We start from the raw sequence: 57,130 nt of genomic DNA on the forward strand, positions 1-57,130 counted from the left end.
TGATCCGTGACCAGGTCCTTGCAGATGCGGAGCCTTTTTATGCCGCGGCCTGAGTATCTCTATCTGAGGGAGTCCCGGTCGGTGGGGATCTCGAGGACGACTGGGTGAAGGCTGACACTCTGTCCTGGAACTTCACCATCCTCGGAGAGGCAGCTGCGAAGTTGCCTGAGGAGTTTCGTGCAGGTCATCCGGGAATCGTCTAGCGGCGGCCCATCGGCTTACGCAACCGAGTCGTGCACGGATACTGGTCAATCGACGTCGACATTCTGGTGACGACGGCACGCAACGATCTTCCTGAACTTGGCCAGCAACTTGACGTCCTGCTATCCGGCATGGAGCCGTAACGAAGCGCAAAGCCGGAAGTCGGCCGCCCGCTCCGTCGTCGTCGCCTGGCTCAGGAGGACGCTACGACCGGCTGGCTTTCGCTGGGCTGGACCACCACGAAGCCCGGGCCGTGGAAGGCCAGCTGGAAGGACTCGCCCGAGCCGCGGCCAATGAGGGAGCCCATCTTGAAGGTGTTCTTGATCTGCGGCTGCAGGTTCGCCGACCAGCAGATCGCCGCCTGCGGGTCAACGAAGGTCTGCTGCTGGGAGCAGTCCAGGAGCATTGGCGGCCCGTCGGAGGGCGGGGTCTTCGTCTCATTCACTCGCGCTGTCTGGCTGTCGATATTCCAGTAGAGGAAAAGACTCCGCGACCGAGTTTCGTATACGATATTGTCCTGGGTGAGCACCTTCTTCACGGACGTCGCGTGAGCGACGAGCAGATCCAGGCTTGGACTGACGAAGCTGAGGCTGGCTACGACCTTCAGCAGCTGCCCCGTCCGACTCCTGGGTGGCCCCCAGTCGGGCGGGGGCCCGGCACGGTTGTCACTGTCCGCCTCGACGAGGAACTTCTTGCCGCATTGCTGAAGCGTGCCGCTGATGAGGGGATTACAAACCGCTCGGAGGCCGTGCGAACGGCGGTCAAGCAAAGGGCTCATGCCGCTGCCTAATATCCATCGGTCTGCCCGCAAGCACTATGCGAAGGGCCATCTCGGCGATGAGGATCTGCGGCACGCTTACGGACATGTGCTGAACTCGCGCCGCTGGATGATCTGGGCAGCTGGCCGGCGAGCGGCCCAGGCGTCTGAAGGGCGATTCTAGGTTGTCGCAACCGTTGTCCACTCCGAGCTTGCTGAACCATATGACTAGCAGCATCGCCATATCTCTCAGTTCAGGCTACGATGGTCGTCATAGCGAACGGAGGAACATGTCGGGCTACAGGATCGACCGTCAGGTGACGGAGTTCGGAGAGCACGTGCGCGGGTGGCGCATGGTGCTCGGCCTGACCGCGCAGCAGGTCTCCGAGCGAGCGGGCATCACCCGCGACACCTTGCGCAAGATCGAGTCGGGCAACCCCAACGTCAGCTTCAACAGCGTCACCCAGGTGCTCCGCGCCCTGGGCATCCTCGACCAGCTCGTCGACGCGGCAGATCCTCTGGCCAGCGACATCGGCCGCCTCCGCGCCGGCCGCCTCACCAGAAAGCGCGCCCGATGACCACGATCGAGATCGTCTCCGATGTCAACGGCTCCCACCGCCTGGTCGGCCAAGCGCATGTCACCCGATCGCGCGGCGGGGTCTCCACCACCTTTCTCTACGACCCCACCTACCTCGCCGACGGTGGGATGAACATCGACCCAGCCTTGAGCCTCGTACCCGGCGCTCAATACCAGTCCGGGCTCATTGGAGCCTTCGCTGACAGCGCGCCTGACCGCTGGGGCCGCAACCTCATCCGCAAGGCCGAACGATCACGAGCCCGCGAAGAGGGACGCGTTCCCCGTCAGCTGGACGACCTCGACTTCCTCCTGGGCGTCAGCGACGACACCCGACAGGGCGCCCTGCGCTTCCGAGCCCCAGGGAGCGACGAGTTCCTGGGAGAGCCCTCGCGCGTCCCGCGGCTCGTCGCTCTGCCCGAGCTTCTGCACGCCAGCGACGAACTGGCCTCCGACGATGACCCCTCCGACGCCGTCAAACGACTTCTCGACACAGGGACGACGGGCCTCGGCGGTGCGCGGCCCAAGGCCTCGGTCCGGCTCGATGATGGCGGCCTCGCCATTGCGAAGTTCCCTCACTCCAGCGACTCCTGGGACGTCATGGCCTGGGAGGCCACCGCTCTCGACCTGCTTGAAACCGCGGGCGTTCGCATACCCCAGCACCAGCTCACCCAGGTGGGCAATCGAAGCATCCTCATCCTGCGGAGATTCGACAGAACCCGTGAGGGTGGACGTATCGGCTATATCAGTGCCATGACGGCCACTGGATCGTCCGACGGAGACCAGAAGGACTACGCCGACCTCGCCGAGGCCATTCGCGATCTCTCTCGCTCACCTGTCCAAGACCTCCATGAGTTCTACGACCGAATCATCGCGAGCATCGCCCTCGGCAACACTGACGACCACCTGCGCAACCACGGGTTCCTTGCCGACCGAGGGCTCTGGAGACTCAGCCCCGTCTTCGACGTCAACCCGAACCCCGACCCCAGCCGGCCCCGAGCGACGTCGATCATGGGAGCAGACGCGATGCCCGACGAGATCGACGGGCTCCTGGCTATTGCAAACGACTACCGGCTCACTCAATCGGAGGCGCGGGAGCGGATCGGACGCATCACTGCGTCCCTGTCAGGATGGCGGGGCCAGGCGCGGGCGAACCGAGTCCCCGAGCGTGAAATCACCATGATGGCGGAGTCCATCGAGCCTCGCCTGGAAGCCCTCACCCGAGCCGCGCATGCCAAGGATTGAAACGGCGTCTCGTGAGTAGAAATGTTGGAATCACGCGGTTCGCGGGTGCCGTCTCAGATCTGTTCAGGTCTTTGCCTTAGATGTGGGCATCGTCTGGCTGAATCGCCGCTGGCAACGCTTGAGGGGGCTTCCCTGAGGCTCTGCCGGGTCCACCTGGGCTCGATCTCCGCCAGCTCACCTTGCCGGAGGTGAACGTCGGTCACGCATGTATAGTGAAGTATCTGGGCTTCACTGCCAGCGGCTCCAGCAACTCTTGCCACCATCCGAGGCGAAGGTGTCGATACGATACGCCAATGCCGTGTGAAACCAGGGGAATGGCGGTGACCGTCAGCGCGGACGAAGCGAGCCGGACGCTGCCGGCGCTCATTGACCGCATCGGCGCCAGTCACCATGCCGTTGAGATCGTCTCGAGTAACGGCCGTGCGGTCCTCATGCCGGCCGGCGAGTACGCGAGCTGGCAGGAGACCGCCCACCTCTTCCGGTCACCCAAGAACGCCCGGCGTCTGCTCGACGCATACGAGCAGGCTCTCATGGAGTCTTACCCTCGAACCTGACCGCATTGCAGGGGCGCTAGAGGGCGTCGGTGTCCAAATCGGATACAAAGGAGCCCCGGCGTTGCCAACCCGGGAAACGAAACGTTGGAATCATGCGGTTTCTTCTCGCCGGTTCCGTCCCGTTTTGGGCCTTTGTGTCCGATGTGGACACTGTCGGACGTCTCGTTGGTGAGGGCGGAGGGCCTCTGAGGTCCTCCAGCAGCGCCGGGTCCACCTGGGCTCGATTCATACCGGCCCACCTCGCCAGAGGTGAGCGTCGGTCACGCACACCGTCTGCGTTGTCTACGCCACCGACTGCAGCGGCACGATGCTGTCGAGCTGCTCGCGCAGGGCCCGGCGCTCAAGCCTGAGCTCGTAGTGACTCTGCAGGTTCATCCAGAGCTCGGCAGAGGTGCCGAAGTACTTGGCCAGCCGTACAGCGGTGTCCGCAGTGATGCCGCGCTTGCCGTGCACGATCTCGTTGATGCGGCGCGGGGGCACGCCGATGGCCGTGGCGAGCTTGTTCTGGGTGATCCCGAACCCCTCGATGAAGTCCTCCATGAGGACCTCACCCGGGTGAATCGGGTCGATCCGGTCAGCGTCAGTGGTAGTCGACGAGCTCGACATCATCCGCACCTCCTTCATGCCAGGTGAAGCAGAGTCGCCACTGGGCGTTGACCCGAATGCTGTACTGGCCACGTCGATCGCCAGTCAGCCGCTCGAGCCGGTTGCCCGGTGGGATGCGCAGGTCTTCGACATCGGCTGCTGCGTGCAGAAGCTCCAGCTTGCGTAGCACGGCGCGCTGGAGCGACCTGTCGAGGGCACGAACGTACTCCTCGCGCCACACTCGCTGGGTCGCCTTGTCCGCGAAGGACCTGATCACAACGACAGGGTATAACGGAGGCCGTTAATAACGCTAGTAGTTAAGAGGGGATAGCAGGGTGGCGATGTTGATCCGGGCGTGTGAGTGCGTCTGGCGGGCCTTGATGCCATCGGATTGTCTGCGGTGGCGGCCGATGGCTCATCCGTGGGCTCACAGGTTGATCCTCTTGGTGTTGCGCAGGTGGTTCGGTGTCCATATCGGATACAAAGGAGGCCCGGCGTTGCCAACCCGGGAAACAGAACGTTGGAATCGTGCGGTTTCTTCTCGCCGGTTCTATCCCGTTCTAGGCCTTTGTGTCCGATTTGGACATCGCCGGGCGTTCTGCGCCTGAGGAAGGTCGGGCCACGCTGCTGAGGCGGTCAGCGTCACCGCCCAGAACAGCACTGAGGGGTGGGACGCGTCGGCGTCCCACCCCTCAGTCAGTGCTCAGAGCCGGCTGGCCGGCTCATCGCGTGTTCAGTTCTTCGAGCGACGAGCCCGCAGCAGCAGGTACCCGCCAACAACCGCGACACCCGCAACGCCCAGGACCAGCAGCGCGTTGGTCCCCGTACGAGACAGCCTGCTGCCGGCCTTCGCCGCCTGCGTCGGCGCGGCGCTCGGCGCGCTGGCGCCACCGGTCGGCTGGGCCATGGCTCCGTCAGACGGCCGATCAATCTCATCGGGCTCCATGCCCGGCTTCGACGGTGCCGCCGCGCTCCGGCTCGGTGCCGGGCTCGCGCTCGACGATGCCTTCCCCGACGGCGCCGCGGTCGCCTTCGGGTTCGCCACCGACGGCGCTTGACTCGTCGCACCCGGCTTGGGGGCCGAGCTCGGCTGCGCTCCCGGCCTCTCCGACGGCGCGGCGCTCGGCTGCGCACCCGGCACCTGCGTGGGCTCAGCAGAAGGCGCCACCGTCGGGGCCTGCGTCGGCTCAGCGGCCGGAGCAGAGGACGTCTCCGGTGCGGGCGCAGCGGTCGGCCCAGCGCTCGGCTCAGGAGCGGAGCTCGGTGCCGGGGCAGGCGTGGGCTCAGTGTTCGGGGCGGTCGTGGGCTCCGGAGCCGGGGCGCTGCTCGGCTCGGGCGCAGCACTCGGCTCAGGCGCGGAGGACGGTGCCGGGGCCTGCGTGGGCTCGGCGCTCGGCGCGGCCGACGGGGCCGGCTTCTCCGTCGGTGCCGCCGAGGGCGCTGCCGTCGGCGACGGTGCCGGACTCGGCTCCGCCGGCTTCTGGCCGCACTGCTCGCCGAGCCAGTTCATCGTGAAGTTGCGGTACCAGATGCCGCCGTAGTCGGCGCCGTCATGGGCGTCCTCGCTGAGCAGGCCGATGCTGCCGTCGGACTGCACCGCGATCGTCGTGTACCCGACGAAGGGCTCGTGGAAGACCTTGCTGGTCGTCCAGGAGGCGCCGTCGTCGCAGGACATCGAGATGGTTCCGCGGTCGCGCGACCACGGCTTCGGGTTCGGCGAGTGGCTCAGCAGCAGCACCTTGGCGCGCGGGTCATCCGGCGCGGCGTTGGGGAAGGCCCGGATGATCTGGGCGTTGTCCACCGAGTCGGGCAGGTTCTGGTCGGACACCGGCTCGCTCCAGGTCTGCCCGCCGTCGGTGGAGTGGGCCACCTTGCGGAAGCCGGAGCCGTCCGAGGCGCGCGAGTTGAGCATGAGGGAGCCGTCGGAGAGCTCAACGACCTTGTTCTCATCCATGCCGGTCCCGATCGGCGTGCCGGCCTGCCAGGTCTTCCCGTGGTCGTCGGAGTAGACCGAGACGGCCTGCACCGCGCCGCCGGCGGCCCTGATCGTGTACTGCTGCACCAGGCGCCCGGCGTGAGGGCCGTGCTGAATCTGGATGCCCTGGCCCGAGGCCGCGAAGCGCGCGGTCCACGGGTTGTCCTTCGTGATGTCTGCGGTGATCGTGCGGTGCGTCCAGGTCCAGCCGTTGTCCGTGGAGGTCGACACCTCCGCCTGGATAATGCCCCGGTTCTCCGGGTCGGTGCCGGCCTGCGAGCCGCCCCAGCCCTGGTCGTAGGACTTGACGTGGAAGTTGAAGATCGTGCCCGTCTGGTGGTCGACGACGTAGCTCGGGTCGGAGTAGCCGACCTTCTTGCCGGTCTCCGTGCCCTGGTGGATGTAGGTGGGCGCCGACCAGGTCTTGCCGCCGTCGGTGGAGCGGCGCTGGACGATGTGGTTCGGGTTAGGGGCGTCGCTGCCGCCGTTGCCGTTGTCCTTCGGGCGCTCGTCGTAGGAGATGAGCAGGTCCCCGTTGGGGGCGGTGGTGATCGCCGGGATGCGGTAGTTGTCGGTGGCCGTGTTGGGGGCGAGGTGCTGGGCCTGGCTCATCGAGGCCGGCAGCTCCGAGCTCGCGTCGGGCGCCGGTGCGGGCGTGGCCTGCGGGTGGTCGCCGACGACGTTGATCGGGTTGCCGGTGGCGGTGAGCGTCTGGAGGGCGGCGCCGTCGGTGCCGGTGGCCGTCAGGGTGATCGACGGCGTCCAGCGGCCGGCGTCGACGTCGGCCTGCGTGATCGTGTGGGTGAGCGGCTTGCAGTTGTAGACGGCGCCCTTGCCCGGCTTGAGGCCGTCCCAGTGGCACTGGCGGCCCAGGTCGTCGAAGGAGGACTCGGTGGCGGCGACGTTGATCGTCTTGTCCGACACCGAGCGCACGCGCACCGTGTAGGTGACGGTGTCGCCCAGCTTGTAGTTCTCCTGGCTCGACGACGGCGTGATCGACTCGACCCGCAGCGAGTTGGCCTTGACCGGGCTCGTCGCGCCCTTGATCGTCTCCGGGGTGCTCAGGGCCTTCCCGGCGTACTCCACGGCCTTGACCTCGTAGGCGATCTGCGGGGTGAAGCCGCCGGCCTTGAGGTCCTCGGCGGTCACCGTGTGCGTGGCCAGGCCGGTGCAGTCGGTCTTGGTCGTCCCGGCCGGGACGTTGCGCCACCGGCACTTGGAGACGTTCCCGGACAGGTTCGTCGAGGCCGGGGCGTAGGAGTGGGCCTCACCGCTGGTGTTGGTGAGGGTGATGTTGAAGGTCATGACATCGCCGACGGAGTAGAGGCCATCCGCGGGCGCGTTCACCTGCGTGATGGTGACGTCGGCCAGGCCGTCAGACGTGGGGACGGCGTGCGCCGGGGGTGCGGCGGCGATCAGGCCGGTGGCGGCCAGTGGCAGGGAGCCCAGGAGGGCCGGCAGGCGCCTCCGGGAAAAAGGACTGTGCGATGTCATAGGTGTTCCGTTCTAGGGTGCCGAGGCGGCCTTGCCTTCAACAGGAGACGTAGACGGTAGATGTCAGACGTCTCACGATAAGGTAACGGAACATCTCGATTCTGCAAAGTCGGGCGAGTCGCCAAAGGCCGACCACTCGGACCCTGATGGCGCGGCCTCTCGGTCCCTGCCGCCGCGGCGCGCGCCACACACTTCGACAAAAACTTCAGAAACGACCCGGAGCCGCGTCGTTTCTGAAGTTTTTGTCGGTTTGTCGATGTCTATGCGCCGGCCAGGAAGTCGCGCAGGATCGCGTCCATCTGCTCGGCCTCGATGAGGAAGCCGTCGTGCCCGTGCAGGGAGGTGATGGTCTCGCGCCTCGCGCCCGGGATGCCGCCGGCCAGCTCCTCGGCCTGGGCGGGCAGGAAGAGCCGGTCGGAGTCCACGTCCACCACGAGGGTGCGCGCCTGCACCCGCGCCAGCGCCGCCTCGATGCCGCCGCGCCCCGTGCCGACGTCGTGCACCATCATTGAGTGGGTGACGATGAGGTAGGTGTTGGCGTCGAAGCGCGCCAGCAGCTTGCCGGCGTGGTAGTCCAGGTAGGACTCGACCTGGTAGCGCCCGCCGACCGCCGGGTCCTCCTCGCCCTGGTGGCGCCGCCCAAAGCGCTCGTCGAGCTCGGCGGCGCTGCGGTAGGTCGTGTGCGCCAGCGCCCGCGCCAGCCCCAGCCCCCGCACCGGCCCCACTGAGTGGGAGTAGTAGTCGCCGTCGAAGAAGAAAGGGTCGGCCACGATCGCCAGCTCCTGCAGGTGGCACCAGGCCAGCTGGTCGGCGGTCGTCGAGGCGCCGGTGGCCACCAGCGCCAGGTTGCGCACCCGCTGCGGGTGGGTCACCCCCCACTCGATGGCCCGGTGCCCGCCCAGTGAGGCCCCGATGACCAGGTGGAAGACCTCGATCCCCAGGGCGTCGGCCAGGCGCGCCTCGGCCTCGACGGCGTCGCGCGTGGTCAGCCACGGGAAGCGCGACCCCCAGGGGCGCCCGTCCGGCGCGGTCGACGACGGCCCCGTCGAGCCCTGGCAGCCGCCCAGGATGTTGGCCGCCACCACGAAGTAGCGCTCGGTGTCGATGGCCCGCCCTGGCCCCACCAGGTCCGACCACCAGCCCGGCGTCGGGTGCCCGGGCCCCGCCTCACCGGTGACGTGGGAGTCGCCGGTGAGCGCGTGCAGCACGAGCACCGCGTTGTCGCGCTGCGGGCTCAGCTCCCCCCAGGTCTCGAAGGCCAGGACCGTGTTGGGCAGGACCTCCCCGGACTCCAGGGGCAGGTCCCCGATCTCCAGGAACCGACGGCGCCCCGGCTCGTCACCGGGCCGCCAGGCGCCCGTGGGGGAGCCGGCCTTGCGGTCCACCAGCTTGGAGGAGGCCGTCCCCACGCCGTAGGCGGCCGGCTCGGTCTCGGTACTGCCGCTGGAGACGGGGTAGGAGGAGGACGTCGTCGCACTCATGACAGACCGCCTCAGGCCCCGGCCGCCGCGCTCGGCTCGCCCGCCCCGACGGCCCGGGCCGCCGCCAGGCCGCGCTCGAGGTCGGCCAGGATGTCGTCGATGTGCTCGATCCCCACGCTCAGGCGCACGGTCCCCGCGCTGATCCCGGCCGCGGCCAGGCCGGCGTCATCGAGCTGGGAGTGCGTCGTGGTGGCCGGGTGGATCGCCAGCGAGCGCACGTCCCCGATGTTGGCCAGGTTGGAGAACAGGCTCAGGGCGTCGATGAAGGCCGCCCCCGCCTCGCGCCCGCCGGCCAGGTCGAAGGTGAGGATCGAGCCCGCCCCGCGCGGGCAGTACTTGCGGTGCCGCTCGTAGTAGGGGCTGGAGGCCAGCCCCGAGTAGCGCACCGAGGCGACGTCGTCGCGCCCCTCCAGCCAGGTGGCCACCGCCAGGGCGTTATCCACGTGCCGCTCCATGCGCAGCGAGAGCGTCTCAATGCCCTGGGCTATGAGGAAGGCCGAGTGCGGCGCCAGCGCGAAGCCGAGGTCGCGCTGCCCCTCTGCGCGCGCCTTGAGGATGAAGGCCAGGTTCGCACCCAGCGGGCTGCCCACCCCCAGGTCCCGGGCGTAGACCAGGCCGTGGTAGGACTCGTCGGGCGTGTTGAAGCCCGGGAAACGCTCGGGCTGGGCCGCGAAGTCGAAGCTGCCGGAGTCCACGATCACGCCCGCCACGGAGGAGCCGTGCCCGCCCAGGAACTTCGTCGCCGAGGCCACCACGATGTCGGCGCCCCACTCGAAGGGGCGGGTCAGGAAGGGTGAGGCCACCGTGTTGTCCACGACCAGCGGGATGCCCAGCTCGTGCGCGGCCGCCGAGATCGCCTCGATGTCGAGGATGTCGCCGCGCGGGTTGGGGATCGACTCCCCGAAGAAGGCGACGGTGCGCTCATCGGCCAGCGCCGCCCAGGCGGCAGGGTCGCCCGGCTCGTCCACGAAGCGGGTCTCGATGCCCAGGCGCGGCAGGGTGTGGGTGAGCAGGTTCGTGGTCCCGCCGTACAGGGAGGGCGAGGCCACGATGTTGTCCCCGGCCCCGCCCAGCGTCACGAGGGCCAGGGTCGTGGCCGCCTGGCCCGACGACGTCAGCAGCGCCCCGACGCCGCCCTCCAGGGCCGCGATCCGCTGCTCGACGATGTCGTTGGTGGGGTTGTTCAGGCGCGTGTAGATCGGGCCGAGGTCACTCAGGGCGAAGCGGGCGGCCGCCTGCTCGGCCGACTCGAAGACGTAGGAGGAGGTCTGGTAGATCGGGATGGCCCGGGCGTGGGCGGGCTCGGCCAGGGGATCGTGCCCGGCCTGGACCTGCTTGGTCTCGAAGCGCCAGCCCGCCGGGCTGGTGGGGGAGGGGATCGGCTCCGCGCTCTGGGGGGCGACCTGGGCGGGGGTGGGGTGCTGGTCGGTCATGAGGGCTCCTTGGTGATTCCCGGTGACCGGCGGCGATGTCAGCGTCACGAACGGTGCCTGCCTCGCGCCGGCGGTTGCGGCGCGCTGGGGGGCGGCTGCCTGGGGTCCGCTGGGGCCGGCGTCGGAGCCGGCCCGGCAGCAGGAGGGGCGAGGAGTCGTGGCACTGAGTCGTCCGCCGTCACCGTTGCTGCAACTTCTGTGATGGTGCGGGTGATGGCGGGGACGCGCACGTGGGCCGACGGCGGCGTGCGCGTCAGCTGCGCATTCGCCCCGTGGTGGGGGTGTCCGGCCGAAGGGCCTCAGGACGACGGAACATGCTCCGACTTTAGCGGTTTCCTCCGCGGGTGGTCCAAACGGGCGTCCGCCATGCGGCTGCAGCGAGGGCTCGGTGCGGGTGTGGCGTCGGTGCGGCGCCTTCGTGGCACCCCCTTGACGCGGGGTGGTGCCGGCGCGGTCGACCGCCTTGCCTAAGCGACGATCCGGCCGTTTAAACCCGTGACGACCTGCACAAACGGTCATTTGTGCTGGATGTCATATCGATCACAGACATATGACGACGGCTGGGAGTCCCGCCAACGCAGGCACAACCCCCTAACTACAGGGGCGTAAGTTACGATTGTGAATAGTGTGAAATCTGTTTTCAGGTGGGACCAAAGCGACTAGTGTGGCTTTGTCGCATCCGGGCTGACGCCGCCTGCCGTCTTCGTCCCCTGATCCGCTCCGCGCCCCCTGATTCCGCGGAACGGATCCCGACGGCGGGCCGACGTCGGTCCCCGGGTGAGGCGTCATCCTCACGTTCAGCCCCATCACGACGGAGAACCCCTGTGAGCCCGATCCCCTCAAGACGGCACGGACACGGTGTCGTCGCCACCGCAGTCGTGGCCCTGGCATGCACCCTGGCGCCGTCGGTGCTCGCCGACCCCGTGGACCAGAGCGACATCGATCGCTCCAAGGCCTCCGAGCGCTCGACCTCCACCTCCATCGCCTCCCTGGAGGCCCGGCTCGCCCAGGAGAGCAGTAACCTGGAGGAGGCCCAGATCAAGGCTCAGTCCGCCAACGAGGACTACCTGGCCGCCGTCGACGAGCTCAACAAGGCCACCAAGGACGCCCAGACCGCCCAGGCCAACGCCGACTCCGCAGCCTCCAGCACTACGTCGGCCCGCTCCGACCTCGGCTCGATCGTCGTGCAGACCTACCAGGAGAGCGGCAACCCGCTCGACCCGCTCACCCCGTACCTGACCAGCGAGTCGCTGGCGGACCTGGCCGACGCCGACGTCGCCCTGACCCGAGCCGGGGAGAAGAACAACGCCAAGGTCCAGAACGTCGAGGCCCTCGAGGCGGTGGCCACGAGTATGCAGACCATCGCCGACCAGAAGGTCAAGGCCAAGGAGTCCGCTAAGGCCTCCGCCGAGACCGCCAAGACCGACGCCGAGGCCGCCGCCAACGAGGCCCAGAGCGCCGTCACCACCACCCGCACCAACCGCCAGAACCTCATCACTCAGCTGGCCGCGCAGCGCAACACCACCGTCGAGCTGGAGACGAAGTACCAGAACCAGGTCGAGGCCGAGCGCAAGGCCCGCGAGGAGGCCGCCGCCCAGGCCGCAGCCAAGGCGGCCTCGGAGAAGGCCGCCGCCGACCTCGCCCAGAAGCAGGCCGAGCAGGCCGCCGCCCAGCCTCAGGAGTCGGCCCCCGCTCCCCAGGAGCAGGCGAGCCGGCCCAGCCAGGGCCAGCAGTCCTCGGCCCAGGAACCCGCCACCACCTCCCAGCCGGAGCCCGAGGCGGCCGAAGAGGAGACCGCACCCGCACCCGCGCCGGCCCCGGCCCCGGCTCCGGAGCCTGCGCCCGCGCCGTCGCACTCCGGCAGTGCCGCCTCCACTGCCATCAACGCGGCCATGGGCTACCTCGGCACCCCCTACGTGTGGGCCGGGGAGTCGGCCGCGGGTCTGGACTGCTCCGGGCTGACGATGGTCTCCTATGCGGCCGCCGGCGTGGAGCTCACGCACTCCTCACGCGTGCAGTACGGGGAGGGCTCCCTGGTTCCGCTCGACGCCGCTCAGCCCGGGGACCTGGTCTTCTGGTCCTCCGACGGCAGCCAGTCCGGCATCTACCACGTGGCCATCTACCTGGGCGACGACATGATGATCGAGGCGCCGACCTTCGGCATGACCGTGCGTGTCACCTCCATGCGCTACTCCGGCATCATGCCCTACGCGGTGCGCCTCTAAAACGGGGGCGGGGTGGGCGGTACGCCGGCGTCATGCCCTACCCGGTGCGCCTCTCAACACTCTCAGCGGCAGTCCTCCCGCCGGAAGGTGACCCGCCAGGACACTGAACCGCCCCACCCCTGAGCAGGGGTGGGGCGGCATATGTGCTCGAAGGCGTGGCGGGTCTGGCGGGAGCAGCGCGAGGAACGAGCGGCGCGGATGGTAGCCGAGAGCGTATGTGCCGCCCCGCCCCGTCCCGCCCCGTGCGGTTGGTGCGCGTCAGTGGCCCTCGTGGGCGACGCGGTCGGCCTCGCGCTGGAAGGACTGACGGATCTCCTCCTCGGCCTCCTCGCGGCCCACCCAGTGGGCGCCCTCGACCGACTTGCCGGGCTCGAGGTCCTTGTAGACCTCGAAGAAGTGCTGAATCTCCAGGCGGTGGAACTCCGAGACGTCCTCGATGTCGGTACGCCAGGAGGCGCGCTGGTCGGCGCTGGGCACGCACAGGACCTTGTCGTCGCCGCCCTTCTCGTCGCGCATACGGAACATTCCCAGCGCGCGGCAGCGGATGACGCAGCCGGGGAAGGTCGGCTCCTCCAGCAGGACCAGCGCGTCCAGGGGGTCGCCGTCCTCACCGAGGGTCCCGTCGATGTAGCCGTAGTCGTCGGGGTAGCGCGTCGAGGTGAAGAGCATGCGGTCCAGGCGGATTCGACCGGTCTCGTGATCGATCTCGTACTTGTTGCGGTTGCCCTTGGGGATCTCAATCGTGACGTCGAACTCCACGGGGAGCCTCCTTCGCTCGTGTCTTCAGCTCGTTGGGCGCTGGAGCGGCGCCTGGTGGTCGGCGTCGATCCGGCGGGGCGGGTATTGATGGCACTAGTGTGGCGCACGACAGCGCCTGAGGTCGGTAAACGCGTACTCTGCACGTCGGTGCACGGGTGGCAGTAACCTCCTGGGCGCCCCACCCACTTGATATACAGGCCATCCCAGCCTGTCCACAACCCAGTCCGGAGGACGTATGCGCAAGGTCCAGACCGCTGCCCTGACGGCGGCGAGCCTGCTGGTGTTCAGCGGCTACTACAGCCTGGGCGATGCTCTCGACCTGCTGCCCGGCCCGGTGACGGTCGCCTACGCCGACGTCGCCCCCAGGCCCTTCCCGACGCCGGCCGCCCCCAGCGCCAAGACCGCCGCCCCCTCCGGCCTGGACCAGGGGGCTCCTACGCCCTCCAAGACTGCCCTGAACGGCTACATCCAGGGCGTGGTCTCCGACGCCGCCCTGACCGGGGGGAATGTGACGGCCTCCGTCGTCGATATCGCCACCGGCGAGGAGCTGCTGGACCGCTCGGCCGCCTCCGGGGTGACGCCGGCCTCCACCAACAAGGTGCTCACCGCCTGGGCCGCCCTGTCCTCCATGGGCCCGGGCCACACCCTCCAGACCAAGGCCGTCCTGGAGGGACAGACCCTCACCCTCGTGGGCGGCGGCGACGTGCTGCTGGCCGAGAACGAGGGCAACCCGAGCGCCACGGCCGGCCACGCGGGCCTGGGCGACCTCGCCCGCGCCACCGCCGAGAAGCTCAAGTCCCAGGGGACGACGTCGGTCTCCCTGCGCCTGGACGACACCCTGTTCACCGGCCCCCAGTGGAACGAGAAGTGGGAGGCCGGCAACGAGCAGTACGTGGCCAAGATCCAGCCGATCATGGTGGATGTCTCGGCCACCCAGAACCAGGGCTACCCGGAGGACCCGGCCATGGAGGCCGCCCAGGCCTTCGCCAAGCACCTGAGCGAGGCCGGCATCACGGTCGACGGCGAGCCGACGCGCGCCGCAGCCTCCGGCAGCGCCCGGGAGGTAGCCTCGGTCTCCTCCGCCCCGCTGTCCGACATCCTCGCCGTGTCGCTCAAGACCTCTGACAACACGATGACCGAGGTCGAGGGGCGGCTCGTGGCTGCGCACGCCAAGGAGACCACCGACTTCGCCGGGGCCTCCAAGGCCGTGCTCGCCCAGCTGAGCAAGGACGGCTTCGACACCTCCGGGGTGACGCTCCTGGACTCCTCCGGGCTGGCCAAGGGCAACAAGGTCCCGGCCAGGCTCCTGACCCAGATCATCACCAAGGCCGCCGGAGGCGAGGGTGGCTCGGCCGGACGCACCCTCATCGCCGACCTGCCCGTCGCCGCCCTGGACGGCACCCTGGGCAAGCGTCTGCACGACACCGCCGCGGCCGGGACGGTGCGCGCCAAGACCGGCTCGCTGGAGCAGACCGCCTCCCTGGCCGGGGTCGTCACCACCGCCGACGGGCGCCAGCTGGCCTTCGCGGTCATGACCAACGGCTTCCCCACCAACGGCGGCGGGGCACCCGCAGCCGCAGCCGCGATCGACAACCACTTCGTGGCGCCCCTGGCCTCGTGCGGATGCTCGTAAGGGGTGCGGCGGCGTGTTCGGCGCAGCGGCGACAGGCAGGGGCTCGCTCAGCCCGGTGAACTCGGCGAGAAAGGTGTCACGGTGACGACCCAGGGCACAGCGGCGGGACTCGTCGACTGGCGGACGGTGGAGCGCCTGACCGCGCTCATCCCGGCGGGCCCCAGCGCCTCGCGCTCGGCGCGCGCCAGCTCGGTGGCGGTCCTGCGCCGCTCCGCCCAGGAGGCACCGGCCTGGGTCGCCAGGATCACCGGCCTGAACCGAGCGGCCCAGCAGGTCGCCGAGACCACGCGGGTGAGCGTCGTCGACCGGGCCGGGCTCGTGCGCGCCTCCACCCGGGCGCTGCGCGGCCTCATGGAGCAGGTGCCCGCCCCGCCGGCCTCGGAGGCGATCCAGCTCGTCGGGGCCGCCGAGGTCGCCGGGGCGATGAGCCTGCTGGCCACCCGGCTCCTGGGACAGGTGGTGCCCGCGGCCCCGAGCGGGACCCGCGGCCACGGGGGCGGTGCCTCCGGCCCCGCTCGCCCCGCCGGCGAGGGGGACGGCGAGGGCGACGACGTCGTGACGTCCGGGACCGCGCCGGCCCGTGACGTGACAACAGGTGGAGGCTGGGATGGGGCGGCGTCGCCGCACCTGCTGCTCGTGGCCCCCAACGTGCTGGCGGTACGCCGCCAGATGGACCTGGACATGCTCGACCTCCCCGCCTGGGTCTGCCTGCACGAGATGACCCACGCCGTCCAGCTGGCCGCCGCGCCCTGGCTTGGCCCTTACCTGTCGGACTCCATGCGCATGGTGATCGGCGCCGTCGTCGAGGCCGCATACGGCAGTGCCAACGGTGCCCGAAGCGCCGGCGGCGGGAGTCGGCAGGAGCGGGGGAGTCGGCCGCGGCGGGGCCGGGCGGTGCGTCTTGCGGCGCGCGCCGGCCGAGGGCGGGTGCTCGAGGGTCTGATGAACGTCACGGACCGCGCCGAGGTCGCCTCCCTGGCGGCCGCGCTCACCTTCCTGGAGGGGCACGCCGAGGTGGTCCTCGATGACGTGCACCCCAACCGGATGCCCTCGGTCCACCGGCTCCGGGCCGTGCTCTCGCGCAGCCGCGCGGCCGACGGTGGCATCGGCCCCGGGCCCGGATTGGGTTCGCTCCTACTGCACCGGCTCATGGGCCTGGAGGCCAAGGAGGCCCAGTACGCCGACGGCGCCGCCTTCGTGCGCAGCGTCGTGACCCGCATCGGGCACGAGGGGCTCAACGCCGTGTGGGCCGATCCCGAGCTGCTGCCCACGCCGGCTGAGCTCGCCCGACCCGACGTGTGGGTACGTCGCGTCAGCTGACGTGTCAGGCCGGGGCCCGTTGTGGCAGGCTTATGGCGTCGGCGCGGACCGGTGGCCTCCCCGGCCCCGGTGAGCCCGCGCAGCCATGACGACACATGAGGAAGGCAGGGCGTATGGACGCCACGGACATGGGATCGGACCTTCAGCAGGTTCTCATCACCGAGGAGCAGATCGGGCAGCGCCTCGATGAGATGGCCGCGCAGATCGACGCGGACTATGCGGGCCGTGACCCTCTGCTCGTCGGCGTGCTCAAGGGGGCCGTCTACGTCATGGCGGACCTGTCGCGCCGGCTGCACATGAGCGCCCCGATGGACTGGATGGCGGTGTCCTCCTACGGCTCGGGCACCAAGTCCTCCGGCGTGGTGCGCATCCTCAAGGACCTGGACACCGACGTCACCGACCGGCACATCCTCATCGTTGAGGACGTCATCGACTCCGGCCTGACCCTGTCCTGGCTGGTGGGCAACCTGTCCTCACGCGGTGCGGCCTCGGTGGAGATCGCCACGCTGCTGCGCAAGCCCGACGCCGCCAAGGTCGAGGTGGACGTCAAGTACGTCGGCTTCGATATTCCTACGGAGTTCGTCGTCGGCTACGGGCTGGACTACGCCGAGCGGTACCGCAACCTGCCGTTCATCGGTACGCTGCGCCCTGAGGTCTACGGGGGCTGACTGATCCAGGTCAACCTTGACGCAACCTGGGGGTTGGGCGGAAAAATAACGGGATGTGGCGCCTGACCGCCGTCGTCGGATGGTGCTCAAGGAGCCCCGGAACTGCGATCTTCCCCCTTTTCAAGGTGGTCGGAGTCGCGTACGTTACGTTAAGATAACAAGTGTAGGTCGCCGGTGGATGCTCTCTCCCGGCGGGTGACGTGGAAGGACTATTGGTAACAGTGAAGAAGACTGTGCGTCGACGCGCCCCGAGGCTGGTCGGCCTCGCCGGTGCGGTGGTGCTGTCGTCCTCGCTGAGCTTCCCCATGATGGCTCCGGTGGCGGCCGAGCCGACCTCCGGCGGCACGTTTAATACGGTCGCTGAGATGGCGCAGGTCAGCGGGGCTTCCGGCACCCTGACCACCCTCGGTGACGAGGCGCCCGGCGACGGCGGTGGCCTGACCTACGACGTGCAGAGCACGAGTCCCGAGGGGGCGCTGGGGGCTGTCTCGGTCCTGCTGGCCGATGGCCAGTGGGCCGTGCCGCAGGGTCTCCCGGCCTTCCCGAGTGCCGCCGCGGACGGTGCCGCTGCCAACGACGTCGTGGCCCGGACCCAGTCCTTCGTCAACGCCGGAGGCTCCCTGGTGTCGGACGCGTCGCGGTCCACGCCGCTGTCGGGTGCGAATGTGCGTGCCAGCGGCTCCGCCCCGTACGCGATCACCTCCTCGGCGCTGGTGGGCATGGTCCTCTCCGGCTGGGACTACTCGCACACCACGTATGCGGCGGACCAGAACACTCAGGTCGGCTACCGGGCCGATGTCGGCCAGGACCTCTCCGGGAGCTGGAAGCCGGACGACCTGGCCGGCTGGTTCCACTCCCAGGGGCGCCTGTGGTTGAACACGGACGGCTCGATCAGCCCCGGGGACATTGTCTTCTTCTCCAACCCCTTGCCCGGGGGGCAGGGCGAGTCCGGCTCGGCCCCCGCCCAGTCCACGGTGTTCGGGAACGTCTATGACGTCGGCATCTACGTCGGTAACAACCAGGTGGTGCGGGCCTCGACGGGGACCGCTCAGGCGCAGACCCTGGACGCGCAGACGATGGCCGAGGTGGCTCTGGTGGCGCGCCCGCAGTGGTCCGCCCCCGCTGGTGGCGCGCCCGCCCCGGCGGATCAGCAGCGCGCCGGCGCTGGTGGCGGCAGTGCGGGTGCCGGGGGTGGCGCTGCGACGCCGGCCCCGGAGGCCTCGGCGTCGGCCTCGTCCCAAGCGAAGCCTCAGCAGGGCCCGGCTGCGGGGGCCCCGTCCTCCAACGGCGGCTCCGTGCCGGACGGCGCGAGCGCCGGCTCGCAGTCCTCGAGCGGGGCTGGGAGCAGCGACCACAACGAGGTCGTGGTGGGTGCTGGCAGCAGCCAGGACGCGAAGGGGCGCACGAGCGCCGCTGAGCGGCCTTCTGCCCAGAGTGTCCGGGAGCGGTGGCTGCCGGTGACGGGCGTGGCGATCGGCGTGCTGTCCGTGGCCGCGATCCTGCTGTCTGCCGGCCTCGTCATCCTGCGCCTGCGCCGCGCCTGAAGCGAGGCGGCTTGGGCCGCCGCCTGGTCGCCTGACTGCCTGCCCGCTCGTGGGCGGGTGACGAGTGGGCGTGAGTGGGCGGATGCCGAGTTTCTCGGTCCCGCCCGCTTTTGTGAGCGTCCGCTTGGCCGGCCCCCGCGGTAGAGGCGTTTCGGATGCGTGACGTTTCCTGGATTCCTGCGAACTCACCTGGCAAGAATCCACCTGGGGTGGAGACCTTGGTGGCCGTCGAGGAGGACGGCGCCCGTGGTGGCGGGGTGGTTCGGTGCGACTCGGAGGGCCTGTTCAAGGGACTGGTGGTCGGATTGACTGTTCTTCTGAGGTAGCGTGAGTGGATAGGTGTCGACGCAGCGAGCATGGCCGTTGCCCCTACAACCAGCGAGCAGAGGTTGGAATTCTGTTTTTTGCGCGTTTCCTGGTGGCTCACCATCGTATATGTCCGCTGTTCGGATAGAGGTTCGGTGCCCCTTCTTGACAACTGGGAAACTTCCATAGATAATGTCGGTTCGACATTGCTTTAAAGTGTTATTCTGTTAGATTTCTGAAAGGAAGAGTTGTGCTCGAGAAACTCTTCGATAGAATTGCCGGCGCAATCTCATTCACTGCCGCCTATTCGTTTGTTGCGTCACTTCGTGCAATTTCCACTGTTGGTGTGTTGTTCGGTGCTGCCGATGTACGTGATTCTGTCTTCAATATCAACGATCCTGCTGAGTCTGAAGATAGTGCTTTAAAAAACCTTCATGGGACGCCATTAGCTGTCTCCTATCGTATTTTTTCTTCTTTTCGTGTTCCCGTGGGTTGGGTGAGTGTCTTGTCGCGATACCTCACCGAAGATCCGGAGCGCACAAATGTGTTTCTTTGCGTTGCGCTCGTCTTAGGTATTTTGGCGGCTACGTTGTGTGGTGAGAGTTTGCGTCTGCCGACACGGCCGGCTTCAACTCTGTGGATTTGTCTCATGGTCTGTTTGCAGTGTGGGTCTGGGGGATTGTGTGGATTCCTAGTCTTTGTTGTGGTGGTGGTTGCTATATGGAAGGGTGCGACGCGTGGAGGTGATTGGTGGGCCTTGATTTTTACGGATCTCGCTGTTGTCGTTATCGCTTTTGCGGCACCACTGTTGGCTCTCGTCGATCTATATCCGTATCGGGTGCAAAGTGGGGAACAATGATGTTGGGTTGTTTCCTGGAGAGTTTGTGTATGTTGGGGTGGGTGAGTATTTCTTCCCCTCAGTCGATGGTGTGGATCCTGTGTCGGCAGTGAAACCCTTAGAGAAGTTCGAAGAGTAGGTTGCGCGCGAAGTCATCGAGACGGAATGCGCGATAGCGTCATGGATGGCGTCGTGCGGCCTTGTGGTCTCGGTGGTCGGAAAGTTGGTCGTAAGGTAAAGGAAGGGTGGCGCCGCCGATCGGCGCTGAAGGGAGGTCTCTGAGCCGGTGGAGATAGCGAAAGTGAGAAAGAAATTCTGTGAACTATGTCAAAAGAACGAGCCCCTGAAAAGGAGTTGCCTTCTTTGTCGAGGAATGACTGTGACTGGGGGCTACGAGTTGATCAACTGAGAAGAAGGTAATTACCTCGTTTCTTCGATGCCTGGGTGGTCGAAGGTGTTGGGGTTGGTTCCTACCTCTGGTGTGACCGTCCCCAATTATAGGCGGCGATCAAGAGGTGGTTTCCGTTGTGATTAGGGGCATCTTTGGACACTCAGGATTCACCCACTGTTGTGGGAGAATTTGCGCGACTCATCGAGTGATGACGCGGTGTGTGGGTCGACAGCTCCGTGAGTCGTTCCATAATGTGCTACCTGGGGCTGCGTGTTGTGGCACCATAGGAAAGTCTTCGGACTGTTGTCGCCGGTTGGCAAACTGGATGAGCGGCTGAACTTGCTCAGGCGGGACGTCGCCGCCCAGATCCTGGCACGTAAGTGCCGCAAAGGCGTTGTCTTCATTGGGATTTGGGTCGGATTCATTCATCGTGCAACATTTCTGGGTTGCTGTGCTGAGAAGGCGGTGGGGTGTGTGATGGTCGAGTATATGTGAACTGTGCTGTGCGTCAGGCCGTTGGTATGATGGTATGTCGGTGCCTGTTGATGAGGGTGTGGTGATTTTTTACTCGGGTGGTGGCGATCAGTAAATATTTAAGAGAGTTCTGGGATGGCTCGAGTTCTATGCTATCTGTCCGTTGGTGTGGCGCACAGGGGTGTCCTTGGGAAATTAGTGAACAGATTCCATTGGTGTCGCACTCTAAGCGAGGTCGAACACGAGTTCCTGGACTTAGTAAGGTGATCTGGAACAAGAACACGAGTGCTGTTCGAAATGTATCCAGCATTCCAGTTCAGGTCCTCGAACAGGCCGACTGGGAGGACCTCGCCGCCCAGACCGCCTCCACCGCCTGGGACATCCGCCTGCTCACCCCCACCGTCTTCACCTCCCGCGGCCACCACGTCCCCGAGGTCACCGCCGCCTCCCTGGCCACCAGCCTCCACGCGCGCTGGCGCCACTGGTGCCGCCCCCTGGCCCCCGAGCTCCCCGAGCGCGAGCGCCTCACCTCCGTCCTCATCACCCAGGACCGCACCCGCCGCACCGTCGTCGGCCTGGGCATGCCGCGTGCCGACCGCCGCGGACGCCTCTCCAGCCGCCGCATCCCCGCCAGCGTCGGCACCCTGCGCATCAGCGCCCCCGCCGCCGGCCCCATCACCGCCGTCTTCTCCCAGCTCATGGCCCTGGCCCGCTACACGAGTGTCGGCTCCCACAGCGCCTACGGGATGGGCGTCATCGACGTCGTCGCGGACGCACCATAAGGGCCGCGGACTCACCCCTGGGCCGCAGTCCTCGGGCCCCATGGTGCGTCCTCGCGGCCAGGCAGCCTCCAATCGGCCCACTCGGCCGGATCTTCCCGGCCACGCCCGGCGCGAACGTGAGCAAGCGCAATGGGACCTTTGCCGTGCTATCCGCTAACGTCTGAGGAATCAGTATGTTGAAGGGACCTACCGCACGATGAAAGATTCTGGGCGCGAGCCCGGCCGCAAGGACTCGGGGAAGCCGGGCAAGGCCGGTAAGAACGACCGCAGCAAGCGCGACCGCAAGCTCCGCGACACCCTGGGCAACCCGTTCCTGTGGTTGGTGCCCTTCCTTCTGGTCGTCATCCTCGGCTGGGCCGTCTTCTCCTCGATGTTCGGCTACCGCACCATCGACACCTCCGACGGCCTGACGCTCCTGCGGGACAAGCCGGACACGATCAAGTCGATCACCGTCGTCGACGGCAACCAGCGCGTCGAGCTGGACCTCACCACCACCTACGTCCAGCCCAAGAAGAAGGGCATCGAGTCGCGCCCGGTGGGCAAGAAGGTCGAGTTCTCCTATACCGACGCCCAGGCCGAGCAGGTCGACCGCCTCGTGCAGGCCGCCGCCCCCAAGGAGGGCTTCAACTCCGTGGTGCCCACCACCAGCTGGTGGTCCTCCCTCATCCAGCTGCTCGTCCCCGCCCTGCTGCTGGGCGGCTTCATGTGGTGGATGCTGAGCCGCATGGGCGGCGGGCGCGGCGGCGCCATGGGCTTCGGCCGCTCCAAGGCGAAAGTCGGCTCCAAGGAGATGCCCGACGTCACCTTCGACGACGTCGCCGGCGAGGACGAGGCCGTCGAGGAGCTCGAGGAGATCCGCGAGTTCCTCTCCGAGCCTGAGAAGTTCCGCGCCGTCGGCGCCAAGATCCCCAAGGGCGTCCTCCTCTACGGCCCGCCCGGAACCGGTAAGACTCTCCTGGCCAAGGCCGTCGCCGGCGAGGCCGGCGTGCCCTTCTTCTCCATGGCGGCCTCCGAGTTCGTCGAGATGTTCGTCGGTGTGGGCGCCTCGCGCGTGCGCGACCTGTTCGACCAGGCCAAGGAGAACGCCCCCGCCATCATCTTCGTCGACGAGATCGACGCCGTCGGCCGCCACCGCGGCTCGGGAACCGGCGGCGGGCACGACGAGCGCGAGCAGACCCTCAACCAGCTCCTCGTCGAGATGGACGGCTTCGACGCCAACACCAACGTCATCCTCATCGCCGCCACCAACCGCCCCGACGTCCTGGACCCGGCCCTCCTGCGCCCGGGCCGCTTCGACCGGCAGGTCAGCGTCGAGGCCCCCGACATGGCCGGGCGCGCCGCCATCCTCAAGGTCCACGCCCAGGGCAAGCCCCTCAACGACGACGTCGACCTCGAGCTCGTGGCCAAGCGGACCCCCGGCTTCACCGGCGCAGACCTGGCCAACGTCCTCAACGAGGCCGCCCTGCTCACCGCCCGCTCCAACGCCCACCTCATCGACAACCGGGCCCTGGACGAGGCCATCGACCGCGTCATCGCCGGCCCGCAGAAGCGCACCCGCGTCATGCGCGACCACGAGAAGCGCGTCACCGCCTACCACGAGGCCGGCCACGCACTGTGCGCGGCCGCCGGCGCCTACTCCGACCCGGTCACCAAGGTGACGATCCTGCCGCGCGGGCGCGCCCTGGGCTACACGCAGGTCATGCCCCAGGACGACAAGTACTCCACCACCCGCAACGAGCTGCTCGACCAGCTCGTCTACGCCATGGGCGGGCGGGCCGCCGAGGAGATCATCTTCCGCGACCCCACCACCGGCGCCTCCAACGACATCGAGAAGGCCACCGCCACGGCCCGCAAGATGGTCACCGACTACGGCATGACCAGCGCCGTCGGCGCCGTCAAGCTCGGCACCACCGAGAGCGAGACGGTCCTGGGGCTCAACGCCACCAGCCGCGACTTCTCCGAGCAGGTCGCCGCCACCGTCGACACCGAGGTCCGCAACCTGCTGGACACCGCCCACCGGGAGGCCTGGGAGATCCTCACCCGCAACCGCGCCGTGCTCGACCAGCTGGCCGAGGAGCTCCTCACCCGCGAGACGCTCCTGGAGAAGGACCTGGAGAGGATCTTCGAGGGCGTCATCAAGCAGCCCGAGCGGCCCCTGTGGCGCAGCGACGAGTCGCTGCCCGTCGTCGAGGCCGCCTCCGCCCCTGGCGGTGAGTCCGACGACTCCCACAACAGCGACGACTTCTGGGGCTACAACCATTGAGCCGGCCCGGGCTCAGGCGGGCCCGGCAGGCACAGAGAGACAGAGGCTGACCATGAGCTATGACGCCGAGGGCGTGCGCCGCGCGGTGCACGACCTGCTCGTCGCCATCGGGGAGGACCCCGAGCGCGACGGGCTGCGCGACACCCCCGAGCGCATGGCGCGCGCCTACGCGGAGATGTTCGCCGGCCTCGACCAGGACCCGGCCGAGCACGTCGAGCGGGTCTTCGACGTCGGGCACGAGGAGATGGTCCTCGTGCGCGACATCCCCATGTACTCGGTGTGCGAGCACCACCTGCTGCCCTTCCACGGGTCGGCGCACGTGGGCTACATCCCCAGCGAGGACGGGCGCGTCACCGGCCTGTCCAAGGTGGCGCGCCTCGTGGACGGCTACGCGCGGCGCCCCCAGGTCCAGGAGCGGCTCACCCGGCAGATCGCCGACGCCCTCGTCGAGCGCCTCCAGTGCCGGGGGGTGCTCGTGGTCGTCGAGGCCGAGCACCTGTGCATGTCGATGCGGGGCGTGCGCAAGCCCGGTTCCAACACGGTCACCTCCGCCGTGCGCGGCATCATGCGCAACGCCGCCACCCGCTCCGAGGCCATGAGCCTGGTCCTGGGCCAGCGGTCCTGAGCGCCGGCTGACGGCCACGAGATCTCGACACCGGGGAGGACCGGTGAAATAGTGGGGCGATGAGTCCCACGTACAAGAGGCTGCTGGTGGCCGTCGATGCCGGGCTGCTGCTCTACTGGGCGGTCGTCTTCCTCAATCTCATTCCCGAGCACCTGCGTTTCAAGGACTACTCCAACCAGGTCATTCAGGCCTGGAACTGGTCCTTCTTCCCGCTCGACGTGGCCGCCGCGCTGACCGGCTTCCTCGGCGCCCACCTGACGCGCGTGGGCAGCAGGATCGGGGACCTGGTGCTGACGGTTGGACTCATGCTCACCTTCTGCGCCGGGTTCATGGCGATCTCCTTCTGGTCCTTCTACCGCGACTTCGACCCGCTGTGGTGGGGACCCAACGCCCTGCTCATGATCGTCCCGGTGCTCGCCTTCGGCTCCATGGTCTGCCGGCGCCTCGAGACCGCGGAGAACCGGGCGTGACGGTCAGGGACGTGCTGTGCCCGTCCACGTGGGGGAGCGCGTGCCGCGCAGACGCACCCACAGGCTGGACAGTGCTCGGTGTGCTGAAGGATCGCGCGGGGGCTACGGGCCACGGCGCGTGCGCCTGGCCGGCTCTTGGAGGCGCCATCATCTCCGAGGTGTCGGCGACCCTTGCCCTGCGACAGGCCCTGAACCAGCCGGGCTTCTACGTCATGGTTGGGATCGGGTACGCGTTGGCCTTCATCCTCCTGTCGCTGACGCTCAAGGCCGGCATGCCGCTCGGTGTCGCCTACGGACTCTGGGGCGCCCTGGGCGTGGCGCTGACCGCCGTGCTGTCCATGCTCGTCTTCGGTGAGCCGATCACGGTGCTCGTCGCCCTCGGCATCGCGCTCATCATGGCCGGGGTGCTCCTCGTGGAGGTCGGGGCGCAGCGCGCAGGCACGCAGCACAAGGACGGTGAGGCGTCATGAGTGGGCTCTACCTGGTGGCAGCCATCGCCTCCGAGACCACCGGCACACTCTCACTCAAGCTCGCCTCCGACGGCAGAGGACTGCGATGGTACGGCCTCGTCATGGCCGGCTACCTGGGGGCCTTCGCTTTGTTGACCCTGGCCCTCAAGGAGGGCCTGGCGCTTGGTGTTGCCTACGGGATCTGGTCGGCCGGGGGAGTGGCCGTGACGGCAATCGCCTCCAGGCTTCTCTTCGGTGAGCCGCTGACCCGCACTATGGCGGCCGGCATCGCGCTCATCATGGCCGGGGTGCTCCTCGTCGAGCTTGGTAGCGCGCACTGACAACGCCACCGGAGGTGATCGCGGGCCAGAATGTCCAAAACGGTGACAAAGGACTGCCAGCGCTCCTTGGCCGTCAATATGAACCGCGGAATCATGCGGTTTTCTTTCGTCAGTGTGGGTCCGTTCCGAGCCTTTGTCTCCGATGTGGACACGATCCCCTCACTTTCTCCGCGGATGGATTGGCCGAGCGGCCCTCGTGAGGGACGTGGCGTGGGCAGAAGGTTCTCTCGGCCGGGGACATTCGACATCGACGGGTGCAGTCCACGCGCTTGGGGACAGGATGGCCGTCCCCGAACGCGTGCCATGTCCCCGGCTGGAGTGGATTGCACCCGGCCGCGCGGAATGTCCTCGCCGGTGCCTCAGTCGGTGGGCATTGGGGATATGGGTTGGAGGGGGATGGTGAAGATGGCGGTCCAACGGTCGTTGGTGTGGGTGATGTGGAGGGAGCCGCCGAGGGACTCGGTGCGTTGCCTGGCCTGAATAAGGCCGAGCTGGGATGAGGTGGCGGTGCTGGCGGGCCGGCCGGGATCGATGGGGTTGGTGCACATGCACTCGAGGGTGTTGTCGTCGGCCTCGATGGTGAGGGTGGCGGTGCTGGACGGGGGTGTGTACTTGGCGGCGTTGTTGATGAGCTCGGCGATGATGCGTACGAGCTGTTGGCGGACGCCTGGGCCGATGCTGGGGTTGTCGAGCAGGTCGGTGCCCTGGGTGGTGAGGTGGGCGTCTCGGTGTGTGAGGGCTTCCCGGGCGGTGCGGATGGTGTCGGTCAGGGGTGGTGGGGGTGAGGCGGCCAGCAGGAGGAGGGAGTCGTCTCCTTCGGCGGCACTCATGGCTTTGAGGCTGCGTCGTAGCTGTTCGACGGCGGTGCGCACGGGGGTGATGATGGCTGCGAGCTCTTCGTTGAGGCGGGTGTTGTGAGGGTCGGCCAGGCGGGCTTGCTCGGCGATCATGACGGCGTGGCTGAGATCGCGTACGACGGTGTCGTGGAGCTCGGAGACGACCAGGCGCCGTTGCTGGTCGAGCTTGCGCCGGCGCTCCTGCTCGGCGACGTTGGCCTGGAGACGGTGATGGCGGATGACCTCACCGATCACCACACAAGGAGCACCAACAGTCGCTGCTGGGATCAGCCCTTGAAACCATGTTGGTGTTGCTGAGATGAGTGACAATGTCGTTGCGAAGGCGAGGACGTAGATCATGTCGCGTCGGAGGCCTCGGCCCAGAAGCATGATGCAAAGCCCCCAGGGCAGTAACACTGCTATGCTGCCAAGATCGTATGGGGAGGTGGCGGCGAACCAGGCAATGGCCAGGCTTGCGGCTGCTCCTGCGGCGGGAAGCCGGGATGTCAGGGGCAGGCAGGCCAGGCTCATGGCGGTGACCAGGAAGGCGGAAGGAGTAAGAGGGACACCTATGGTCACCGGTGAGGTGCTGAGAAGCAAGATGGCAACTCCTGCATGGAGCAGGTGAGTGCGTCGCGTGGGGTGCCATGTGAAGGATGTCTGAGTGTCGAAGGCGGGAAAAGGCATGTTGACCACTCTCGTGTTGCCGGGATGTTGGGAGATGGGTTCTGAGACGGAGGGCTACCGGATGGATGATGGAGGCCTGCCGTCGACGGTGTTGACGGTGCCGACGGCTGGTCGCGTCGTGCTGGGCTCAATCGGTGCCATCTCAGGTGGCAGGATGCAAGCGCCGGTTAAGCAACCTGATACGACATATCCGGGCAGATCGCGCACCCAGGGCTTGCGTCGCTGAGCGTCCTTTCAAGAGACCGCCTGGAAGGGGACACTGAAGATGGTGGTCCAGCGGCCCTCGCCCTGGCTCACGCTCAGGCTGCCGCCCAGGGCCTCCACGCGGCGCCGGGCTCCCTCCAGGCCCAGGCCCGAGGAGAAGGCGTCATAGCCTGGTACGCCACTGCCCGGCGCGCCGGCGCCCGCCCATACGCCGCCGACCTGCCCCGGGAGACCGATGTCGTTGCTCGCCATCGCCTCCAGGGAGCGTCCGTCGGACTCGATGATCAGCCTCGCTCGCCCCTGCGGAGCCGTGTATTTGGACATGTTCGACACCAGCTCGCCCAGCACCCGCAGCAGCTGGAGGCGCACGCCCGGCGGAATCATGGGGATCCCGAGCAGCTCCAGGCCCTGGACCTCCAGGCGCGACCCTCGCTGCCCCAGGATGGCCGCGGCATCGGCGATGACCGCCTCCAGGGGGCGCGGCGCGGAGGTCGCCTCGATGTCCAGCCGCTCGCCCCCGCGGATATCACTCATGGCGCGCAGCGCGTGCCGCATCTGCTCCACCGCCGCGCGCACCGCCGTCGTCATCGCGTCCAGCTCGGGTGCCAGCGCCGCGTCCTGGGAGTGCGCGAGCCGGGCCTGCTCTGCCGTCATCACCGCGTGGGTCAGGTCCCGCACCACCGTGTCATGCAGCTCGGTGACCACCAGGAGACGCTGGCGCTCCATGCTCTCGCGGTAGGTGTGCAAGGAGTGTTCGGCCTGGTCGCGCGGGCTGCGGATGAGCTCGGCCAGAGTGATGGCCCCGCCCCCGACCACAACCCACCACGCCAGCAGCGAGACCCAGCCCTCACTGGTCTCGCCCCACCGGGCGTCGGCGATCGAGAGCACGAGCGAGAAGACCACCAGGCTGTAGGCGGGCATCCGCGGAAAACCGCGCGCCACGAGGACCGCCGTGCACAGCCAGGGAATGATGCCCGGGGAGATGGGCACATCAGTCATCATCAATGTGCCGGCCCACGCCATCGCGCTGCCCAACAGGGCCCCCGGCCAGGGGAAGCGGCTGCACAGAGCCAGCGCCAGGCCCCCGACGACCTCGAAGACGATCATGGACGTATACAGCGGCCATGCCGCCGTGACCGAGAACAGAGTAATCAGCGCGGCCAGGAAGGCGTGCGCCAGGTGCAGCCGCCAGGTCGGCCGCCACGTCGTGTACCGCGTGGGCTGCATCAGATTCGCCGCAACAGCTGACACCATCTCACCACCTTCCCCTGAGCTGATCCGGATAATATCCCTCCATGACGGTTCCCAACGTGACTGATGCTCCGGCTGCTCCCTTGCAGGTCCTGCGCGTGGCCATCGTCGATGACGACCCCTTCGTCCTCCAGGCACTGCGGGCCTACCTCAGCTCCGACGAGCGCATTGAGGTGACCAGCACCTTCTCCCGCGCCGCCGACGCCCTGGCCTTCCTCCACAAGATCCGCGTGGACGTCCTGCTCACCGACGTGCGCATGCCCGAGATGGACGGCCTGGAGCTGCTCACCCGGGTGCGCCGCCAGTGGCCCCGCACGGCCGTCGTCGTGCTGACCTCCTTCGACGACGACGAGGCGATGGTGGCTGCGCTCGCCCAGCACGCCAACGGCTTCCTGCTCAAGGACGCCTCGCCCGAGGAGATCATCCGCGCCGTCATCGCCGCCAGCGCGGGCGGGACCACGATCTCCCCGGCCGCCACCTCCCGGCTCGTCACCCGCCACCTGCGCTCCCCGCAGACGGCCCAGGCCCCCGACGTCACCGAGGCCGAGCAGGCGGTCCTCACCCTTCTGTGCGAGGGCTACTCCAATGCCGAGATCGCCGAGCAGCTCGTCGTCGCCGAGTCCACGGTCAAGACCCACGTCTCCCACCTCATGAAGAAGTACGACGTCCCGTCCCGGCTCAAGCTCGTCGTCGCCGTCCACAAGACCCAGGGGGCCTGAGTCCGCCGTCCCGGTCACTGGAGCAACCCTCACCGCCGGTCTCCTCACTCCTCGGACAGGGCCCTGACCGGCGGCACCGAGGCGGCCCGGCCGGCCGGGCGTAGCGAGGCCGCCAGGCCCACGGCCAGGGTCGCGGCGAACATGCCGATCAGTGCGAAGTAGGGGACGTGCACCGTCATGCCTTCGGCGGACTTGGCCATCGCGAGCGTTTCGGAAACGCCCAGCGCCATCCCCACGAGGAGCCCCAGGCCCCCACCCACGGCCGCCAGGAGGGTCCCCTCGGTGACGATGAGGCGGCGGATCTCCTTGCGTGAGCTGCCGGTGGCGCGCAGCACCCCGATCTCTCGAATGCGCTCCAGGACCGAGACGTCCGTGGTGTTGGCCAGCCCGGACAGGGCGATGACCAGGGCGGCCCCCAGGACTAGGCAGACGATGAGGGCCATCCTCGTGATGAGGGATGACATCTGCTCACTGGCGGCGGCGCTACCGGCCACCATCAGAGCCTGACCTCGGACAGCCGCATTGAGGGCGTGCTCGGTATCGGAGGTCATGGAATTGCCGGTGGACCGAACCCACATGGTGGTGTTGGTAGGGGTATTGCTGTTGATGCGCTGAGCCACTGCCGGGCTGATGGCGGCGCCCCAGCCTTCCTGGACGCGAGCCTTCAGCTCAACACTTCCGGTTGCGCCGGTCAGGGTGACTGTGGCGCCATCTGGAATGTCATAGATGCCGCCCACAATGAGGGTCTTGTCATCGAGGCCCTCCAAGCCGCTGGTGGACCGTACAATAGGCGCGATACTACCGGTATCAATGACGTCGACAGTAATGTCCTTCGGCTTTCCATCGATGGTCTGGGTCAGGCCGAGGGAGGGAACATAGGTGACATCCTTGACCCCGTCGACTGCTTTGACCTGCTTCGTCAGCTGCGCGGTATCGGTCTGCGGCGTGACCCCGAAGATCCTGGCGTCCACGGGTGAGCCGTGGCCGAGGATGGCGTCGAAGGAGGCGTTCAAGGAGGACAGGCCGACGAAGAGCGCTGACCCCACCAGGACGCAGACGAAGAGTGTGGCTGCGGTCGCGGCGGACCGTCCGGAGTTACGGGCCAGGTTCCGGGTAGCCAGGCCCAGGACCGGGAATCGCGCGTCACCACTGATTCTGCCGATGAATCCGATGATGGCGGTGACGAGCAGAGGAAGGCTGAGGACGGTCCCAACGACGACGACGGCGCTCCCACATGCTGTGATGTAGATATCGGATGCCTGAACGCCGAGGGCGACGATGGCCGCGCCGATGGCGGCGATGATGACTCCTGCGACAGCGACCCACATCCTTCTGCGTCCGGCCTGCTTGGTGCTTGCGACTTGTCCTGTGAGTGCCACGAGCGGTGAGATGCGGGTGGCGGAGCGGGCGGGGTGGAGTACAGCGATGAGGGTGACTAGTGTCCCCAGGGCGACGGTGAGCCCGAGCGACACCGGAGAGATGGTGAGCTGATCGGCCTTGAGGTCCGCAAAGGTTCCCGAGGACACCGCGATGGCGCCGAGACCGGTCCCGAGTGCCGCGCCCAGGACGGAGCCGACCAGACCTGTCATGAGCCCGGTGCGCAGGACGGCGAGCATCACCTGACGGCGGGTTGTGCCGATGCAGCGCATGAGTCCGACCATGCGTGTCTGGCGCGCCACCAGGGTGCTGAAGGTGGTGGCGATGACGATGATGGCGACCGCCGCGCAGACCGGGGACAGGAGGTTGAGGATGGTTGAGATGGTCGTCCCTCCTAATTCTGCTTTAGCTCGCTGAGAGATGGCCTCGTTCGCGCTCTGGATGACGGCGGAGGGCTGGGTAGGGTGAATGATTTCGGACACATTCCTCATCAATGAACTGGTGTCAGTTCCAGGTTTGGCGGTGACGTAGAGCCTGTAGTAATTGATTCTGGCTCCCATCGCTTGGAGCTGCTCGGCGGTGGCGTAGAGGGTGCCGGTGCCGATGTCCTTGCTGTCGGCCCCGGCGGAGATGATGCCGACCACCGTGGGAGCTGAGTGGACGGCCTTAGCGTTGTCTTTGTCCTTGGTTGTGAGGCGGATGGTGTCGCCGACGCTCAGGCCCTGCTGCTCGGCGAGGTCGGAGTCGATGGCCACCTCACCGGTGGCGGTGGGGAGCCGGCCGCTGCTCAGGGTGGTGAACTTGGTGAGCGCCGGGACGTCCTGGACGGCGACCTGGGCTCCGACGGCGCTTAGCTGCTTGGGCAGGTCGAGCCACAGCATGTCCCAGTGGGCACCACGGACAGAGCTGACACCGTCAAGGGCGGAGACCCGGTTGAGGAGGGAGTCGTCCAGGGCGCCTTCCGTGCTGTTGGCTCTACGACCGTCTTGGACGACGACAGCGGCGTCGCCTACGGACACCCGCGCGCTGGTTTGCGTCTGGGTGCGGAAGGAGTCGGAGATGATGAAGGCGAAGGCGATGAGGGCGGCGCTCATGGCCACGGCCACGAACGCCGCGACTGTTCGCCGCAGGTCGAGGAGGGAAGGCATCAGCGGGCCTCCATTCCAGTGGCGTAGGGGCTGCCGAAGCCGAACATCTGGGTCGCGCTGGGAGGCGCGGCGTGGCGGGCGCTGTAGACCGCGGCGGGACCAGGGGTGGGGGTGACGGGGGCGGTGCTTGCCCTGGAGATGTGGCGGGGTTCCGGTGCGGCCGCTGGGGTGATAGCCCGGCGCGCCGGCGTGGGGCCGGCCGGGGTCGCCGGTGCCATCATCGGTGGTGCGGGAGGGGCCGGCTGAGTGGGGGTGACGGGTGCCTGCTGGGCTGGGCGGGCGGTCGGTGCGGTGTGGGTGCCGGGGGTGTGGTGGACGGTGTCGTCGTTGGTGATGCGTCCGTCGCGTAGGCGGATGATGCGGTTGGTGGTGGCTGCGGCTTGTTCGTCGTGGGTGACCATGACGACGGTCTGGCCCAGGGTCTGGCACATGTGGGCGAGGGTCTGAAGCAGGTTGGCGGCTGAGGCGGTGTCCAGGGCGCCGGTGGGCTCGTCGGCGAAGATGACTTTGGGACGTCCCACGAGGGCTCGGGCCACGGCTACGCGTTGCTGCTGTCCGCCGGAGAGCTCGTTGGGGCGGTGGGACAGGCGCTCGGTCAGGCCGAGGACTGAGATGACGGCGTCGTACCAGTCCCGGTCCGGCTTGCGGCGGGCCAGGCGCTGGGGTAGGAGGATGTTCTCCTCGGCGGTCAGGGTGGGCAGCAGGTTGAAGGATTGGAAGATGAAGCCGAGCTGGTCGCGGCGTACGGCGGTGAGCTGCTTGTCCTTCATACCTGATAGGTCCTGTCCGGCGATGAAGACGCTGCCGGAGGTGGGGGTGTCCAGGCCCGCCAGGCAGTGCAGGAGGGTGGACTTGCCTGAGCCGGAGGGGCCCATGATGGCCGCGAACTCTCCTTCGGTGATGGTGAGGCTGACTGTGTCCAGGGCGACGACCTGGGCTTCGCCCTCGCCATAGATCTTGCTTAGCGCGCGGGCCTCAACCACCTTGTTGACGGTGGGACTGATGTGTGGAATCTGGTGCGGCATGGTGCTTCTCTTCCTTCCGGGCGGGGCCGCGGCCGGTGTGACGCACGGTCCCCGTGATAGATCGGTGGATACCTTGAGGCTAGGAATCGCGGAGAAGAACCGGAATGCGTCGAAGGAACGGACTGCAGTGGCGTCTCCGCCTTTCGATGGAGGCCCGCTGATGCCGGTCAGCGGCAGCCCCCACCCACTTCCAGCCGTGACCCCCACTCACTTCGACCAAAACTTCATAATCGACCCGGCTCCGTGTCTTCTATGAAGTTTTGGTCGAAGTGAGGTGCCCTGACCCCGCCGGATCGTGTCCCGGCTCTCAGTGTGAGGTGGGCTGAAGATGTTTCGGTCCTCCCGCTGCGGCGGGCCAACCGTTAGCCTGACCCCGTGACGAATCTTCCCGCCGCCGCCCCGGCCCCCCTGCCGGGGTTCGTGCCCCGCGACCGGACGCTCCTCATGGGCGTCCTCAACGTCACCCCCGACTCCTTCTCCGACGGCGGCCGCTGGGCCGACCCCGAGGCGGCCGTCGCCCATGCTCGCGAGCTCATCGCCCAGGGCGCCGACATCATCGACGTCGGCGGGGAGTCCACCCGCCCCGGCGCCCAGAGGGTCGACGTCGACACCGAGATCTCCCGGGTCCTGCCCGTGGTGCGCGCCCTCCTCGCCGACGGGGCAGGCAGTGCCGACGGGACCGGCGTCGCCGGCAGCGCCATCGTCTCGGTGGACACCATCCACGCCGCCACCGCCGAGGCCGCCATCGACGCCGGCGCCCACATCATCAACGACGTCTCCGGGGGCCTGGCCGACTCTGCCATGCACAGCCTCATCGCCCGCACCGGCGTCGTCTACGTCTGCCAGCACTGGCGCGGCGACCCCGAGACCATGGACCGGCTCACCGACTACCCCGGCGGCGTCGTCGCCGGGGTCGAGGCCGAGCTGCGCGAGCGCCTGGCCGAGCTGGACGCCGCCGGGGTGGACCGCTCCCAGGTGGTCCTGGACCCCGGCCTCGGCTTCGCCAAGACCCACGCCCAGTCCTGGGAGCTGCTGGCGGCCACCTCCCGCCTCATCGCCGACCTGGGCCGGCCCCTCCTGGTCGGCTCCTCCCGCAAGCGCTTTCTCGCCCAGGCCGCCGAGGCCGAGGCCACCCCCGTCCAGCGCGACGCCGTCACCGCCGCCACCACCGCCCTGGCCGCCGCCGCCGGCGCCTGGGCCGTCAGAGTCCACGAGGTCCCGGTCAACCGGGCCGCCGTCCGCACCGCCTCCCTCTGGAAGGAACACCAGTGAGCACCACCGTCTCCGCGACCACCGACCGGATCAGCCTCATCGGCCTGTCCGCCCGTGGCCACCACGGCGTCCTGCCCTTCGAACGCGAGGAGGGCCAGCTCTTCACGGTCGATGTCATCCTCGACCTGGGGCAGCGCGGCACCGCCGTGGCCGCCGTCACCGACTCGGTGACCGACGCCGTCGACTACTCCCGCGTGGCCAACGGCATCGTGAGCATCATCGAGGGGGAGCCGGTCAACCTCATCGAGTCCCTGGCGGACCGGATCGCCGAGCGGGTCCTGTCCTTCCCCCGCGTCGTGGCCGCCGAGGTCACCGTCCACAAGCCCGAGGCGCCCCTCGACGTCGCCTTCGAGGACGTCTCGGTGACCATCCACCGGGTGGCCGACGCCGCAGCCGGCCACGGCGGAGCCCCCGCCACCAGCCAGGCCGCCTGGGCCGCGCAGGCCGAGGCGCCGGTGGCCGTCTCCGCCCAGTCCTACGCCTCTCCCTCCTCCTCGGCCTCCCCGGTGGCCGCAGCCTCCCCGGCGGCGCCCGCCTACGAGCCCCCTGCCGCCCCCGCGGCACCCATCGTCTCGGAGGTCCCCGACTTCTCGGGCGTCTCCTTCACGGGCGGCGACGCCGCTCCGGCCGCGTTGGCCTCCGAGGCCCCCATCACCCCGACTCCCTCGCCGGCCTCGCCGATGGAGGCGCCGGCCCGCTCGCCCTTCGCCGCCGCCGCGCCCTCGGTCCCCACGCCGATGCCGACCGAGCCCGGTACTCCCGGCGGGAGCGCCGAGTCGACCCAGCCGTGGGTGCCGGACTGGGCCACCGAGAGCGCGGACTCCTCCGCCTCATCGGCCCCCGCCTGGACCCCGGAGGCTCCCGAGGCCCCGGAGGCCACCGGCCTGCCCTCCGGTGAGTCTGCCGTTTCCTACTCCGCGTCGAGCGCGCTGGACGCCCCCTCGACCAGCGCCCCCACCGCGGCCTCCGCCGGCAGGACCGCCGGCGCTGACGGGTTCGTGAGCCTGGCGGCCGAGGCGCTGGGTGCGGCGCCCGCCTCCAGCGAGCCGGAGCCCAGTGCCCTCAGCTATGCCGAGGAGGTGGCTGCTGACGCAGCCGCAGCGGCCTCGTCCGAACCGGCTCCCGCCGCCGACGGCCTTGCTGTCCAGCTGCCCCACGAAGGACGCCACGTCGCCTCCTCCGAGGAGGGCGAGGACCAGTCCGCTCCCGCCGTCGAGGGCTCCGCGGACCTTCTGGGCGGCCCCGTCGCCTTCGACGAGTCCGGCTCCTACAGTGGCGCCGCCTCCAGCCAGGCCAGTGATGCCGGGGCCGCCCCCGAGGCGGCGGGCGCCGACGCGTCCGGCTTCGCCTTCCCCGCACTGGGCGGGGACGCCACCGCCTCCGGGACCGCCGGCGCCGACGGCCTCATGGGAGCCTCCTCCGTCCCGGCCTCCCAGCCCCTGGGAGAGCCCGGGCCCAGCCCCTTCGCCGGCCCCGGTGAGCTCCCCGGGGCCGCGGGCCAGGAGGGTGTGGCACCGGCCTCCTCCGAGCCCTCCTACTCCCAGCCCTCCGCCTCTGAGGACTTCTCTCAGCCCGCTGAGGGCTCGTACGCCGCGCCGTCGGCGCAGCCCGACTTCCTGGGCGCCCCCGGCGCAGCACCGGCTCCAGCCGCACCTGAGGCCCCGGCGGCTCCCGCCGCTCCGGTCGACCCACTCTCCGAGCGGCCCACCCGCCCCGTGGGCGTCGTCTTCGGCCTGGGCGCCAACGTCGGTGGAGTCGTGGACTCCCTGCGCACGGCCGTCCAGAGCCTCAAGGCCACCGAGGGCATCGAGGTCACGCAGGTGGCGCCGCTGGCCCGCACGATCGCCGTCGTCGCCGAGGGCGCCGAGCCCCAGCCCGACTACCTCAACACGGTGGTCACGGCCATGACGACCCTCGCCCCGCGCGAGCTGCTCGAGGTCTGCCAGACCCTGGAGATCGCGGCCGGGCGCGTGCGCACCGAGCCGTGGGGCGTGCGCACCCTGGACGTCGACCTCATCGAGGTCGAGGGTGTCACCTCCTCCGACCCGGCCCTGTCCCTGCCGCACCCGCGTGCCGCCGAGCGCGCCTTCGTCCTCGTGCCGTGGAGCCAGGCCGACCCCTTCGCCGAGCTGGCCGGGCGCTCCGTGTCCGAGCTCGCCGAGAACGCCCCCGACCGCGGTGGTCTGCGCTGGCTGGCCTTCGACTGGCTCGACTCCGAGTCCCTGCCGGACAAGCCCACCGGCCCCTACGTGGAGCCGCCGGTGGAGCAGGATGCCGCAGGCTCCGAGCCGGGCCTGGTCTACGACGCCACCCGGGATGAGTCCTCCGTGGCCGACGCCTCCCTGGCCGCCGACTACGCCGGCAGCATCGCCGAGGCCTCATCGGCCGCCCCGGAACCGGCCCCCGCGCAGCCCCTCGGTGACCAGGGGCAGGCCGAGTCCTCCCCCTTCGGGCAGCTGCCTTTCGACACCTCCAACGGGGCGGGCTCCTGGGCCGAGCAGGCCCCGCAGGTCGACTCGCCCTACCAGGCAGCCTCGGCCCCCGAGGCGGCCGGACCGCAGGGCTCCTACGCCCCCGGTCTCTCAGCCGGGCCGGACGGGGTCTCCCACGGCCAGCAGGATGAGGCCGCCGGGGACGCCTGGAGGTCTCCGCTCCAGTGGAATGACGTCATCGGTGGTGGCGCCCAGGGGACAGGTCCCCGTCAGGACGTCTGATGCGGCGCACCCGCTGGACCAGCGCCGTCACCTGGTTCATCGCCGCCGCGGTGACCTCCTGGGTGGTCGGTGACCTCCTGCTGCGCCACGTCGGCTGGGTCCCGGTCCTCTCCCCCTGGGGGGCGGTGACTGCGCTGGTCATTGCGGGCATCGTCCTGGTGGCGGGTCTGGCGGTCAGGCGGCTGCGTGCGCGCGAGCGCACCTGGATCACCCCGACCGGTGCCGCCACGACGGCGGCCGCCGCCCAGGCCTCCGCCATCGTGGGGGCGGTGCTCGGCGGCGTCTACGGCGGCGGGATCATCCTGGCGCTGGTGACGCCGCGCTCGCCGGCCATGACCCACCTGGCCTGGACCTCGACCGGCTGCCTGATCGCCTGCCTCGTGTGGTGCGTCGTCGGCTTCGTCGTCGAGCAGTGGTGCTCCATCTCCGGTGACGGCGACGACGACGGCTCGGCCGGTCCCGCCGGGCGGGCCCCCGAAGGACCAGGAGCCCCCGCATGACCAGTCCCGGAACAGGTCCCGGCGCGATGCCCGGTACCAGCCCCGCCGCCCCTGCTGCACCCGCTGGCCCAGCCCCGGCACCCGTCCGCGCCGGTGAGCCGGCCACGCGACCACCCGCCGGCGCCGACCCCTTCGCCCCCGACGGCGTCGTCTTCCACCCGGTCTCCCACCGCCTCATCACCGCCCGCATCCTGGGGGTCGGTCTCCTCTGCGCCGTCGTCATCATCGGCTTCGCCATCCCCGGGGTGCTCGTCTCCTCCGGATACTTCATCCCGGCGGGGGTCTTCGCAGTGCTGTTCCTCTGGCAGCTCTGGCTCATTCCGCGCCAGGTGCGGGCCATGGGCTACGCCCTGGCCGACAACCACCTCCTGTGGCGCCACGGTGTCATGTTCCGCTCCATCACCGTCACCCCCTACGGGCGCATGCAGTTCGTGGACACCTCCCAGGGGCCGCTGGCCCGCTGGCTGGGCATCGCCGAGGTCAAGCTCCACACGGCCTCGGCCAGCACCGACGCCACGATCAACGGGCTGCCGGTGGCCGAGGCCGAGCGCCTGCGCCAGGTCCTGTCCCAGCGCGGTGAGGAGAGGATGGCCGGGCTGTGAGCCCCAGCTGGGAGAGCCGGCTGGAGGCCGCCCGTAAGGCGAGGACGGAGGCGCCGGGGGAGAGCGGGCCCGCCGCCTCTCGGGATCTGCCCCTGCCCGAGAACGTCACCTGGCACCGGGTCAGCCTCGTCACGCCGGTGTTGGAGGGCTGGAAGATCGTCACCGGTGTCCTCGCCTTCGTCACGGTCCAGAACCTCGACGAGCTGGTGCGCGCCTACCGCTTCATCTCCAAGCACGGCTTCACCCTGGGCGGGGGGATCGGCTACTACCTGCTCGGCCTGATCGCGTTCATCGCCCTGTGGGTGGGGCTCGGGCTGCTCAGCTGGTGGCGGCGCGCCTACGCCGTGGACGCCGACGGCGTCTACCTGCGCTCGGGCATCCTCAGCCGCAAGCTGCGCACGGCCCGTCTGCCGCGCATCCAGTCGGTCGACGTCGTTCACCCCCTGCTCGGGCGCATCTTCGGTCTGGGGCAGCTGACCGTCGAGGTCGCCGGGGGCCGGGACTCACGGGTCGTCATCGGATTCCTCACCACCCGCGAGCTTCAGACCCTGCGCGACTGCATCCTCGACCTGGCCGCCGGACAGATCGACCTGCCCGGCCCCGCTGTAGAGGGTGGCGCCGTCGGGGCGGGCGCAGAGGGCCGCGACACCGGCGGCATCGATAACGCCACGTCCGCCGTCAGGCCCGAGGGCCTCGCGCCGGGAGGGGCCGCCGGCTCTCAGACCGCCCCCGAGCAGCGCGCCGTGCCGATGCGGGCCTCCCACTTCCAGGAGTACCCGCTCTACAGCGTCGATGGTGCCACCCTCCTGGGGTCCCTGCTGCGCAGCTCCTCGGTCTATGTGCTCGGGCTGACGGTCATCGGCATGCTGTCGGTAGGGATCCTCATCATCTTGGACTCCATGACCGGAGGCGAAGCGCTGACGGTCATCTCGTCCTACATCACGATCGTCATCGGGACGGCGACCGTCGTGTGGAGCCAGTTCAACAGCGCCTGGAACTTCCAGGCGGCCGCCACCCCCAGCGGTATCCGCATGCGTTATGGGCTCACCTCCGACACCTCCCGCACGCTGCCTCCCGGACGGGTCCACGGCGTCGGGATCGCTCAGCCGATCCTGTGGCGCGGCAAGGACTGGTGGAAGGTGGACGTCACTGTGGCCGGCCGCGAGGACCGGTCCCAGGACGGCCAGAACCGGCAGTTCGGCAACCTGCTGCTGCCCGTGGGCAGCCGGGACACCGCCCTGCGCGCGCTGTGGCTCGTGGTCCCCGACCTGGGCGTTCCCGACCCCGACAGACTGCTCGCCCAGGCCCTCATCGGCCGCGACGATGACGGTGTCGGTGACCCGCAGGCCCCGGCGGGCTCGGCCGAGCGCGGCTTCGTGCGCCTCAGCCGCCGCGGACGGCTCTTCCGCCCCTTGACCTGGCGGCGCGCAGCCATCGCCCTCACCGACACCTGCGTCATCATCCGCCACGGCCGCTGGCGGCGGCGAGTGGCCATCTTCCCCTACGAGCGCATCCAGTCCCTGCGCGTGCGCCAGGGGCCGCTGGCGCGCCGGCGGGGCCTGGCCTCCCTCCGACTCGACATGGTCGCCCAGGAGGTCCCTGCCTCGATCACCAACCTCGATGCCGCCGACGCCAAGGCCCTGGCGGCGCGAATCAGCCGGCGGGCGCTGCACCGGGCCCGCGCCGAGCAGCTCGACCGGTGGCTCGCGCGCGCCGTCGCCGCCACGCAGCCTGCCGGGCCCTCAGTGCGCTAGGTCCTGTTGCGTATGTCCGGGCGGAGGCCGGTTCTCGCCAGTGGCCGACATCGCGGTCGTACCTTAGGGCTTGTGTTCGAGGGGTAGAGGGTACGAACGCGCGTCCTAAGGTACGAACACGCGGACGCTTCACCCCACTTTCGCAACAGGCCCTAGCTGCGCAGGGTGTCGCGCAGGCGCAGGGCCTGCTCGGCGGTCAAGCGCCCGGTGGCCTCGCAGCGCTCAGTGGCGGCGGCGGCCAGCTGCCGGTAGGAGGAGACCACGTCGTCGAGGCGCCGTCCCTGGCTGTCACGCAGCGCGGAGAGCGCCTCCAGGTGGGCGGCCACCGTCCCGGCGTCGCCCCTCGAGACCGGGCCGGTCAGGCCCGCCTCGCCCTCGCGCAGGGCCCGGTCCAGGGCCGCCGTGAGCAGGGGGCCGAGCGTGGCCGCACCGTCCTCGACCCCGGCGGCCGCCAGCACCCGCACGGCCTGCGTCACCACGGTCAGCAGGTGGTTGGCGCCGTGGGCGAGGGCCGCGTGGTAGATCGGGCGTGCCGACTCCTCCAGGACGAAGGGCTCCCCGCCGAGCTCGACCACCAGCGCCTGCGCGATCGGCAGCACCGCCGCGGGCGCAGTCACAGCCATCGGGCAGCCGACGAGCCGGGCCACATCCGTGGAGAACCCGGAGAAGGTCATCGCCGGGTGGATCGCCAGCGGGATCGCCCCGCAGCGCTGAGCCGGCGCGAGCACGGCGGCGCCGTAGCGCCCCGAGGTGTGGGCCACCAGCTGTCCCGGCTGCCAGCGCCCCAGGTCCGCCAGGCCTTGGACGAGCGGCTCGAGGGCGTCGTCGGGCACGGCCAGCAGGACCAGCTCGGCGCGCTCGACAATCTCCTCGACCTCCAGGACCGGTACGCCGGGCAACAGCATATCGGCGCGCTCGCGCGACTCCTCCGAGACCGCGTGGACGCCGACGACCTGGTGCTCCACCGCCCGCAGCGCGCAGCCCAGGACCGCCCCGACGCGCCCAGCGGAGATGATGCCGACGCCCAGCCGTCCCGGCCTGCTCGGGCTGGCAGGGGCGGCCGGGGCCCGGCCTGCGTGCTCGCCGCCTGTACCTGGGCCCGTGCCATCGATGTCGCTCATGCCCCGATGCTCTCATGCCTGCGCCTGCTCCGGCCTGGAGTGGGCCATCAGGGCGATTCTGTCAATTTTGGCGACTTTTCCGCCGGCCGCAGGCGACCCGTCGTTCAAGGCGACCCCTGTGACCTGCGGAAACGTGAATCGAGAGGACTTCGGCGCTCGGATTCGGCTCGGAAAAGTCGCCACCGTGGACACTTTCACCTTCCGCGCGGGTCACCGGCCCGGGTGGGGCGACTAGCGTGGGGCACGTGAGCACTGAACCCGCACCGACGCCCGTTCCCGCCCCCCGATCCGCCGGCGCCGCAACCGTCCTCGCCCGCAGCCGCGCCGACCTCGCCGCCGCCCTGGCCGAGGCCTCGGACCCGCGGGCGGTCGTCATGACGATGGGCGCCCTCCACGAGGGCCACTTCGACCTCGTGCGCGAGGCCGCCCGGCGCGTCGGGCCGACCGGCACCGTCGTGGTCACCATCTTCGTCAACCCCCTGCAGTTCGCCCCCACCGAGGACCTCGACGCCTACCCGCGCGATCTCGAGGGCGACCTGGATGGCCTCGCCCGCACCCTCACCGGCGCCGACGGCACCCTCGGCGTGGGACGCCTCATCGTCTTCGCCCCCACCCCGGAGGTCATCTACCCCGCCGGGCAGCCGGCGGTGCGCATCGACCCCGGCCCCATCGCCACCGTCCTGGAGGGCCGCACCCGCCCCACCCACTTCGCCGGCGTGTGCCAGGTGGTGCTCACCCTTATGCACCTGACCGCCCCGCGCTGGGCGCTGTTCGGCCGCAAGGACGCCCAACAGCTGGCGATCATCGAGTCCATGGTGCGCGACCTCGCCGTCCCGCTGGAGATCGTGCCGGTTGACATCCGCCGCGAGAGCGACGGCCTGGCCATGAGCTCGCGCAATGCCTACCTCAGCCCCGAGCAGCGCCACCAGGCCCTGGCCCTGTCCCGTGCACTCCAGGCCGGCCGGGACGCCGCCGCGCAGGCCACCGGCTCCCGGCCCGACCCCGCCGCCATCCGCCAGGCCGCCCTGGCCTCCCTGGAGGCGGCCGACGGCGTCGAGGTCGACTACGTGGCCCTCGTCGCCCCGGACAGCTTCGAGGACCTGGCGGGCGCCGGCCTCGGCCTGCCGCGCAGTGAGCCTGCGGGGGAGGACAAGGGGGAGGGGCTGCCCGCCGTGGGGCTGCTGGCTGTTGCCGCGCGCGTGGGCACCACCCGCCTCATCGACAACACCCTCATCGACCTGCGCCCCTGAGCAGGGCCGCTCGCCCTGAACGCCCGGGTGTTTGCGCGAGCCGGGCGTCGCGAGCCGCGCAGCCCCGCGCGAGGACGCACACGCGTCCCCCAGGACGCACCCTCGCGCGACAGACCCGGCGCCCTATGGCGTGTTCTCGGCAGCTGGCGGGCCGGCGCGCTCCGCACAGCCCTGAGCGTCTCGCGCGTGCCTGCCCTGAGCGCGCCGATGATCCCAACCTGTCAGGTCGCTCACCCTGTGCCGCACCGTACAGTGCGCCGGGCCCGGCGCCGTCTACGCTGTGCGGCGATGAGTTCCCGCACCCGGACGATGATGACGTCCAAGATTCACCGCGCCACCGTGACCCAGGCCGACCTCGACTACGTCGGCTCCATCACGGTGGACATCGACCTGCTCGAGGCCGCCGACCTGCTGCCCGGTGAGCGCGTCGACATCTGCAACTGCTCCAACGGCAACCGCCTGTCCACCTACGTCATCCCCGGCGAGCGCGGCGCAGGCGAGATCTGCGTCAACGGTGCCGCCGCCCACCTGGTCAGCCCCGGAGATGTCGTCATCCTCATCGCCTACTCCCAGATGTCCGACGCCGAGGCCCGCACCTACCTGCCCCGGGTCGTCTTCGTCGACGAGGCCAACCGGATCGTGGAGCGGGGCACCGACCCCGGCCAGATCCCGGCCGACTCCGACGTCGCCCGCCTCCAGGGCCTGCGGCCCACCGGCATCCCCCTGGCCGAGGCCCGCGCCTGAGCCGGGTGCCGGTCAGGGGCGAGGCCCTGGGCCCCACCTGGTTCCCGGCCGAGTACTGCGTGTCCGTGCGCCGCAGCCGGAAGGGAGAGGAAGCCGTGACCGGGGCCGCCGTCGTGCCCACCTGGATCTGACCGGAGGAACCGCCGCCCGGTGTGACCAGGATCGGATGTGGATCGGGCATCGTCGGGACCCAGGGAGCGTCTGGGGAGGGCCGGCGCCGTTAGACTCCTTCACGTGACAGACGAGAGCACCCCCAGCCCCGACCCGACCGCCACCGACGCCACCGGCGCCCAGTCGCCGAAGGCGGACCAGCCCAAGCAGCCCAAGGCCGACCCGGGCCCGGGCGAGCAGTTCGAGGTCCGCGCCGGCAAGCGCGAGCGCCTGCGCAGCGAGGGCTGGGACCCCTACCCGGTCTCCGTGCCCGTCACCACCACCATCGCCGCCGTGCGCGAGGGCTACGCCCACCTCGAGGCCGGGCAGGAGACCGACGACGTCGTCGGTGTGGCCGGCCGCGTCGTCTTCCTGCGCAACACCGGCCGCCTGTGCTTCGTCACCCTGCAGGACGGTGCCGGCACCACCCTGCAGGCCATGCTCTCGGCCAAGGCCCTGCCCGCCGAGGGCCACACCGCGCTCGCGGCCTTCAAGGCCGACGTCGACCTGGGCGACCACCTCTTCGTCCACGGCCGCGTCATCTCCTCGCGCCGCGGCGAGCTGTCCGTCATGGCCGAGCCGGTCCTGCGCGAGGGCGCCGAGGCCGCCTCCGCCGGGGACGACGACGTCGAGATCCCCGCTTGGCGGATCGCCTCCAAGGCGCTGCGTCCCCTGCCCAAGACCTGGACCAACGAGGCCGGCGAGGCGGTGACGCTCTCGGAGGAGCAGCGCGTGCGCCGTCGTGAGCTCGACCTGCTCACTCGGCCCGCCGCCCGCGACATGGTGCGCACCCGCGCCGCCGTCGTGCGCTCCATCCGCGAGAACTTCTTCCGCCGCGACTACCTGGAGCTGGAGACGCCCATGCTGCAGGTCATTCACGGCGGGGCGGCCGCGCGCCCGTTCATCACCCACATGAACGCTTTCGACATGGATCTCTACCTGCGCATCGCCACGGAGATCTACCTCAAGCGCGCCGTGGTCGGCGGCGTCGACCGCGTCTTCGAGATCAACCGCAACTTCCGCAACGAGGGCGCCGACTCCTCCCACTCCCCGGAGTTCACGGCCTTGGAGGCCTACGAGGCCTACTCCGACTACGACGGCATGGCCGAGTTGACCCGCAACCTCGTCCAGCAGGCGGCCCGGGACGCCTTCGACCTGCCCGAGGGTGGGGAGGTCGTCACGCTGGCCGACGGCACCGAGTACGACCTGTCGGGCGAGTGGGACAAGATCGACCTCTACACCTCCGTCTCCGAGGCCCTCGGTGAGGAGATCACCGTGGAGACCCCGCGCGAGCAGCTGGTCGCCTACGCCGAGAAGATCGGCCTGGAGATCGACGACTACGCCGTGGCCGGCAAGGTCGTCGAGGACATCTTCGAGGAGCTCGTCGGCAACAAGCTGTGGGCGCCCACCTTCGTCTACGACTTCCCCGAGGACACCTCGCCGCTGACCCGCTACCACCGCAGCAAGCCGGGCCTGACCGAGAAGTGGGACCTCTACGTGCGCGGCTTCGAGACCGCCACCGCCTACTCCGAGCTCGCCGACCCCGTGGTTCAGCGCGAGCGCTTCGAGGCCCAGGCCCTGGCGGCCGCCAAGGGCGACCCCGAGGCCATGATCCTGGACGAGGACTTCCTGGTGGCCATGGAGCAGGGCTTCCCGCCCAGCGGCGGCATGGGCATGGGCATCGACCGTCTCCTCATGGTGCTCACCGGCCAGGGCATCCGCGAGACCATCACCTTCCCGCTGGTCAAGCGGGGCTGAACCGTACTCCGCCTCCGCGGCCATAGCGCCGGCCGGTCACTGCCTCCGAGCAGGCAGTAACCGACCGGCGCTTCGTCATAGCAGCCCGGCGGGTCTCGGCAGGCCTAGAACCCGGTCGTCCCGAGGCGGCGCTGGGCGGACTCGAGCTCGGCGCGAAGGTAGGCGTTCTCCTGCTGGAGCTGGGCGATGTACTGGTCGCGTTGCGCAATCGCCTCGGCGTACTGGGCATCACCGGTTCCGTCGGTGCCGCCCTGGGCGTAGTCGGTCTGGGCCGGGCTCATGCCATAGGCTCCGCCGCCATAGGCAGCGCCGGCTCCGGCACCGGGCTGGGCGGCGAAGGAGCCGGCGCTCACCTGTGCCTCAAGGGCCTCCATCGTCGAGACCACCTGGGCGAGGAAGGCATCAACCTGGTCGATGTGATACCCCGACCACCGGGTGGTCGAGAACCGGATGTTCCTGACGCCCTCGGAGGTCAGGAGGATCTCGGCCTTCCGGTGCGAGGGGCCCGAGGATTCCTGTGACGTGCCGAGCCGCTCCTCGAACTCCCGTATCGTGGTCGTCACGTCGTCGAGGAAGACGTCGACCTCATCCTGTTTGTAGCCCTCCTTGAATGAGGAGACCTCGAACTTCACGGTGAGAACGTCGTCGGCTGTCAGCAGCGTCATGCGCGTTTACTCCTTGTTGTCGCATTCTGTGCGTGATCCTGATCCGTGACCCTCAGCCCCAGGTGCTGCGCCAGGAGCGGCGCGAGCTCGCTGAGCTGCCCGCTGCTGACGGTCGCTCCGGCCAGGGAACCGACACCGCTGACTGTTCTCATCTCCAGTCCGCGCAGGTCAACGTCGCTCAGGCTCCCGCCGTGCAGGCGCAGCGTGCCCACCTGGCAGTCCTCGAAGCGGACCCGCTGGGCGTCGATGCCGCTCAGGTCCAGCTCGTCGATCCGGGTGGCCCGGATGAGGAGGTCGCGCACAGTGGTTCCGGCGAGGTTCGTGAAGCCCAGGCGGCAGTTCTCCATGAGGAGCGACTCGACATCGGCGTCGTAGAGCTCCCAGGCCCCGATACGGGAGTCGACCAGCTCCACCGTGCGCCAGGTGGAGCGCGGGCTGTGAAGGTAGGTGGCGCTCAGGCGTTCCAGGCGGCAGTCGACCAGCCGGGCCGCGGCCAGGTCGGTGTCATTGGCGAAGACCTCCGAGAACCGGCAGCTGAGCAGCGTGAGTGCCGACAGGTCGCCGCCGCTCAGGTCTGCTTCGACCAGCTCCAGGTCCTCGACCATCTCGCCGGCGGTGAGCTCATCGGCCTCGCCGTTGCGCAGGCGACTGAGGTCCGGTGCCGTGAGGGCGGGCGGCCTCGGGCAGGCCGCGGCGGAGGAGCCTGCGGCCGTGTCGGTCGGTCCTGCGGTCATGGTCCTGTTCTATCGCAGATCGGCTCCGGGCACCGGGGGTTGTTCTCCCCGGTGCCCGGGCGCGCAGGAGGGGTAGGTGTCCATATCGGACACAAAGGAGCTCGCAGACCGTCACTCCGTCGAGAAGAACCGCGGAATCATGCGGTTTCTTTGTCTGCGACTGAGGCTGATTGCGGCCTTTGTCACCGATTTGGACACGTCGGTGCGTTCCTACTCGAATCGGACGGTGGTGCCGGCCAGCATGCGCCGGCCGTAGCGGGTGCTGGCCAGGGTCGCCACCACCACCAGCGCCAGGCACGCCCCCAGCGCCAGCCAGTAGCCGCCGCCCGGCCAGTTGATGTGGCGCCCCGACACCCCGCCGACCAGTGCCCATGCGGTCAGCCATCCCAGACCGATGCTCATGGCCAGGGCGGTGACCGCCGGCAGCATCGTCTCGTAGGACACCATGGAGCGCAGCGTCGCCGCAGGCATGCCGACCAGCCGTAGCAGACCCAGGACCCGCCGGCGCCCCAGCAGCGCCGCCACCGTCGAGACCCCCAGCGAGACCGCGGAGATGCCCGCGGCGATGAGGATGCCGATGTAGCCCAGCTGGGCGAACTGGTTCTCCATGGCGGTGTCCTGGAGGGCCTGGATCGAGCTGGGTGAGGTTGGGGCGGTCCCCAGGGCCAGGCCCGAGGTGGCCAGAGCGGTGCGGGCTCGCTCGACGGCCCCGGGGCTGGCCGGGTCGGTGCCCACCAGGATGATGGGCGCGCCGTGCTCACGGGCACTCGCCAGCTCCTCGGCGCTGACCGGCGACGGCGAGGCCGCCGCGTTCTCGTACAGCCAGCGGGTGCTGATGCTCACCGCGCCATCCGGGGACGCTATGTGCGGCGCCCCGAGGGCCTCGGCCTTGTCGGCCTCGAGGATGACCCGGCTGTCTTGCTTGCCGTCTCCGCTGATCCTCCCCACGGCGACCGTCGTCACCCCGGGCACGGCGGCGAGCTGGTCGACGGCGCTGTTCAGGGCGCCCTCGTCGCTGACCGCCGGTGTCGCCTCGAGCGACGTGGGGCTCAGGTGCCCGCCGCCCTGGCTGACATCACGGGTCCCGGCAGCAACGGTGATGGCGACGGCGAACACCGTCATGGCGTAGACGGCGACGACCACGCCCGCCACCGCCCGGAAGACCGCCCGGGGGTGCTGAGTGATCCGGTTGAAGCCGATGACCTGCGCCGCGGAATGGGCCAGGGCCCTGCCGCCTCGCGCTACCCACCAGGTCAGGACCGGCCCGGCCCACAGCAGCCCCAGCATCGTGCACAGGAAGGAGACCGGCAGTAGGTAGATGGTCAGATCGGAGTTCTGGCGGGCCACCGTCGGGGTGCTGACCAGCCCCACGGTCCCCAGGATCACGGGCGCCAGCGAGATGAGGCGGGGGCGGCGCTCAGCGCGCTCACGCGAACCGCCCAGCGGCCCGAGGTCGGCCCGTCGTGTGCGCCACCAGGCCACGGCCGCCGCCCCCGCCGTGGTCACGACGACGGCGAGGACCGCGTTGACCGGTGAGCGCAGCAGGTCGGAGTAGTAGAAACGACTCGACTTCAGCGTGATCTGCGCGGCCAGTGGGATCAGGGCCAGGTAGAGGGCCACGCCCGCCAAGGCGCCGACGAAGGTGGTGGCCCCGATCTCCAGGGCCGCGGTGCGGGCGACCTGCTGGGGCGTGGCCCCGATGAGGCGCAGCGTGGCGAAGCGCTCGGCCCGCTGCGCCGCCCCCAGATCCGTGACGATCCCGACGAGCAGCAGCGCGGGCACGAGCACCGCGATGGCGCCGACGATCGTGGCGATCCGATACGCCTCGTTCTCGTAGGGGATGCCCTGGAAGGAGGTGACCACCTGGGGTGGGATGTAGAACTCGGAGGCGGCCACGGTCCCCAGGTCCGTCCCGACGACGGCCACCAGCGAGTCCGGTCCCTCGACGGCCTCGGGGGACAGGACCCCTACCTGCTTGCCGTAGCGGTCGCCGAGCTGGTCGGCGGGAAGGGATGCGATGCGCTTGGCCAGGGCGGGGGAGGCCAGGTACTCGCCCCGCTTGGGGACGATGTCGGAGCCCGGGATCCTCACCGAGGTGGTGCCCGACTCCGGCAGGGCCACCCTCAGGACGGTGATCGACTGGTTTCCGACGACGTCGAAGTTGGTGGCGACGGCCAGCTCGCCGGCGGTGAGGGTGTGGTCGGGCCGGAGGTCGGTGTGGTTCGACTGTCCGGGGATGCCGGGTATGAGGGCGGTGGACGCCCAGCTCGAGCGCATGCTGCGCTCGGGGAAGGCCTGGGCGGCGGCCAGCAGCATGAGGAACAGGGTCACTCCCACCATGACGCCGGCGACGATCCCGGCCAGGCGGCGCCGGGCGGAGCGGTCGTTGGCGACGAGCAGCCGGGTCAGGGCGATGCGGCTCATGACTGGTTCCTCTCACTGCCCGGGCTTCCCGGCTCGGCGTGCCCCGGCTGGCTCGGGCCGGCTGCGGTGTGTGTGGCCCCGGGACTGATGCGACCGTCGCGCACGGTGACCTCCCGGTCGGCGTAGGCGGCGACGCGCGCGTCATGGGTGATGATGACCAGGGCGGCGCCTCGGGAGTGCACCGAGTTCAGCAGCACCTCCATGGTCCGCTCGGCGGCCAGGGAGTCCAGGGAGCCGGTGGGCTCGTCGGCGAAGAGCAGACGTGGGTTGGTCACCAGCGCTCGCGCGACGGCGGCCCGCTGCGCCTGCCCGCCCGAGAGCTGGGTGGGGCGTTTGTCCAGGTGCTCGCTGAGCCCCAGCTCGCCCAGGGTTTCGCGGGCCTGGGCCAGCGCCCGCCGGCGCGGGGTGCCCGCCAGGAGCAGGGGGATGGTGACGTTGTCCAGGGCGGAGAGGTCCGGCAGGAGCTGACCGAACTGGAAGATGAAGCCGAACTCTTTCAGGCGCAGGCGGCTGCGGGCCGCCTCGTCGAGGGCCGCGATGTCCTGGGTCGTGTCGGCTCCGTGGTAGTCGACGCGCCCGGCGTCGGGCACGAGCACCCCGGCCATGACGTGCAGGAGGGTGGACTTGCCCGAGCCCGATGGGCCGGTGACGGCCAGGACCTCACCGGCCGCGACGTCCAGGTCGACGCCGCGCAGCGCGTGGGTCTGCCCGAAGCTCATCTCCAGGCCGCGGGCGCGCATGATGACCTCGCCCGGCAGGCCTGCCTGGCCCTGACCGGGTGCGGTGGTGACGCCAGTGGTGGCGGCGGTGGTGACAGGGGTGGCGTTCATGAGCGCACCTCCTCACGCAGCTCGCTCAGGCGGGCCGCGGTGGTCTCCATCCAGCGCAGGTCGGCCTCGATGTGGAACAGGGCGTGGTCGGCCAGCAGCACCGTGCGCAGGTCTCCGTCCTGCTTGAGGCGGGTCAGCTCGCGCATACGCGCCATGTGCTCGGCGCGCTGAAGGTCGAGGAGGCGTCCGGCGTCGTCGTCGAGCATGAGGGCGATGACGGTCTTGGCGAAGATGTCGGCCTGGACGTCGCCGGCCGGGGTGACCGGGGTCAGCAGCCACTGCTCGACGCTCTGGCGCCCGGCGTCGGTGACCTCGTAGCGCTTGCGCTCCGGACCGGCTCCGGGCTCGGTCTCGATCTGAGTGATGAGCCCGTCGCGCACCAGGCGGGCGAGCGTGGCGTAGACCTGGCCGTAGGCCAGCGGCTTGGAGGCGGCGAACCAGTGGTCCCAGAAGCGTTTGAGGTCGTATCCGTGCCCAGGCCCGGCGCTGAGCAGCCCAAGAAGAGTGAGTTTCGATTCCATGGCCGCGACTATACGCTGAGTGTATACGCGCGCGACATACTCCGTGAGGAGGATATGCACGAGCATGTCCTTGCTGTTGGGTGGGGGTGTCGCGGCGAATAAACCAACAGGCCAGCCTGTGTTTGACAGACCCTGGCCGGCATCTTAGGTTAGGTTAGGTTGACCTTTGTACTTCAGGTGTGGGGAGAGTAGATGCCGATCGGGGTCCTCAGGGCCGTTGTCGCCCCCGTTCTCAGACAGTGGCGGAGGTGAGTGCTCGCGTGATCGCACGCCGCCCGGCCATCCTCCTGACCGCGGCCATCCTGCTGGCCCTGTGCGTCCTGGCCTCCCTGTTCGTCGGCTCCTCCCGGATCCCCGCCGGCCAGGTCGCCCACTACCTGCTCCACCCCGACGCCTCCAACGTCAGCTACAACATCAACGTCCTGCGCGTGCAGCGCACCATCATGGGCGTGCTCGTGGGCGCCGCTCTGGCGGTGGCCGGCGCGGTGATGCAGGCCGTCACCCGCAACCCCCTGGCCGAGCCCGGGCTGCTCGGTGTCAACGCCGGCGCCTCGCTGGGCATCGTCCTGGGAACCGCCGTGCTCGGCGTGCTCCCGGTCCCCAACCAGCTGGCCCTGGCCGCTGGAGGAGCCCTGGTGGCGACCGCACTCGTCCAGGTCATCGGCATGATTGGCGCCTCGAGCTCCTCGCCGGTGCGCCTGGTGCTCATCGGTGTCGCCTTCTCGGCCTTCGCCGGGGCGGTCATCCGGGGCGTCGTCCTGACGATGCCGAACCTGTTCCGCACCTTCATCGACTGGGAGGTCGGCTCCCTGACCCGCACCGACATCCCCCTGCTACCCGTGGCGGCCCTCGTGGTGGCGGGGACCGGGGCGGCCATCCTGCTGGCCGGCGCCCTGGACAACATCGCCCTGGGTGACGACGTCGCAGCCGCGCTGGGCACCCGGGTCGCCCTCGTACGGAGCCTGAGCCTGGTGGTCGTCACACTCCTGTGCGCCACCGCCACAACGGTGGCCGGCCCCATCGGGTTCGTCGGCCTCATGGCGCCGCTGACGGCCTCCTGGCTCATGGGACCCCACCGGGGCTGGATCGTGGCTCTGTGTGCCTTGGGCGGCCCCGTCGTCGTCCTGGCCGCCGACGTCCTGGGCCGCGTCCTGGCCCGTCCCGGTGAGATGCAGGTCGGTCTGCTGACGGCCTTCGTCGGCTCACCCGTCCTGCTGCTCATGGTCCTGCGGATGAAGGACCGGGCCTCATGAGGGGAATCAGACCGGGCCGCGCCGTCTCTCCACCGCGTCTCCCCGCCACCACCGGCCCGCGCCGCAGCCTCCACGTGGGGGCTGACGCTGGACGCCTGTGGATCGTCGTCGGCCGCCGGTCGGTGCTCATCACCCCGCGCCACGTCATCGTCGGCCTCATGCTGCTGGTGCTCAGCCTCGCCGTGGCTGTGGTCTCCCTGCGGTTAGGGAAGTTCCCCGTCACCACCCAGGAGGTCATCGATGCGCTCCAGGGGCAGGGGCGCAAGATCGTCCAGGTCGTCGTCGTGAAGTGGAAGCTGCCCCGGATCGTGCTGGGGCTCGTGGCGGGCCTGGCCCTGGGCGTGGCCGGCGCCCTCTTCCAGACCATCACCCGCAACCCCCTGGGCTCGCCCGACCTCATTGGCTTCAGCACGGGCGCGCAGACCGGGATCCTCGTCAGCATCCTCCTCCTGCCCGGCTCCATGCTCTCGGCCTCCCTGGCCTCCTTCATCGGCGGGGCCGCCGTCGGCACGGTGACCTACCTCGTCTCCCTGCGCGGCGGATTCACCGGCCTGCGCTTCATCCTCGTGGGGATCGCCATCAGCTCCATGCTCGTCTCCGTCAACCGCTGGCTGCTGGTACGGGTCGACGACGACGAGGGCCTGGGCGCCCTCAAGGCCATCACCGGCACCCTCGGGGCCGCCCGGTGGCCGGTGGTGGCCCCGACCTGCCTGGCCATCGGGGTCACCGTCGCCCTCATCCTGCTGGCCTCCCGCCACCTGCAGGTCCTGTCCCTGGGGGAGCAGGTGGCCACCATCCTGGGCAGCCCCACCCGCCGAGCCAGCGCCGCCCTCATCCTGCTGGGCACCGTGCTGGTGGCGGTGGTGACGATGGCGGCCGGCCCCATCGGCTTCGTGGCCCTCGTGGCGCCCCACCTGGCCCGCCTCCTCACCGGCTCCCCGCACTCCCCGCTGCTCGTGAGCGGCCTGACCGGGAGCCTTCTGATGGTGGGCTCCGACCTGCTCAGCCAGCTCGTGCTCGAGTCGATGCCCGTGAGCGTGGTGACCAACGCCGTCGGCGGCCTCTACCTCATGGTGGCGCTGACCGTGGCAGCGCGCGGAAGGAGATCCCTGTGACCGACCTGCCCTCCACCGAGGCGAACACCGCCGCCGGACCGGCCGCCCCCAGGGCTCGCCTGGCCGCCCGGGGTGCGACCATCGCCTACGAGCGCCACGTGGTCTCCCGCAACCTCGACGTCGACATCCCCGCCGGTGTCTTCACCGCCATCGTGGGGCCCAACGCCTGCGGGAAGTCCACGCTGCTGCGCGCCCTGGCCCGATTGCACCGGCCCGCCCGAGGAGCGGTACTCCTCGACGGCGCAGACATCGTCCGCCTGGGCACCAAGGAGGTCGCCCGCCGGGTCGGCCTGCTGCCTCAGAGCGCCACCGTGCCCGGCGGCATGCTGGTGCGCGACCTCGTGGCCCGCGGTCGCTTCCCCCACCAGGGCCTGTTCCGCCAGTGGTCGCAGCAGGACAGGCAGGCCGTCGAGGAGGCCATGGAGATGGTGGGGGTCACCGAGCTGGCCGCCCGCCCCGTCGACGAGCTCAGCGGTGGCCAGCGCCAGCGCGTGTGGATCGCCCTGGCCCTGGCCCAGGGCACCGAGACGATCCTGCTCGATGAGCCCACCACCTTCCTCGACCTGGCCCACCAGGTCGACATCCTCCAGCTGTGCCGGCGTCTCAATGCCGACGGCCGCACGGTGGTGGCCGTCCTGCACGACCTCAACCAGGCGGCGCGCTGCGCCGAGCACATGATCGTCATGCACGAGGGCCGCATCCGCACCACCGGCTCCCCGCGCGAGATCCTCACTGAGGACCTCATCGAGGAGGTCTTCGGCCTGGCGGCCGTCATCGCCCCCGACCCGGTGGCCGGCACCCCCATGGTGGTGCCCCGTCACCTGGGCGCGGTCGTGCCGGCCGGCCCTGACCCTGCCGGGGCCCGCTCCGCTCCCACCGACTCCACCGGAGGTCCGGCCCCACAGTCTTCTGCCGATCCCGCCTCGGCAGGAACCAGCCCGACTGCTCGTTCCCAGCAGGACGGACAAGAAAGGAACACAGATAGATGAACGCATCCTCGCGGCGCTCCAGCCGCCTGAGGCAGGGCCTCCTCGCCGTGGCGGCCATGGTGCTGAGCACCGGCCTGGTGGCCTGCGGCTCCTCCAACAGCTCGACCTCCGCATCCTCCGCCGGCTCCGCCGGGGCCTCCGGGGCGGCTTCAGCCGGGGCCTCCGGTGCCGCCTCGGCCGCGGCCTCCCCCAAGGTCACCTGGCCGGTCACCATCAAGGGGGACGACGGCGTCGACGTCGAGATCAAGGCCGAGCCCAAGAGCATCGTGTCCACCTCCGTGACCCTGACCGGATCGCTGCTGGCCCTCGACGCCCCGGTGGTCGCCTCGACGCCGGCCAAGAAGAAGGATGAGAAGACCGACGACAACGGCTTCTTCACCCAGTGGTCCAAGCAGGCCACCGACAAGGGCGTCAAGGCCATCGACGGCACCGAGGACAACCTCGCCCAGACGGTCGCGGGCAGCGACCCTGACCTCATCATCGTGGCCAAGACGGGACAGGACTCGGCTGCCAAGGTCGTCGAGAGCCTGCGCCAGCTCGAGGTGCCCGTCCTCGTCATCGACTACGGCTCGCACTCCTGGCAGGACGTCACCAAGACCCTGGGGCAGGCCACCGGCCGCCAGACTAAGGCCGACGCCGTCGTCAAGGACTACACCACCAAGGCCGAGAAGGCCAAGGGCGCCATCTCCGTCCCGAAGGGGGCGACCTCGGTCTTCACCGTCCCCGGGGACGGCACCAAGGGCGCCAACGCCTTCACCGAGGAGGCCCCGCAGGCCCAGCTCCTCAAGGACCTGGGCTTCACCATTGCTGCCGTCCCTGACAGCGTCAAGGGTGACCAGTCCATGGGTGAGCGCAAGGACATCGTCCAGCTCTCGCCCGAGAACGTCCAGGCGGGACTGACCGGTGAGAACTGGGTCGTCATTGCCGCAGACGAGACCGCGAAGAACGCCATCACCACCAACGAGACCTTCAGCTCGGCGGCCCCGGTGACCGGAGGCAAGGTGCAGTACATGCCGCCCTCGTCCTTCCGGTTGGACTACTACTCGGCCCTCGAGATGCTCGACGCCGTCCAGAAGGCCTACCCCAAGGCCTCCTGAACCGCTGACGACCTGAGCGTCAACGTGCTGGTGCCCCGGGCTCTCGGCCCGGGGCACCAGCACATATCGATGGCATCGACTCCCGCAGCCGAGCACTGCTGGGGAGCAGACCCCTCAGCTCCAGGCGACCGAGTAGTACTGAGTCTCCTGGAACTCGCGGATCCCTTCACGCGCGCCCTCACGCCCGATGCCGGACTGCTTGACGCCGCCGAAGGGGGCGGCGGGATCGGATACGAGCCCACGGTTGATGCCGACCATCCCAACCTCCATGCGCTCGGCCAGGCGCAGCGCCCACCCGAGGTCGCGGGAGAAGACGTAGCCCGACAGCCCGTAGTCCGTATCGTTGATCCACGTCAGCAGCTCGTCCTCGTCGTCCCAGGTGACGATCGGGGCGACGGGGCCGAAGATCTCGGTGCGCACGATCTCCGCGTCGGGGGCGACATTCGTCAGGACCCGCACCGGGACGAACGACCCCGGAGACTCCTGGGGCCAGGAGGACTCGGCGTGGACGACGGCGCCCCCGGCCACCGCCCCGTCCACCAGGGCGTTGATCTTGTCGCGGGCAACCGGTGTCACCAGGGGGCCGATCTGGTTCGCCTCGTCCGCCAGGGCCGGCCCCACCCTCAGGTCGCGGACGACGGCGGAGAACTTCTCGGTGAACTCCTGGGCGACGTCCTGGTGGACGTAGAAGCGGTTGGCGGCGGTGCAGGCCTCGCCACCACCCCTGAGCTTGGCCTGAACAGCGCCCGTCACCGCGGCGTCGACATCGGCGTCGGCCGCCACCACGAAGGGCGCGTTGCCCCCGAGCTCCATGGACGACACCAGCACCTTCTCCGCCGCCTGCTTCATGAGCACACGGCCGACCTGAGTCGACCCGGTGAAGGAGACCGCTCGGACCCGGGGGTCCTCCAGCCACGTCGTCGACACCTCCGCGGAACGGCTCGAGGGCACGATGTTCACCACGCCCGCGGGCACGCCGGCCTGCAGGATCAGATGGCTCAGTGCCACCGCTGTCAGAGGTGTGAGGGATGCGGGGCGGAGTACCACCGTGCATCCGGCGGCCAGGGCCGGGGCGATCTTGCGGGTCCCCATCGCCGCCGGGAAGTTCCAGGGGGTAATCATGGCGACCACCCCGATCGGCCGGTGCGTGACGATCGTTCGGGTACCGCCCGCCGGGGAGGTGCCGAAACCGCCCTCGGTGCGCACCGCCTCCTCGGAGAACCATCGGAAGAACTCCGCTGCGTAGAGAACCTCCGCCCTGGCGTCATCCAGGGACTTACCGTTCTCGGCGCTGATGAGTACCGCGAGCTCCTCGACCTGTCCCACCATGAGGTCGAACAGGGTCCGCAACAGCTCCGCGCGCTGCCGGGGCGGGGTGGCGCTCCAGGCAGGCAGCGCCTCGGAGGCCGCGTCGACGGCGCGTGCGGCATCCGCCGGAGTCGCATCCGTGCAGCGTGCGAATACGGCGTTGCTGGCGGGGTCGACGACGTCGAAGGTTCCGCCGTCGGAGGCTGCCGTCATCCGCCCGCCCAGGAGCATCCCCTCCTCGGGGCGGATCCTGTGCAGGTAGTCGGCCAGAGCCGGGTGGGCTCCGAGGGTGGTGTACGCCGCTGTGTCAGTTGCCGCGCCGGGTCGTGTGTCAGCCATGGTTGTGCTCCCTGAGTATCGACTGTCGCCTGCCACGCATCACGGGTAGAGACCGCGGGAGACGTGGGCCTCGGCGACGCGCTTGACGGCCATCGTCGTCGCGGCGGTGCGCAGCGAGAGTCCGTGCTCCCTGGAGAAGTCTGTGACCTCGTTCCAGGCCTTGTCCATCCTGGTGCGCAGGCGCTCATTGACCTCCTTCTCGGTCCACCAGTAGGACTGGTTGGCCTGTACCCACTCGAAGTAGGACACGATGACGCCACCGGCGTTGGCGAGGATATCCGGTACGACCAGGATCCCCTTGTCGGCCAGGATCGCGTCGGCCGCGGGCGTTGTCGGGCCGTTGGCGCCCTCAACGACCAGCTTGGCGTCGATCAATGGCGCGGTCTGCTCGGTGATGACCCCTTCGACCGCTGCAGGAACAACGACGTCGCAGGCGACGGCGAACAGCTCGCTCGCAGGGATCGGGTCCGCGCCGGGGAACCCGTCGACGGTGCCGGTCTCATCCACGAAGGCCTCGAGTGCGGGGATGTCGATGCCCTTGTCGTTGCGAATCGTGCTGTAGACGTCCGCCACGGCCAGAACCTTCACGCCCGCCTCGTGGAGGAAGCGGGCAGCGCCGCGACCGACTTTGCCGAAGCCCTGAACGATCGCGGTGGCCTGCGAGGGATTCACTCCGATGCTCTCCATCGCGTTGAGGACGGAGTAGACGACGCCGCGGGAGGTGGCGGCGGCCCGCCCCTGTGACCCGCCGAGGTTGACCGGCTTGCCCGTGACGGTTCCCAGAACCGTGTGCCCGGTGGCCACCGAGTAGGTGTCCATCATCCAGGCCATGGTCTGCTCGTCGGTCCCCATATCGGGAGCCGGGATGTCCTTGTCGGGGCCGATCAGGGGGATCAGCTCCGAGGTGTAGCGGCGGGTCAGTCGCTCGAGCTCTCGTTCCGAGTGGGCCCGGGGGTCCACCTGGACCCCTCCCTTCGCGCCGCCGTAGGGCAGATCGAGAAGAGAGCACTTCCATGTCATCCACATGGCCAGCGCTCGGACCTCGTCGAGGTCCACGTTGGGGGAGTAACGGATCCCTCCCTTCGCGGGGCCGCGAGAGATGTTGTGCTGGACGCGGTGGCCGATATGCAGCTCCATCGTGCCGTCGTCGCGTCGCAGTGGGATGGCGACCGTCACCTCTTTACGGGCGGTCTCAAGCATGCGGCGCATTCCGTCGTCGAAGCCGAGGAACTGGATCGCCTCGGCGAGCTGCGCCCGTGCATCGGTGAGGGGGTGAGGGGTCGAGGGCATGGAGCTACCTCCTGGGTCGGTCGGGTGGATCAGCGTGATCCGGGGCCGGTGCGGCCTTAAGACGTG

General features: G+C 69.5%; 50 protein-coding genes and 1 pseudogene (1 of these 51 only partly in view). 32 read left to right on the forward strand and 19 right to left on the reverse strand.

Going from position 1 to position 57,130, the window contains the following annotated elements; all coding sequences use genetic code 11:
- Positions 1–53, forward strand: the end of a protein-coding gene (locus AB7V09_RS03875; RefSeq protein ID WP_419142980.1) for a nucleotidyltransferase family protein. 244 nt of this gene lie to the left of the window's left edge; only the last 53 of its 297 coding nucleotides appear in the window; its start codon lies beyond the left edge, outside the window; it ends in the stop codon at positions 51–53.
- Between the two features lie 159 nt (positions 54–212).
- Entirely contained in the window at positions 213–344 is a 132-nt protein-coding gene (locus AB7V09_RS03880) for a DUF86 domain-containing protein (RefSeq protein ID WP_419143058.1), read from the forward strand.
- Positions 345–394: 50 nt separating this feature from the next.
- Here the strand turns inward: AB7V09_RS03880 and AB7V09_RS03885 are convergent, their stop codons facing one another.
- The gene (locus AB7V09_RS03885; RefSeq protein ID WP_419142981.1) at positions 395–646 is read right to left on the reverse strand and encodes an AIM24 family protein; all 252 of its coding nucleotides are present in this window, start codon (positions 644–646) and stop codon (positions 395–397) included.
- Positions 647–748: 102 nt separating this feature from the next.
- Here AB7V09_RS03885 and AB7V09_RS03890 point away from each other — a divergent pair, with 102 nt between their 5' ends.
- The 4 genes from AB7V09_RS03890 to AB7V09_RS03905 all read left to right on the forward strand — a co-directional run bounded on the left by AB7V09_RS03890 (position 749) and on the right by AB7V09_RS03905 (position 3,331).
- Positions 749–991: a ribbon-helix-helix protein, CopG family gene (locus tag AB7V09_RS03890; protein ID WP_419142982.1), complete on the forward strand. Its 243-nt coding sequence runs from the start codon at positions 749–751 to the stop codon at positions 989–991.
- A 257-nt stretch (positions 992–1,248) separates the two neighbouring features.
- Positions 1,249–1,536: a helix-turn-helix domain-containing protein gene (locus tag AB7V09_RS03895; RefSeq protein ID WP_070512789.1), complete on the forward strand. Its 288-nt coding sequence runs from the start codon at positions 1,249–1,251 to the stop codon at positions 1,534–1,536.
- Entirely contained in the window at positions 1,533–2,777 is a 1,245-nt protein-coding gene (locus AB7V09_RS03900) for a type II toxin-antitoxin system HipA family toxin (RefSeq protein WP_419142983.1), read from the forward strand. Before AB7V09_RS03895 ends, AB7V09_RS03900 begins: the two co-directional genes overlap by 4 nt.
- A gap of 314 nt (positions 2,778–3,091) precedes the next feature.
- Positions 3,092–3,331, forward strand: coding sequence for a type II toxin-antitoxin system Phd/YefM family antitoxin (locus AB7V09_RS03905; RefSeq protein WP_419143059.1), 240 nt, complete (start codon positions 3,092–3,094; stop codon positions 3,329–3,331).
- Positions 3,332–3,613: 282 nt separating this feature from the next.
- Here the strand turns inward: AB7V09_RS03905 and AB7V09_RS03910 are convergent, their stop codons facing one another.
- From AB7V09_RS03910 to AB7V09_RS03930, 5 genes are all read right to left on the reverse strand, one after another.
- Positions 3,614–3,937 (reverse strand): HigA family addiction module antitoxin, encoded by a 324-nt coding sequence (locus tag AB7V09_RS03910; RefSeq protein ID WP_060958119.1) that lies wholly within the window; start codon positions 3,935–3,937, stop codon positions 3,614–3,616.
- Positions 3,912–4,193, reverse strand: a complete 282-nt coding sequence (locus AB7V09_RS03915) for a type II toxin-antitoxin system RelE/ParE family toxin (RefSeq protein WP_029316571.1) — start codon at positions 4,191–4,193, stop codon at positions 3,912–3,914. Before AB7V09_RS03915 ends, AB7V09_RS03910 begins: the two co-directional genes overlap by 26 nt.
- Positions 4,194–4,649: 456 nt before the next feature.
- Positions 4,650–7,385, reverse strand: a complete 2,736-nt coding sequence (locus AB7V09_RS03920; RefSeq protein WP_419142984.1) for an exo-alpha-sialidase — start codon at positions 7,383–7,385, stop codon at positions 4,650–4,652.
- Positions 7,386–7,645: 260 nt separating this feature from the next.
- A complete protein-coding gene (metX, locus tag AB7V09_RS03925) occupies positions 7,646–8,866 on the reverse strand; it encodes a homoserine O-acetyltransferase MetX (protein ID WP_419142985.1) in 1,221 nt (406 codons plus the stop codon).
- 11 nt (positions 8,867–8,877) lie between these two features.
- Complete coding sequence (locus AB7V09_RS03930; protein WP_419142986.1) at positions 8,878–10,299, reverse strand: O-acetylhomoserine aminocarboxypropyltransferase/cysteine synthase family protein; 1,422 nt, start codon at positions 10,297–10,299, stop codon at positions 8,878–8,880.
- A gap of 824 nt (positions 10,300–11,123) precedes the next feature.
- Here AB7V09_RS03930 and AB7V09_RS03935 point away from each other — a divergent pair.
- Positions 11,124–12,524, forward strand: coding sequence for an NlpC/P60 family protein (locus tag AB7V09_RS03935; protein ID WP_419142987.1), 1,401 nt, complete (start codon positions 11,124–11,126; stop codon positions 12,522–12,524).
- A 258-nt stretch (positions 12,525–12,782) separates the two neighbouring features.
- On the opposite strand, the gene AB7V09_RS03940 is transcribed toward AB7V09_RS03935, so the two are convergent.
- Positions 12,783–13,283: an inorganic diphosphatase gene (locus AB7V09_RS03940; RefSeq protein WP_060956752.1), complete on the reverse strand. Its 501-nt coding sequence runs from the start codon at positions 13,281–13,283 to the stop codon at positions 12,783–12,785.
- 235 nt (positions 13,284–13,518) lie between these two features.
- Here AB7V09_RS03940 and dacB point away from each other — a divergent pair, with 235 nt between their 5' ends.
- From dacB to AB7V09_RS03995, 11 genes are all read left to right on the forward strand, one after another.
- Entirely contained in the window at positions 13,519–14,916 is a 1,398-nt protein-coding gene (dacB, locus tag AB7V09_RS03945) for a D-alanyl-D-alanine carboxypeptidase/D-alanyl-D-alanine-endopeptidase (RefSeq protein WP_419142988.1), read from the forward strand.
- Positions 14,917–14,997: 81 nt separating this feature from the next.
- Entirely contained in the window at positions 14,998–16,236 is a 1,239-nt protein-coding gene (locus AB7V09_RS03950) for a zinc-dependent metalloprotease (RefSeq protein WP_419142989.1), read from the forward strand.
- A 113-nt stretch (positions 16,237–16,349) separates the two neighbouring features.
- Entirely contained in the window at positions 16,350–16,904 is a 555-nt protein-coding gene (gene hpt, locus AB7V09_RS03955; RefSeq protein ID WP_003789094.1) for a hypoxanthine phosphoribosyltransferase, read from the forward strand.
- 221 nt (positions 16,905–17,125) lie between these two features.
- Positions 17,126–18,448, forward strand: a complete 1,323-nt coding sequence (locus AB7V09_RS03960) for a hypothetical protein (RefSeq protein ID WP_419142990.1) — start codon at positions 17,126–17,128, stop codon at positions 18,446–18,448.
- Between the two features lie 556 nt (positions 18,449–19,004).
- Positions 19,005–19,613 (forward strand): hypothetical protein, encoded by a 609-nt coding sequence (locus AB7V09_RS03965; RefSeq protein WP_419142991.1) that lies wholly within the window; start codon positions 19,005–19,007, stop codon positions 19,611–19,613.
- A gap of 1,107 nt (positions 19,614–20,720) precedes the next feature.
- Positions 20,721–21,239, forward strand: a complete 519-nt coding sequence (gene cas6, locus AB7V09_RS03970; RefSeq protein ID WP_419142992.1) for a CRISPR system precrRNA processing endoribonuclease RAMP protein Cas6 — start codon at positions 20,721–20,723, stop codon at positions 21,237–21,239.
- 196 nt (positions 21,240–21,435) lie between these two features.
- The gene (gene ftsH / locus AB7V09_RS03975) at positions 21,436–23,502 is read left to right on the forward strand and encodes an ATP-dependent zinc metalloprotease FtsH (RefSeq protein WP_271288925.1); all 2,067 of its coding nucleotides are present in this window, start codon (positions 21,436–21,438) and stop codon (positions 23,500–23,502) included.
- Between the two features lie 52 nt (positions 23,503–23,554).
- Positions 23,555–24,127: a GTP cyclohydrolase I FolE gene (folE, locus tag AB7V09_RS03980; RefSeq protein ID WP_009747619.1), complete on the forward strand. Its 573-nt coding sequence runs from the start codon at positions 23,555–23,557 to the stop codon at positions 24,125–24,127.
- Between the two features lie 59 nt (positions 24,128–24,186).
- Positions 24,187–24,597 (forward strand): YvaD family protein, encoded by a 411-nt coding sequence (locus AB7V09_RS03985; protein WP_419142993.1) that lies wholly within the window; start codon positions 24,187–24,189, stop codon positions 24,595–24,597.
- Between the two features lie 80 nt (positions 24,598–24,677).
- Positions 24,678–25,067, forward strand: coding sequence for a DMT family transporter (locus tag AB7V09_RS03990; RefSeq protein ID WP_419142994.1), 390 nt, complete (start codon positions 24,678–24,680; stop codon positions 25,065–25,067).
- Entirely contained in the window at positions 25,064–25,387 is a 324-nt protein-coding gene (locus AB7V09_RS03995) for a DMT family transporter (RefSeq protein WP_419142995.1), read from the forward strand. The genes AB7V09_RS03990 and AB7V09_RS03995 overlap by 4 nt, the downstream gene beginning before the upstream one ends.
- A 359-nt stretch (positions 25,388–25,746) precedes the next feature.
- Here AB7V09_RS03995 and AB7V09_RS04000 read toward each other — a convergent pair whose 3' ends face one another.
- Both AB7V09_RS04000 and AB7V09_RS04005 read right to left on the reverse strand, forming a co-directional pair.
- On the reverse strand, positions 25,747–26,481 hold the full coding sequence (locus AB7V09_RS04000; RefSeq protein ID WP_419142996.1) for a sensor histidine kinase: 735 nt from the start codon (positions 26,479–26,481) through the stop codon (positions 25,747–25,749).
- A gap of 663 nt (positions 26,482–27,144) precedes the next feature.
- The gene (locus AB7V09_RS04005) at positions 27,145–28,341 is read right to left on the reverse strand and encodes a sensor histidine kinase (RefSeq protein WP_419142997.1); all 1,197 of its coding nucleotides are present in this window, start codon (positions 28,339–28,341) and stop codon (positions 27,145–27,147) included.
- A 68-nt stretch (positions 28,342–28,409) separates the two neighbouring features.
- On the opposite strand from AB7V09_RS04005, the gene AB7V09_RS04010 reads away from it, so the two are divergent.
- The gene (locus AB7V09_RS04010; RefSeq protein ID WP_419142998.1) at positions 28,410–29,084 is read left to right on the forward strand and encodes a response regulator; all 675 of its coding nucleotides are present in this window, start codon (positions 28,410–28,412) and stop codon (positions 29,082–29,084) included.
- A gap of 44 nt (positions 29,085–29,128) precedes the next feature.
- Here AB7V09_RS04010 and AB7V09_RS04015 read toward each other — a convergent pair whose 3' ends face one another.
- Entirely contained in the window at positions 29,129–31,609 is a 2,481-nt protein-coding gene (locus AB7V09_RS04015) for an FtsX-like permease family protein (RefSeq protein ID WP_419142999.1), read from the reverse strand.
- Positions 31,610–31,931: 322 nt separating this feature from the next.
- A pseudogene (locus tag AB7V09_RS04020) lies at positions 31,932–32,634 on the reverse strand (ABC transporter ATP-binding protein); the annotation flags it as partial.
- A 375-nt stretch (positions 32,635–33,009) separates the two neighbouring features.
- Between AB7V09_RS04020 and folP the strand changes: the two are divergent.
- From folP to AB7V09_RS04045, 5 genes are read left to right on the forward strand one after another with little or no spacing between them, the layout of a single operon-like run.
- Positions 33,010–33,906, forward strand: a complete 897-nt coding sequence (folP, locus tag AB7V09_RS04025) for a dihydropteroate synthase (RefSeq protein WP_419143000.1) — start codon at positions 33,010–33,012, stop codon at positions 33,904–33,906.
- On the forward strand, positions 33,903–36,620 hold the full coding sequence (folK, locus tag AB7V09_RS04030) for a 2-amino-4-hydroxy-6-hydroxymethyldihydropteridine diphosphokinase (RefSeq protein WP_419143001.1): 2,718 nt from the start codon (positions 33,903–33,905) through the stop codon (positions 36,618–36,620). Before folP ends, folK begins: the two co-directional genes overlap by 4 nt.
- Positions 36,620–37,120 (forward strand): DUF3180 family protein, encoded by a 501-nt coding sequence (locus AB7V09_RS04035; protein WP_003789139.1) that lies wholly within the window; start codon positions 36,620–36,622, stop codon positions 37,118–37,120. The genes folK and AB7V09_RS04035 overlap by 1 nt, the downstream gene beginning before the upstream one ends.
- Positions 37,117–37,722, forward strand: a complete 606-nt coding sequence (locus AB7V09_RS04040) for a PH domain-containing protein (RefSeq protein WP_419143002.1) — start codon at positions 37,117–37,119, stop codon at positions 37,720–37,722. Before AB7V09_RS04035 ends, AB7V09_RS04040 begins: the two co-directional genes overlap by 4 nt.
- Positions 37,719–39,476 (forward strand): PH domain-containing protein, encoded by a 1,758-nt coding sequence (locus AB7V09_RS04045; RefSeq protein WP_419143003.1) that lies wholly within the window; start codon positions 37,719–37,721, stop codon positions 39,474–39,476. Before AB7V09_RS04040 ends, AB7V09_RS04045 begins: the two co-directional genes overlap by 4 nt.
- Before the next feature lie 152 nt (positions 39,477–39,628).
- Here the strand turns inward: AB7V09_RS04045 and AB7V09_RS04050 are convergent, their stop codons facing one another.
- Positions 39,629–40,597 (reverse strand): Rossmann-like and DUF2520 domain-containing protein, encoded by a 969-nt coding sequence (locus tag AB7V09_RS04050; protein ID WP_419143004.1) that lies wholly within the window; start codon positions 40,595–40,597, stop codon positions 39,629–39,631.
- A 236-nt stretch (positions 40,598–40,833) separates the two neighbouring features.
- Here AB7V09_RS04050 and panC point away from each other — a divergent pair, with 236 nt between their 5' ends.
- The 4 genes from panC (at position 40,834) to lysS (ending at position 44,499) form a co-directional block, all read left to right on the forward strand.
- Positions 40,834–41,847, forward strand: coding sequence for a pantoate--beta-alanine ligase (gene panC, locus AB7V09_RS04055; RefSeq protein WP_419143005.1), 1,014 nt, complete (start codon positions 40,834–40,836; stop codon positions 41,845–41,847).
- Positions 41,848–42,135: 288 nt separating this feature from the next.
- Positions 42,136–42,591, forward strand: coding sequence for an aspartate 1-decarboxylase (gene panD, locus AB7V09_RS04060; RefSeq protein WP_101586442.1), 456 nt, complete (start codon positions 42,136–42,138; stop codon positions 42,589–42,591).
- A 5-nt stretch (positions 42,592–42,596) separates the two neighbouring features.
- A complete protein-coding gene (locus AB7V09_RS04065) occupies positions 42,597–42,722 on the forward strand; it encodes a hypothetical protein (RefSeq protein ID WP_419143006.1) in 126 nt (41 codons plus the stop codon).
- Between the two features lie 103 nt (positions 42,723–42,825).
- On the forward strand, positions 42,826–44,499 hold the full coding sequence (gene lysS / locus AB7V09_RS04070; protein ID WP_419143007.1) for a lysine--tRNA ligase: 1,674 nt from the start codon (positions 42,826–42,828) through the stop codon (positions 44,497–44,499).
- A 104-nt stretch (positions 44,500–44,603) separates the two neighbouring features.
- Here the strand turns inward: lysS and AB7V09_RS04075 are convergent, their stop codons facing one another.
- The 5 genes from AB7V09_RS04075 to AB7V09_RS04095 all read right to left on the reverse strand — a co-directional run bounded on the left by AB7V09_RS04075 (position 44,604) and on the right by AB7V09_RS04095 (position 49,673).
- Complete coding sequence (locus AB7V09_RS04075) at positions 44,604–45,164, reverse strand: DivIVA domain-containing protein (protein ID WP_419143008.1); 561 nt, start codon at positions 45,162–45,164, stop codon at positions 44,604–44,606.
- On the reverse strand, positions 45,161–45,898 hold the full coding sequence (locus AB7V09_RS04080) for a pentapeptide repeat-containing protein (protein WP_419143009.1): 738 nt from the start codon (positions 45,896–45,898) through the stop codon (positions 45,161–45,163). Before AB7V09_RS04080 ends, AB7V09_RS04075 begins: the two co-directional genes overlap by 4 nt.
- 210 nt (positions 45,899–46,108) lie before the next feature.
- Positions 46,109–48,322: an FtsX-like permease family protein gene (locus AB7V09_RS04085; RefSeq protein WP_419143010.1), complete on the reverse strand. Its 2,214-nt coding sequence runs from the start codon at positions 48,320–48,322 to the stop codon at positions 46,109–46,111.
- Positions 48,319–49,152: an ABC transporter ATP-binding protein gene (locus tag AB7V09_RS04090; protein ID WP_419143011.1), complete on the reverse strand. Its 834-nt coding sequence runs from the start codon at positions 49,150–49,152 to the stop codon at positions 48,319–48,321. The genes AB7V09_RS04085 and AB7V09_RS04090 overlap by 4 nt, the downstream gene beginning before the upstream one ends.
- Positions 49,149–49,673: a PadR family transcriptional regulator gene (locus AB7V09_RS04095; RefSeq protein WP_419143012.1), complete on the reverse strand. Its 525-nt coding sequence runs from the start codon at positions 49,671–49,673 to the stop codon at positions 49,149–49,151. Before AB7V09_RS04095 ends, AB7V09_RS04090 begins: the two co-directional genes overlap by 4 nt.
- 239 nt (positions 49,674–49,912) lie before the next feature.
- Here AB7V09_RS04095 and AB7V09_RS04100 point away from each other — a divergent pair, with 239 nt between their 5' ends.
- The 4 genes from AB7V09_RS04100 to fepB are packed head-to-tail and all read left to right on the forward strand — an operon-like array spanning position 49,913 to position 54,127.
- A complete protein-coding gene (locus tag AB7V09_RS04100) occupies positions 49,913–50,926 on the forward strand; it encodes a FecCD family ABC transporter permease (RefSeq protein ID WP_419143013.1) in 1,014 nt (337 codons plus the stop codon).
- Complete coding sequence (locus AB7V09_RS04105; protein WP_419143014.1) at positions 50,923–52,041, forward strand: FecCD family ABC transporter permease; 1,119 nt, start codon at positions 50,923–50,925, stop codon at positions 52,039–52,041. The genes AB7V09_RS04100 and AB7V09_RS04105 overlap by 4 nt, the downstream gene beginning before the upstream one ends.
- Positions 52,038–53,030: an ABC transporter ATP-binding protein gene (locus tag AB7V09_RS04110; protein WP_419143015.1), complete on the forward strand. Its 993-nt coding sequence runs from the start codon at positions 52,038–52,040 to the stop codon at positions 53,028–53,030. Before AB7V09_RS04105 ends, AB7V09_RS04110 begins: the two co-directional genes overlap by 4 nt.
- Complete coding sequence (fepB, locus tag AB7V09_RS04115; protein ID WP_419143016.1) at positions 53,027–54,127, forward strand: Fe2+-enterobactin ABC transporter substrate-binding protein; 1,101 nt, start codon at positions 53,027–53,029, stop codon at positions 54,125–54,127. Before AB7V09_RS04110 ends, fepB begins: the two co-directional genes overlap by 4 nt.
- 114 nt (positions 54,128–54,241) lie before the next feature.
- Here fepB and AB7V09_RS04120 read toward each other — a convergent pair whose 3' ends face one another.
- A complete protein-coding gene (locus AB7V09_RS04120; protein WP_419143017.1) occupies positions 54,242–55,774 on the reverse strand; it encodes an NAD-dependent succinate-semialdehyde dehydrogenase in 1,533 nt (510 codons plus the stop codon).
- A gap of 39 nt (positions 55,775–55,813) precedes the next feature.
- On the reverse strand, positions 55,814–57,064 hold the full coding sequence (locus AB7V09_RS04125; protein WP_419143018.1) for a Glu/Leu/Phe/Val family dehydrogenase: 1,251 nt from the start codon (positions 57,062–57,064) through the stop codon (positions 55,814–55,816).
- Positions 57,065–57,130: the final 66 nt, after the last annotated feature.

It is taken from the genome of Actinomyces sp. SKVG-SVH-4(1) (assembly GCF_048514265.1).
GTDB lineage: Bacteria > Actinomycetota > Actinomycetes > Actinomycetales > Actinomycetaceae > Actinomyces > Actinomyces oris.

What these genes read in the sequence shown, in the direction of transcription:
- AB7V09_RS03895 (WP_070512789.1), top strand. Translation starts at nt 1,249, where the DNA reads ATGTCGGGCTACAGGATCGACCGTCAGGTGACGGAGTTCGGAGAGCAC.
- AB7V09_RS03900 (WP_419142983.1), top strand. Translation starts at nt 1,533, where the DNA reads ATGACCACGATCGAGATCGTCTCCGATGTCAACGGCTCCCACCGCCTG.
- AB7V09_RS03905 (WP_419143059.1), top strand. Translation starts at nt 3,092, where the DNA reads ATGGCGGTGACCGTCAGCGCGGACGAAGCGAGCCGGACGCTGCCGGCG.
- AB7V09_RS03910 (WP_060958119.1), bottom strand. Translation starts at nt 3,937, where the DNA reads ATGTCGAGCTCGTCGACTACCACTGACGCTGACCGGATCGACCCGATT.
- AB7V09_RS03920 (WP_419142984.1), bottom strand. Translation starts at nt 7,385, where the DNA reads ATGACATCGCACAGTCCTTTTTCCCGGAGGCGCCTGCCGGCCCTCCTG.
- metX (WP_419142985.1), bottom strand. Translation starts at nt 8,866, where the DNA reads ATGAGTGCGACGACGTCCTCCTCCTACCCCGTCTCCAGCGGCAGTACC.
- AB7V09_RS03930 (WP_419142986.1), bottom strand. Translation starts at nt 10,299, where the DNA reads ATGACCGACCAGCACCCCACCCCCGCCCAGGTCGCCCCCCAGAGCGCG.
- dacB (WP_419142988.1), top strand. Translation starts at nt 13,519, where the DNA reads ATGCGCAAGGTCCAGACCGCTGCCCTGACGGCGGCGAGCCTGCTGGTG.
- hpt (WP_003789094.1), top strand. Translation starts at nt 16,350, where the DNA reads ATGGACGCCACGGACATGGGATCGGACCTTCAGCAGGTTCTCATCACC.
- ftsH (WP_271288925.1), top strand. Translation starts at nt 21,436, where the DNA reads ATGAAAGATTCTGGGCGCGAGCCCGGCCGCAAGGACTCGGGGAAGCCG.
- folE (WP_009747619.1), top strand. Translation starts at nt 23,555, where the DNA reads ATGAGCTATGACGCCGAGGGCGTGCGCCGCGCGGTGCACGACCTGCTC.
- AB7V09_RS03985 (WP_419142993.1), top strand. Translation starts at nt 24,187, where the DNA reads ATGAGTCCCACGTACAAGAGGCTGCTGGTGGCCGTCGATGCCGGGCTG.
- AB7V09_RS03995 (WP_419142995.1), top strand. Translation starts at nt 25,064, where the DNA reads ATGAGTGGGCTCTACCTGGTGGCAGCCATCGCCTCCGAGACCACCGGC.
- AB7V09_RS04005 (WP_419142997.1), bottom strand. Translation starts at nt 28,341, where the DNA reads ATGCAGCCCACGCGGTACACGACGTGGCGGCCGACCTGGCGGCTGCAC.
- AB7V09_RS04010 (WP_419142998.1), top strand. Translation starts at nt 28,410, where the DNA reads ATGACGGTTCCCAACGTGACTGATGCTCCGGCTGCTCCCTTGCAGGTC.
- AB7V09_RS04015 (WP_419142999.1), bottom strand. Translation starts at nt 31,609, where the DNA reads ATGCCTTCCCTCCTCGACCTGCGGCGAACAGTCGCGGCGTTCGTGGCC.
- AB7V09_RS04035 (WP_003789139.1), top strand. Translation starts at nt 36,620, where the DNA reads ATGCGGCGCACCCGCTGGACCAGCGCCGTCACCTGGTTCATCGCCGCC.
- AB7V09_RS04040 (WP_419143002.1), top strand. Translation starts at nt 37,117, where the DNA reads ATGACCAGTCCCGGAACAGGTCCCGGCGCGATGCCCGGTACCAGCCCC.
- AB7V09_RS04050 (WP_419143004.1), bottom strand. Translation starts at nt 40,597, where the DNA reads ATGAGCGACATCGATGGCACGGGCCCAGGTACAGGCGGCGAGCACGCA.
- panD (WP_101586442.1), top strand. Translation starts at nt 42,136, where the DNA reads ATGAGTTCCCGCACCCGGACGATGATGACGTCCAAGATTCACCGCGCC.
- AB7V09_RS04075 (WP_419143008.1), bottom strand. Translation starts at nt 45,164, where the DNA reads ATGACGCTGCTGACAGCCGACGACGTTCTCACCGTGAAGTTCGAGGTC.
- AB7V09_RS04080 (WP_419143009.1), bottom strand. Translation starts at nt 45,898, where the DNA reads ATGACCGCAGGACCGACCGACACGGCCGCAGGCTCCTCCGCCGCGGCC.
- AB7V09_RS04085 (WP_419143010.1), bottom strand. Translation starts at nt 48,322, where the DNA reads ATGAGCCGCATCGCCCTGACCCGGCTGCTCGTCGCCAACGACCGCTCC.
- AB7V09_RS04090 (WP_419143011.1), bottom strand. Translation starts at nt 49,152, where the DNA reads ATGAACGCCACCCCTGTCACCACCGCCGCCACCACTGGCGTCACCACC.
- AB7V09_RS04095 (WP_419143012.1), bottom strand. Translation starts at nt 49,673, where the DNA reads ATGGAATCGAAACTCACTCTTCTTGGGCTGCTCAGCGCCGGGCCTGGG.
- AB7V09_RS04105 (WP_419143014.1), top strand. Translation starts at nt 50,923, where the DNA reads ATGAGGGGAATCAGACCGGGCCGCGCCGTCTCTCCACCGCGTCTCCCC.
- fepB (WP_419143016.1), top strand. Translation starts at nt 53,027, where the DNA reads ATGAACGCATCCTCGCGGCGCTCCAGCCGCCTGAGGCAGGGCCTCCTC.
- AB7V09_RS04120 (WP_419143017.1), bottom strand. Translation starts at nt 55,774, where the DNA reads ATGGCTGACACACGACCCGGCGCGGCAACTGACACAGCGGCGTACACC.
- AB7V09_RS04125 (WP_419143018.1), bottom strand. Translation starts at nt 57,064, where the DNA reads ATGCCCTCGACCCCTCACCCCCTCACCGATGCACGGGCGCAGCTCGCC.